Origin of the sequence: Chryseobacterium arthrosphaerae (assembly GCF_001684965.1) — a bacterium.
GTDB classification, from domain to species: domain Bacteria; phylum Bacteroidota; class Bacteroidia; order Flavobacteriales; family Weeksellaceae; genus Chryseobacterium; species Chryseobacterium arthrosphaerae.
This window is the reverse complement of sequence record NZ_MAYG01000012.1, coordinates 1-57,671: the sequence shown is the minus strand read 5'-3', so window position 1 is coordinate 57,671 and position 57,671 is coordinate 1. Positions and strand designations below refer to the sequence as shown.

51 protein-coding genes (1 of these 51 running past the window's edge) are annotated in these 57,671 nt (G+C 38.0%); 18 read left to right on the top strand and 33 right to left on the bottom strand.

Features of this window, described 5'->3' with window-relative positions; genetic code table 11:
- Positions 1-81, bottom strand: the beginning of a protein-coding gene (locus BBI00_RS15585) for a helix-turn-helix domain-containing protein (RefSeq protein ID WP_083988549.1). It extends 489 nt beyond the left edge of the window; 81 of the gene's 570 nt are visible here — the first part of the coding sequence; its start codon is at positions 79-81; its stop codon lies beyond the left edge, outside the window.
- A gap of 203 nt (positions 82-284) precedes the next feature.
- Between BBI00_RS15585 and BBI00_RS15580 the strand changes: the two genes are divergently transcribed.
- The 10 genes from BBI00_RS15580 (at position 285) to BBI00_RS15535 (ending at position 9,830) form a co-directional block, all read left to right on the top strand.
- Complete coding sequence (locus tag BBI00_RS15580; RefSeq protein WP_065399809.1) at positions 285-992, top strand: response regulator transcription factor; 708 nt, start codon at positions 285-287, stop codon at positions 990-992.
- Positions 993-995: 3 nt separating this feature from the next.
- The gene (locus BBI00_RS15575; RefSeq protein ID WP_065399808.1) at positions 996-2,399 is read left to right on the top strand and encodes a sensor histidine kinase; all 1,404 of its coding nucleotides are present in this window, start codon (positions 996-998) and stop codon (positions 2,397-2,399) included.
- 302 nt (positions 2,400-2,701) lie between these two features.
- Positions 2,702-3,196: a hypothetical protein gene (locus tag BBI00_RS15570; RefSeq protein WP_065399807.1), complete on the top strand. Its 495-nt coding sequence runs from the start codon at positions 2,702-2,704 to the stop codon at positions 3,194-3,196.
- A 34-nt stretch (positions 3,197-3,230) separates the two neighbouring features.
- On the top strand, positions 3,231-4,058 hold the full coding sequence (locus tag BBI00_RS15565) for a YoaK family protein (RefSeq protein WP_065399806.1): 828 nt from the start codon (positions 3,231-3,233) through the stop codon (positions 4,056-4,058).
- A gap of 358 nt (positions 4,059-4,416) precedes the next feature.
- Complete coding sequence (gene mutL, locus BBI00_RS15560) at positions 4,417-6,210, top strand: DNA mismatch repair endonuclease MutL (RefSeq protein ID WP_065399805.1); 1,794 nt, start codon at positions 4,417-4,419, stop codon at positions 6,208-6,210.
- A gap of 5 nt (positions 6,211-6,215) precedes the next feature.
- The gene (locus BBI00_RS15555; RefSeq protein WP_065399804.1) at positions 6,216-6,944 is read left to right on the top strand and encodes a rhomboid family intramembrane serine protease; all 729 of its coding nucleotides are present in this window, start codon (positions 6,216-6,218) and stop codon (positions 6,942-6,944) included.
- 9 nt (positions 6,945-6,953) lie between these two features.
- Positions 6,954-7,946, top strand: coding sequence for an endonuclease/exonuclease/phosphatase family protein (locus BBI00_RS15550; protein ID WP_065399803.1), 993 nt, complete (start codon positions 6,954-6,956; stop codon positions 7,944-7,946).
- A gap of 74 nt (positions 7,947-8,020) precedes the next feature.
- Positions 8,021-8,992, top strand: coding sequence for an endonuclease/exonuclease/phosphatase family protein (locus BBI00_RS15545; RefSeq protein WP_065399802.1), 972 nt, complete (start codon positions 8,021-8,023; stop codon positions 8,990-8,992).
- A gap of 4 nt (positions 8,993-8,996) precedes the next feature.
- Entirely contained in the window at positions 8,997-9,356 is a 360-nt protein-coding gene (locus BBI00_RS15540) for a hypothetical protein (RefSeq protein WP_065399801.1), read from the top strand.
- 30 nt (positions 9,357-9,386) lie between these two features.
- Positions 9,387-9,830 carry a hypothetical protein gene (locus BBI00_RS15535; RefSeq protein ID WP_065399800.1) on the top strand — a complete coding sequence of 148 codons (444 nt, stop codon included), beginning with the start codon at positions 9,387-9,389 and terminating at the stop codon, positions 9,828-9,830.
- Positions 9,831-9,882: 52 nt separating this feature from the next.
- On the opposite strand, the gene BBI00_RS15530 is transcribed toward BBI00_RS15535, so the two are convergent.
- The 18 genes from BBI00_RS15530 to mraZ form a co-directional block, all read right to left on the bottom strand.
- Positions 9,883-11,400, bottom strand: coding sequence for a GH3 auxin-responsive promoter family protein (locus BBI00_RS15530; protein WP_065399799.1), 1,518 nt, complete (start codon positions 11,398-11,400; stop codon positions 9,883-9,885).
- Between the two features lie 105 nt (positions 11,401-11,505).
- Positions 11,506-11,916: a BrxA/BrxB family bacilliredoxin gene (locus BBI00_RS15525; protein WP_047099553.1), complete on the bottom strand. Its 411-nt coding sequence runs from the start codon at positions 11,914-11,916 to the stop codon at positions 11,506-11,508.
- 418 nt (positions 11,917-12,334) lie between these two features.
- Positions 12,335-12,781: a GatB/YqeY domain-containing protein gene (locus BBI00_RS15520; RefSeq protein ID WP_065400392.1), complete on the bottom strand. Its 447-nt coding sequence runs from the start codon at positions 12,779-12,781 to the stop codon at positions 12,335-12,337.
- Between the two features lie 89 nt (positions 12,782-12,870).
- Positions 12,871-14,784, bottom strand: a complete 1,914-nt coding sequence (gene ftsZ, locus BBI00_RS15515) for a cell division protein FtsZ (RefSeq protein ID WP_065399798.1) — start codon at positions 14,782-14,784, stop codon at positions 12,871-12,873.
- Between the two features lie 82 nt (positions 14,785-14,866).
- Positions 14,867-16,249: a cell division protein FtsA gene (gene ftsA, locus BBI00_RS15510; RefSeq protein ID WP_065399797.1), complete on the bottom strand. Its 1,383-nt coding sequence runs from the start codon at positions 16,247-16,249 to the stop codon at positions 14,867-14,869.
- Between the two features lie 84 nt (positions 16,250-16,333).
- A complete protein-coding gene (locus BBI00_RS15505) occupies positions 16,334-17,311 on the bottom strand; it encodes a cell division protein FtsQ/DivIB (RefSeq protein WP_065399796.1) in 978 nt (325 codons plus the stop codon).
- 67 nt (positions 17,312-17,378) lie between these two features.
- Positions 17,379-17,756, bottom strand: coding sequence for a GxxExxY protein (locus BBI00_RS15500; RefSeq protein WP_065399795.1), 378 nt, complete (start codon positions 17,754-17,756; stop codon positions 17,379-17,381).
- A gap of 212 nt (positions 17,757-17,968) precedes the next feature.
- Positions 17,969-19,327: a UDP-N-acetylmuramate--L-alanine ligase gene (gene murC, locus BBI00_RS15495; protein ID WP_065399794.1), complete on the bottom strand. Its 1,359-nt coding sequence runs from the start codon at positions 19,325-19,327 to the stop codon at positions 17,969-17,971.
- The gene (murG, locus tag BBI00_RS15490; RefSeq protein ID WP_065399793.1) at positions 19,327-20,421 is read right to left on the bottom strand and encodes an undecaprenyldiphospho-muramoylpentapeptide beta-N-acetylglucosaminyltransferase; all 1,095 of its coding nucleotides are present in this window, start codon (positions 20,419-20,421) and stop codon (positions 19,327-19,329) included. Before murG ends, murC begins: the two co-directional genes overlap by 1 nt.
- 61 nt (positions 20,422-20,482) lie before the next feature.
- Positions 20,483-21,721 (bottom strand): FtsW/RodA/SpoVE family cell cycle protein, encoded by a 1,239-nt coding sequence (locus BBI00_RS15485; protein ID WP_065400391.1) that lies wholly within the window; start codon positions 21,719-21,721, stop codon positions 20,483-20,485.
- A 22-nt stretch (positions 21,722-21,743) separates the two neighbouring features.
- The gene (gene murD, locus BBI00_RS15480) at positions 21,744-23,081 is read right to left on the bottom strand and encodes a UDP-N-acetylmuramoyl-L-alanine--D-glutamate ligase (protein WP_065399792.1); all 1,338 of its coding nucleotides are present in this window, start codon (positions 23,079-23,081) and stop codon (positions 21,744-21,746) included.
- 81 nt (positions 23,082-23,162) lie between these two features.
- A complete protein-coding gene (mraY, locus tag BBI00_RS15475; protein WP_065399791.1) occupies positions 23,163-24,404 on the bottom strand; it encodes a phospho-N-acetylmuramoyl-pentapeptide-transferase in 1,242 nt (413 codons plus the stop codon).
- A 44-nt stretch (positions 24,405-24,448) separates the two neighbouring features.
- On the bottom strand, positions 24,449-24,826 hold the full coding sequence (locus tag BBI00_RS15470) for a four helix bundle protein (RefSeq protein WP_065399790.1): 378 nt from the start codon (positions 24,824-24,826) through the stop codon (positions 24,449-24,451).
- A gap of 40 nt (positions 24,827-24,866) precedes the next feature.
- Positions 24,867-26,327: a UDP-N-acetylmuramoyl-L-alanyl-D-glutamate--2,6-diaminopimelate ligase gene (locus tag BBI00_RS15465; protein WP_065399789.1), complete on the bottom strand. Its 1,461-nt coding sequence runs from the start codon at positions 26,325-26,327 to the stop codon at positions 24,867-24,869.
- A gap of 59 nt (positions 26,328-26,386) precedes the next feature.
- Complete coding sequence (locus tag BBI00_RS15460) at positions 26,387-28,378, bottom strand: penicillin-binding transpeptidase domain-containing protein (RefSeq protein WP_065399788.1); 1,992 nt, start codon at positions 28,376-28,378, stop codon at positions 26,387-26,389.
- Complete coding sequence (locus tag BBI00_RS15455; protein ID WP_002981890.1) at positions 28,362-28,727, bottom strand: FtsL-like putative cell division protein; 366 nt, start codon at positions 28,725-28,727, stop codon at positions 28,362-28,364. The genes BBI00_RS15460 and BBI00_RS15455 overlap by 17 nt, the downstream gene beginning before the upstream one ends.
- A gap of 98 nt (positions 28,728-28,825) precedes the next feature.
- Positions 28,826-29,719 carry a 16S rRNA (cytosine(1402)-N(4))-methyltransferase RsmH gene (rsmH, locus tag BBI00_RS15450; RefSeq protein WP_065399787.1) on the bottom strand — a complete coding sequence of 298 codons (894 nt, stop codon included), beginning with the start codon at positions 29,717-29,719 and terminating at the stop codon, positions 28,826-28,828.
- Between the two features lie 49 nt (positions 29,720-29,768).
- A complete protein-coding gene (gene mraZ, locus BBI00_RS15445) occupies positions 29,769-30,227 on the bottom strand; it encodes a division/cell wall cluster transcriptional repressor MraZ (protein ID WP_065399786.1) in 459 nt (152 codons plus the stop codon).
- A 272-nt stretch (positions 30,228-30,499) separates the two neighbouring features.
- On the opposite strand from mraZ, the gene BBI00_RS15440 reads away from it, so the two are divergent.
- The 3 genes from BBI00_RS15440 to BBI00_RS15430 all read left to right on the top strand — a co-directional run bounded on the left by BBI00_RS15440 (position 30,500) and on the right by BBI00_RS15430 (position 32,393).
- Positions 30,500-31,261 (top strand): alpha/beta fold hydrolase, encoded by a 762-nt coding sequence (locus BBI00_RS15440; RefSeq protein ID WP_065399785.1) that lies wholly within the window; start codon positions 30,500-30,502, stop codon positions 31,259-31,261.
- A 66-nt stretch (positions 31,262-31,327) separates the two neighbouring features.
- Positions 31,328-31,951: a ribosome biogenesis GTP-binding protein YihA/YsxC gene (gene yihA, locus BBI00_RS15435; protein WP_065399784.1), complete on the top strand. Its 624-nt coding sequence runs from the start codon at positions 31,328-31,330 to the stop codon at positions 31,949-31,951.
- Positions 31,944-32,393 carry a GNAT family N-acetyltransferase gene (locus tag BBI00_RS15430; RefSeq protein ID WP_065399783.1) on the top strand — a complete coding sequence of 150 codons (450 nt, stop codon included), beginning with the start codon at positions 31,944-31,946 and terminating at the stop codon, positions 32,391-32,393. The genes yihA and BBI00_RS15430 overlap by 8 nt, the downstream gene beginning before the upstream one ends.
- Before the next feature lie 645 nt (positions 32,394-33,038).
- On the opposite strand, the gene BBI00_RS23585 is transcribed toward BBI00_RS15430, so the two are convergent.
- The 4 genes from BBI00_RS23585 to BBI00_RS23110 all read right to left on the bottom strand — a co-directional run bounded on the left by BBI00_RS23585 (position 33,039) and on the right by BBI00_RS23110 (position 36,333).
- The gene (locus tag BBI00_RS23585; RefSeq protein WP_228394781.1) at positions 33,039-33,653 is read right to left on the bottom strand and encodes a TM2 domain-containing protein; all 615 of its coding nucleotides are present in this window, start codon (positions 33,651-33,653) and stop codon (positions 33,039-33,041) included.
- A 76-nt stretch (positions 33,654-33,729) separates the two neighbouring features.
- Entirely contained in the window at positions 33,730-34,395 is a 666-nt protein-coding gene (locus BBI00_RS15415; RefSeq protein WP_065399781.1) for a response regulator, read from the bottom strand.
- A gap of 11 nt (positions 34,396-34,406) precedes the next feature.
- Positions 34,407-36,056 carry a tetratricopeptide repeat-containing sensor histidine kinase gene (locus BBI00_RS15410; RefSeq protein WP_123902306.1) on the bottom strand — a complete coding sequence of 550 codons (1,650 nt, stop codon included), beginning with the start codon at positions 36,054-36,056 and terminating at the stop codon, positions 34,407-34,409.
- A gap of 94 nt (positions 36,057-36,150) precedes the next feature.
- Positions 36,151-36,333, bottom strand: a complete 183-nt coding sequence (locus BBI00_RS23110) for a hypothetical protein (protein ID WP_123902305.1) — start codon at positions 36,331-36,333, stop codon at positions 36,151-36,153.
- 380 nt (positions 36,334-36,713) lie between these two features.
- Between BBI00_RS23110 and BBI00_RS15405 the strand changes: the two genes are divergently transcribed.
- A complete protein-coding gene (locus BBI00_RS15405) occupies positions 36,714-37,568 on the top strand; it encodes a hypothetical protein (RefSeq protein WP_065399780.1) in 855 nt (284 codons plus the stop codon).
- A 67-nt stretch (positions 37,569-37,635) separates the two neighbouring features.
- On the opposite strand, the gene msrA is transcribed toward BBI00_RS15405, so the two are convergent.
- The 9 genes from msrA to BBI00_RS15360 form a co-directional block, all read right to left on the bottom strand.
- The gene (gene msrA, locus BBI00_RS15400; protein WP_123902304.1) at positions 37,636-38,187 is read right to left on the bottom strand and encodes a peptide-methionine (S)-S-oxide reductase MsrA; all 552 of its coding nucleotides are present in this window, start codon (positions 38,185-38,187) and stop codon (positions 37,636-37,638) included.
- A 257-nt stretch (positions 38,188-38,444) separates the two neighbouring features.
- On the bottom strand, positions 38,445-39,413 hold the full coding sequence (locus tag BBI00_RS15395) for an ROK family protein (protein ID WP_065399779.1): 969 nt from the start codon (positions 39,411-39,413) through the stop codon (positions 38,445-38,447).
- Positions 39,414-39,490: 77 nt separating this feature from the next.
- On the bottom strand, positions 39,491-40,702 hold the full coding sequence (locus BBI00_RS15390) for a PepSY-associated TM helix domain-containing protein (protein ID WP_065399778.1): 1,212 nt from the start codon (positions 40,700-40,702) through the stop codon (positions 39,491-39,493).
- Between the two features lie 51 nt (positions 40,703-40,753).
- Positions 40,754-42,865 (bottom strand): TonB-dependent receptor, encoded by a 2,112-nt coding sequence (locus tag BBI00_RS15385; RefSeq protein WP_065400387.1) that lies wholly within the window; start codon positions 42,863-42,865, stop codon positions 40,754-40,756.
- A complete protein-coding gene (locus BBI00_RS15380) occupies positions 42,865-44,067 on the bottom strand; it encodes a PepSY-associated TM helix domain-containing protein (RefSeq protein WP_065399777.1) in 1,203 nt (400 codons plus the stop codon). The genes BBI00_RS15385 and BBI00_RS15380 overlap by 1 nt, the downstream gene beginning before the upstream one ends.
- A gap of 39 nt (positions 44,068-44,106) precedes the next feature.
- Positions 44,107-46,263: a TonB-dependent siderophore receptor gene (locus BBI00_RS15375; RefSeq protein WP_065399776.1), complete on the bottom strand. Its 2,157-nt coding sequence runs from the start codon at positions 46,261-46,263 to the stop codon at positions 44,107-44,109.
- Between the two features lie 151 nt (positions 46,264-46,414).
- Positions 46,415-49,489, bottom strand: a complete 3,075-nt coding sequence (secA, locus tag BBI00_RS15370; protein WP_065399775.1) for a preprotein translocase subunit SecA — start codon at positions 49,487-49,489, stop codon at positions 46,415-46,417.
- A gap of 126 nt (positions 49,490-49,615) precedes the next feature.
- On the bottom strand, positions 49,616-49,837 hold the full coding sequence (locus tag BBI00_RS15365; protein ID WP_002662059.1) for a DUF2795 domain-containing protein: 222 nt from the start codon (positions 49,835-49,837) through the stop codon (positions 49,616-49,618).
- A gap of 136 nt (positions 49,838-49,973) precedes the next feature.
- A complete protein-coding gene (locus tag BBI00_RS15360) occupies positions 49,974-51,002 on the bottom strand; it encodes a GDP-mannose 4,6-dehydratase (RefSeq protein ID WP_065399774.1) in 1,029 nt (342 codons plus the stop codon).
- Between the two features lie 88 nt (positions 51,003-51,090).
- Between BBI00_RS15360 and BBI00_RS15355 the strand changes: the two genes are divergently transcribed.
- Positions 51,091-51,885 (top strand): DUF2797 domain-containing protein, encoded by a 795-nt coding sequence (locus BBI00_RS15355; RefSeq protein ID WP_065399773.1) that lies wholly within the window; start codon positions 51,091-51,093, stop codon positions 51,883-51,885.
- 107 nt (positions 51,886-51,992) lie between these two features.
- Positions 51,993-54,641 carry an AsmA family protein gene (locus BBI00_RS15350; protein ID WP_065399772.1) on the top strand — a complete coding sequence of 883 codons (2,649 nt, stop codon included), beginning with the start codon at positions 51,993-51,995 and terminating at the stop codon, positions 54,639-54,641.
- 118 nt (positions 54,642-54,759) lie between these two features.
- Here the strand turns inward: BBI00_RS15350 and BBI00_RS15345 are convergent, their stop codons facing one another.
- Positions 54,760-55,110: a hypothetical protein gene (locus BBI00_RS15345; RefSeq protein WP_065399771.1), complete on the bottom strand. Its 351-nt coding sequence runs from the start codon at positions 55,108-55,110 to the stop codon at positions 54,760-54,762.
- A 174-nt stretch (positions 55,111-55,284) separates the two neighbouring features.
- Here BBI00_RS15345 and BBI00_RS15340 point away from each other — a divergent pair, with 174 nt between their 5' ends.
- Positions 55,285-55,479, top strand: a complete 195-nt coding sequence (locus BBI00_RS15340) for a hypothetical protein (RefSeq protein WP_065399770.1) — start codon at positions 55,285-55,287, stop codon at positions 55,477-55,479.
- A gap of 121 nt (positions 55,480-55,600) precedes the next feature.
- Positions 55,601-56,647 (top strand): PA0069 family radical SAM protein, encoded by a 1,047-nt coding sequence (locus tag BBI00_RS15335; RefSeq protein WP_065399769.1) that lies wholly within the window; start codon positions 55,601-55,603, stop codon positions 56,645-56,647.
- The last annotated feature ends 1,024 nt before the right edge of the window (positions 56,648-57,671 follow it).

The following is a 57,671-nucleotide window of genomic DNA, read 5'->3' as shown; positions in this document are numbered from 1 at the left end:
AGCCAGTTCATTAATGGTTAAATTGTTCTTTTTTCTAATATCCTTTAATCTCTTGCCGATACCTATTAAAAAGTCATTCATAATGCTGTGTAATTTAACCTGAATTATTTTTCTTCATTATATTGAGAAACAAAGGTAATATTATTCTGTAGAGATTGTATATAAGGAAGGAATCAATTCATTGAAAATTATTGTAGCAGATACAAAGGAAGGATCCTGTTCCTGAGTGCTTCCGGCTTTTCATAAAAAATTTCCCTATTTTTGTAAAACTCCTTATTTCATTTATGAAAAAAATTATTCTTATCGAAGACGAGACCAGCGTAGTTTCTTTTATTAAAAAAGGACTTCAGGAAAACGGGTATGAAATTTCTGTGGCTTTTGACGGCCGTACAGGAGTGCAGCTTGTGCAGGCCAATGACTTCGATCTGGTAATTCTGGACATTATGCTACCGGAAATGAACGGGTTGGATGTATGTAAAGAAATAAGAAAAACGAATCAGAGTGTTCCGATTTTATTCCTTACAGCGTTGGGAACTTCTGAAAATATTGTGCTTGGCCTGGAAAGTGGAGGAGATGATTACCTGGTGAAACCCTTTAAATTTATTGAATTGGTAGCCCGTGTAAAATCCCTGCTGAGAAGAAGCCATAACAACGGACCACAGGAAGTCGCAGAACCTGAACCGGATCAGGAACATGTGTTTCAGTTTTCGGATCTTACAGTGAATGACTATACTAAAAAGGTGACCCGTGCCGGAGAAGATATTTCCCTTACTTCCACAGAGTATAAATTACTGTTGTATTTCCTTAATAATCCTGAAAAAGTGATCTCCAGGGCTGAAATTCTGGACGCTGTATGGGGCGTCAACTACGAGCTTGGAACCAATGTGGTAGATGTATACGTGAATTATTTAAGGAAAAAGCTGGATAACCAGGAAGATAATAAGTTGATTCATACGGTAATAGGAATGGGATATGTATTGAAAAAAACGTAATGAATGTTTAATAAAGTAGTTACAAATCAGACCAAAACGATGGTACTTTTAATGTTGGTTTTTACGGCTATCATTCTGTTGTTCAGTGGTTTGGTGTATTTTTCAATTGTCAATTTTTCCCATCAGAGATTTTATGAATTGCTGAAAATACGTACAGCAACTATTATTCAGATCGAAAAAAGCAAAGACCACCTCGACCTTCCGGAGAAATACATCCTTAACAGCCTGACAGATGAAGAGCTTCCGATGGAGAAAGATTATGTTTTTGCAGTTCCCTCGGATTCCAATTTCAAAAAAATATCCCAGGAAGTTCATATTCCGGACTATTTCTTCAAAGATATCATCAAAACAGGGGAATCCAATTACAATGACAAAGAGTTCTATTATATAGGACAGAGTTTTAAATATGATGATAAGGATTATATTGCGATTGCTTCTGCCAAAAACCATTATGTGATCTACTATCTTGGGTTTTTAAAGAGAACACTGCTTACCTGCATCGTACTTTCACTGTTCTTCAGTATGATCTTTTCTTTTTATCTGTCTAAAACATTATTCAGACCGATCTTAAAAATAACAGGAAAAGTAAAGGAGATCAGCTCGGAAAACCTTCATCTAAGACTGGAGCCCCAGCCGGATAATAAGGAGCTGAATGAGCTGGTTGATACCTTTAACGGGATGCTCAACCGTATTGAGACTTCTTTTGAAACCCAGAACCATCTGATCGGAAATGTTTCCCATGAATTAAGAACACCTTTGACCTCCATTATGGGGGAAGCTGATGTTGCGCTGTCTATCAGCAGAACTCCTGAAGAGTATAAAGAAACCCTGGAAATCATTCTGGACGAAGCGGAAAAGCTTGACAGGAAGATCAAAGCGCTACTGATGATTGCCCAAACCGGATTTGATGGAAAGATCCAGAAAATGGATAAGGTCAGAATCGATCAGCTGCTTTGGGACGTGATCGAAACGCTGAGAAGAATTGATTCCAGAAACAATATCTATCTGGATATCAGTATGCTTCCTGATAATCCGAAAAAACTGAAGGTTCAGGGAAATGAGCAGCTTCTGCATCTTGCGGTAGCCAATATCATCAGTAATGGATGCAAGTATTCTAATTTTCAGCAGGTTAAAGTCTCTCTGGGAGCAACGGATACTGATGTATATATTATTGTAAAAGACAATGGTATCGGAATTCCTGAAGAGGAAATGAATAAAATCTATGATCCTTTCTTCAGAGCGTCCAATACCAATAACTATGAAGGCTACGGAATTGGGCTTCCGCTGGCCCGGAACATTGTCAGAATGCATCACGGTGAGCTGATCGTAAGTTCACATGAGAACCAGGGAACAACCGTTCAGATGCGTTTCCCTAATTTTTACAGCACACAGAAAGACGTAGTGTAAATCCTGAATATAAAAAGTAAATAAAAGCTTTCCACGCCTGATGGTGCCGATGGGAAACATAGTGCTTTAAAAGTTTTTATCACATATAAAATGCAGGTCTTTTCATTTATATTGTTGATAATTATGTTTTTATGTGTATGTTTTTTCTGCTGTTTTTTTCCATATTAATACCTGTTAACAATTTTCTAATCTCATTTTAATCTCTTTAATGACATTTTAATTCCGTTCCAAAGATCCTCTAATCTGGTCGTTCTAGTTTTGTATCATCAAAAAAGATCAACACAATACAAAATAATAAGAACATGGCTAAAACAATTTTAATTGCAACAGATTACTCTCTTGAGTCATTAAACATATTGAAAAAAGTACTGAAAGAGAAGGATGCATCGGAAGATCAGAACCAATACAATATTCTTCTTACTTCAGGGTATGACTACGGAGACTCTATCAGAGATCTTTTATTTAATACCAAAACATCGGTTTTCAATAAAATCAGACCGGAAGAGTTTTGTGATGCTTACGGAATTATCAAAAATAAGTACCCTCACCTGGTTAATAAAATTGTCTGCGACATTTTTACAGGAAGCTTCCAGAGAACATTCAATCAGTATGTGAAAGCTGAAAACATTGAAGAAGCGTATTATTCTTCATCGGTCAAAAGCAAAGGGAAGGGAAAATTTGACCTTATTCCTTATATCAAAAAATGCAAAGATCTGCAGTCCCGTGAAATCGCAATTGAAGTAAGAGAAAAACTTCCGGAAAGAGGAAGATTGGCAGAGATCTTTGTAGAGGTCTAGAAAACACATCATGAACAATTTAAAAAAGTAAAAAATGTTAAGAAATTATAGTAACAGCAGGACACTGGGAGACAATATCAGATTGGGGACGCTGACTGCATTTACAGCAGGTACTATAAATATAGCATCCCTATTGATATTCCTCTCTTTCACATCAAACGTTACCGGGCACTATGCTATTTTAGCAGCAGAGATCAGTAAAGGAAACTGGACCCAGGTGGCGGTTGTAGGCGGATGGATCTTCCTGTTCTTCTTCGGAAGCTTTCTGTCCAACTTTATTGTGATCAATTTCAATAAGAAAAGTAAATATTTTGCCCATGCCATGCCGATTGTGCTGGAAATTATATGTCTCCTCTTTGTAGGGGTATACGGGCAGCTGTATTATCAGAAAACGCTGGAAGAAACAGAATATCTGGTGGCTCTGATGCTTTTTGCCACAGGTCTGCAAAACGGATTGACGGCGAGTATTTCCAACTTCTCTGTAAAAACAACCCACCTTACAGGAACTACCACCGACCTTGGAATTCTGGTGTCTATGTTTACCCAGAAAAAATACAGGAAAAACGGTGAACTGATCGGGAGAGCGAAATTATTAATGAGCATTATGCTGGCCTATGTTTTAGGAGCGGTATTCTCAGGAATGACCTATTATTATCTGGAATTCAGAGTGTTTTATGTGATCAGTCTGTGTCTTCTGATCGTGATCGGATATGATGCCTACAAGATTCACGTGCGCCACTTTAATACAAAATACAGATACAGCAGGATTTATAAGAAGCCTAACCTGTTTGCTTATCTGTATGATAAGATTCACGGGATTCCAAAAAGAGAAAAGAAAAGAAAGCTTGTCTTTGAAGACTGAAAATAGATATATCACTATTAATTTTTTTTGTATAAACTAGCTGTTACACCCCTTATTTTATAATAAAATTGGGGGTGTTTTTAATGGTTTTATGATCAATACAGATTTGTGTGCATAGTACTCAAGACAAATAGGTTTCTAAAGGAAGGAAGTCATCATTCTTCAACTTTGAACCTGATCCTTAAACCGTATTTTCTGAATTAAATAACGGACCTTGCTAAAGTCCTTCGTTACAAACAATAAAAAAACCGGTTGGGGATAAATAGGTAAAAATGTTGATAATTAAATATTAAATCACGGTTTTAGTATTTTAATTCCCGTTTTCATTGACTATTTTTGTAAGTTGATTTACGTTTTTATGTCAGATATTATTCAGCTTTTACCGGATCATGTAGCCAACCAAATTGCAGCGGGAGAGGTGGTGCAGAGGCCTGCATCCATCGTGAAGGAACTTTTGGAAAATGCTATAGATGCAGAGGCAACGAAAATTGAATTGATCATCAGGGATGCCGGAAAAAATCTAATCCAGGTCGTGGATGACGGAAAAGGAATGTCTGAAACAGATGCCCGGATGGCATTTGAAAGACATGCGACCTCCAAAATCAAAGGAACGGAAGATATCTTTAAGATTGCAACAAAAGGATTTCGTGGGGAGGCCTTAGCTTCTATTGCTGCTGTTTCCCAGGTTGAGCTGAGAACAAAACAGAATGACGCTTCCATTGGGACCAATATCTATATCGAAGGTGGAGTTTTCCAGTTCCAGGATCCGGTTCAGACAGCAGACGGATCCAACTTTTTAGTGAAAAACCTGTTCTATAACGTTCCGGCAAGAAGAAAATTTCTGAAAAACAATAATATCGAATTCAGACATGTCATTGATGAATTTCAGCGTGTTGCCCTCGCTCACGAGAATCTGGAGTTTTCGTTATTCCATGATGATGAAGCGGTTTTCAGGCTGAGAAAAGGAAGCCAGATGCAGCGTATTGTAGATGTTTTCGGAAGAAAATTGCAGCCGCTTCTGATTCCGATCAAAGAAGATATTATCTGGTGTAAGCTTCATGGGTTTGTTGCAAAGCCTGAGGGAGCTAAGAAATCCAGAGGAGAACAGTTTTTATTTGTCAACGGAAGGTATTTCAAGAGCCCCTACTTTAATAAAGCAGTACAGGAAGCTTTTGAAGGACTGCTTCAGCCGGGATATGTCCCTTCTTTCTTCCTTTTCCTGGAGCTTGATCCGGAGAAAATAGACGTAAATATCCATCCGCAGAAGACAGAGGTTAAGTTTGAGGACGAACACCTTATTTTTGCGTTACTGCGCTCAACGATCAAAAGATCTTTAGGAATTTATAACGTTTCTCCAAGCCTTGATTTCGACAGAGATCCTGAATTGGATGAAATGATGAACAAACCCATTCCAAGTAAAGGGAACGGCGGTGGAGGAAGCGGTGTTATCAAAATGCCTGAGATCATTGTAGATAAGGATTATAACCCGTTCCTTGAGGAAAAAAATGTAGTACATCCGGAAGAAATTCAGAACCTCACGGAAATGTACCATCAGAATATTACGGCAGAGCCTTCAAAGATCAATCTGTTTGAAGATGAAGATTTTGACGAAGATTTAATGAGGCTCCCGAACGGCTATTGGCTGTTCAACAAAGGAGATGTAACCCTGATGCTGGATTTGGGTAGAATGCACAGGTTATTGGTTTCTGAAAACAATAAATCAACAAGGAAATCAAATGCCAACAGCCACGCCCTCCTTTTCTCTCTGGAATATCATATGAATGAAATTGAAAAAAATAAATACAATTCGTTCAAAAAATATCTTCCGGAATTAGGGTTTGACATGAAAATTGCTCATGAAAGCGTATTGAGAATCGATTCCCTTCCTGAAGGACTGAAAGAAACCCAGGCCATGAAATTTCTGGAGAACCTCTTTGAGATCCTGGATTATAAAACAGAAGAAGAATTTTTACAGTATTACCACAATCAGTGGAATAAAATGCAGTCGAAATCAAGATTTGATTTTCTCTATAAAAAAGATGCGGAACAGGTCATCAAAGACTTTACAGCATTAGGTTTCCCAGAGTTTTTGCCGGATGGGAAAAGGTGCTTCTATGAAGTTCCGTTTAATGATTTTAAAAACAAATTTTAAAAATTATGTTTAACAATATACCGCCGATCACAAGAAATATTATTATAATAAATGTTATCGTATTCATTGTCACATCGTTAATGGGGAATCAGGCCATTGCTTATCTTGCCGGGTTTTATCCTTTTTCTCCTTATTTCCACTCGTGGCAGATTATTACTCATATGTTTATGCATGGCAGTATTGTGCATATACTGTTTAATATGATGACATTATTCAGTTTTGGTCCTATACTGGAGCAGACTCTTGGGGATAAAAAATATCTGATACTTTATTTTGCAAGTGGTTTAGGGGCCTTTTTCCTGTTTAATGCATGGAATTTTGTGGAGGTTCAGCAAATTTCCAATACATTACAAGAGCTTGGCTTCAATGTAAATGCCTATTTATCTGGTGCAGGAGTCCGTTTTTCTGGGAATACAGATTCAATTCTTAGACAACAAGAACTTGTAGAAAGTCTTAAAGGGATCATGCAGATTCCTATGGTAGGCGCTTCCGGAGCTATCTTCGGAGTTGTAGCGGCATTTGCGACATTATATCCCGATTCAAAAATTGGAATCATGTTTATTCCGGTTCCTATCAAAGTCAAATATCTGCTGCCTATTATTGTTGTAATTTCTGTATATCTTGGTGTTTCCGGGAATGGCGGAGGTATTGCTCACCTGGCACACGTAGGAGGAGCTTTGGTAGGCTGGCTGTTGGCACGGATTTGGAAAAAGCATCTCTACAGATTCAATTAAAATAATTTTGTGAAGATTTTCCGACTCATACTTCTGATTCTCCATATTGGAATTCTGTTTTTGTTGCTGGCGACTTTACTGAATGCCTATATTCCGCCTAAGGTTTTTCCGTGGTTTAATCTGCTGTCCCTGGGTTTCCCGATACTGATGATACTGTACATCCTACTGACGGTCTTTTGGGTATTCAGCTGGAAAAAAAGAACTTTTGTCTTTATGTTTGTGGGGCTGGCTTTTTTGAACCCTGTAAAAAGATGGATTAATTATGCTGCAGATAAAAAAGGAAATGCGGATATAAAAATAGTTTCTTTCAATACCAGATCCGGTGGAGGAAAAGTAGGAGGGGCCATTCCCTTTCTGAAATCACAGAATGCAGATGTTATGCTTCTTCAGGAAGATGGTGGAGATGCATATAAATTTGAAGGTTATGAAAAAGTGAATCCGGGAGTTGGTCTTACTATTTTATCTAAATATAAAATCATCAGCCATAAGATCATAGAAAGTCACGATGAAGATGTAAAAGTTCCGGGATTGCAGGCTGATATAGAAATTGAAGGTAAAATATACCGGTTCGTTAATATCCATCTTCAATCCTTTCATTTTGAAAAAGATATGGTAAAGCTTAACGGAAACGCTGATACCAATGAGCAAAAAGTAAAAGATATTGTGAAAACGCTCATTCCTACTTTTAAAAAACACCAGACTCAGGTTGCTTTGATCCGGGAAGTTATTGACAATTCTCCATATCCCGTTATCCTTGCCGGAGACTTCAACTCCGTTCCCAATTCCTATGAATATTATCACCTGTCTGATGGGCTTGAAGATGCTTTTATTGAGGCAGGAAAAGGAAGTGCAACGAGCTTTCACGATTATAAATTTCCCATCAGGATAGATTATGTTTTTTCCTCAAAATCACTAAGTGCGGTTTCCTACAAAGTTGACCGTTCTGTCAGTCTTTCAGATCATTATCCGGTCATTGTTAAATTTTCAACAGGAAATAAATAATCATAAAATTAGTTAAAATTTGGCTGCTTGGTAGGATTTTTGCTAAAAAATATCCGTACCAAGACCGTTTTTTCATGAAGTCGAACCAGATATTACTTTTTATACATATCGCTGTTGCCGTATTGCTGTTATGCACCCTGGGAAATGCATGGATTTCGCCTAATCTTTTAGGCAATCTTAATCTTCTTTCTCTTGGTTTTCCCTATCTGATGGGTACGTATATTCTTCTTACACTGGTCTGGGTTTTTAAGAAACAGAAAATAGCTGTAGCTTTTGCCTTAGGTGCTCTTATCTTCTACAATCCTATCAGACGCTGGGTCAATTATTCTCCCAAAATAGAGAATGCAAAGACGATACGTGATATCAAAGTGTTAACCTTTAATGTGAAATATGGCGATTACGGATGGGATAAGGTAAAAGACTATATCAAAGAACAGAATGCCGATATTATTCTGGTTCAGGAAAAAGATACCAACCGTGCTATCAAAAAGGATCTGGTAAAATATCCTTCCGTTATCCTCAAAACAAAACATAAAATTGTAAGACAGGCTGAATTGATTGATGAGAAATCCAGAGGAAATTCCTTCTTTGCAGATGTGGATATCAACGGTAAAGTCATCAGAATTGTGAATGTATATCTGGAACCTTTCCGTCTTCATAAATCAATGTTTACCAAGCTGGATGCTTTGGGAATGGGAAATATCTCTACGCTTCTTTCGCATATGGTGCCTACTTTTCAGGCACATGAAGAGCAGGTGAAAAAGATCCGCAAAATAGTGGATATGTCTCCCTATCCTGTGATCCTGGCCGGAGATTTTAATTCGGTGCCCAATTCCTATGAATATTACAACCTGGGAAAAGACCTGCAGGATGCCTTTCTGGTTGCAGGAAAGGGGAGTGCAAGCAGTTTCCATGATTATAAGGTACCTTTGAGAATTGATTATATTTTTACCTCAAAATCAATTATTCCTTTAAGCTATAAAGTGGATCATTCTGTGAAATTATCGGATCACTATCCCGTAATTGCAGAATTTCTGTTAAATTAGTTCCATGAAAAATTTACTGTCTGCGTTTTTTGTTTTTATGATCCTGTTTATTGCTTGTTCCAAGAAAGAGTCACCAGGCTTTGGAGCAGAGCAGGAGGTTAAAATGCATTATGATACAATGGCTGTTGATTCATTCTCAAACGGGGCTGTTTCAGTGGATATTGCCCGTAAGATAAGAATGTCTTCGCCAGAGTATCTGGACTCTGTAAAACAGGCTAAAAAGATTGAAGAGGAAGAAAAAAAGCTGAAGGCAGAGCTTGAAAAAGAAAATAAAGCGAAACTGGAGGAAGAAAAGAAAAAGACAGAGGCTGAAAAGAAACAAAAGGCAGCCGAAACACCGGTGGCTAAAGAACCCCAACCATAACAGATCAAAATATTCCTAAAAATATACAATATGAAAAAACAAATCTTAGCAGCTATTGCAATTTCTGTATTTGCAGTTGCCTGCACAAAATCAACGACAAAAACAGAGCAGGTAGAAAATCCTGACGGATCAACCACCACTACAACTACTACCGTGACAGAAACCTCTTCGGGTGTTGACACTTCCAAGATCAATAAAGCCAAAGAAGATATGAAAACAAAAGTAGATGAAGCAGGAAATAAGATCGATGATGCCGCTCAGAAAGCCAAAGATAAGATTGATGCTACAGCAGATAAAACCAAGCAGGATCTTAATAAAGCGGGCCAGGATATCAAAAACGAAGCCAATAAGGTAGGAAAAGATATCAAAACAGGGGCACAGGAAGCTGGAAAAGATGCTAAGGAAGCCGCAAGAAAAGGAGCTTCGAAAGTAGAGGAAGCCGCCAAAAAAGTAAAAGAGGATTTAAGCAAATAAAAAAGGAAACCGCAGTTTAAGCTGCGGTTTTTTATGTTTAAAATTCTTGTAATTACCTTCGGTTGAGTTCCAGCAAAGGATCAATATATTCCCTGTCATTGCTCAGTCTCGGAACTTTGTTCTGACCTCCCAGTTTACCTTTGGATTCCAGCCAGTTGTAGAATAAATTATCTTTAGCAATATGAACGATCGGTCTTCTGAGTGTCATATTGTTGTATCTTTTGGCTTCATAATCTGAATTTATTTTCTTTAAATGCTCATCGAAAGCATCGGTAAAACGATCCAGATCATCAGGATACTGACTGAATTCAAAAATCCATTCATGGGCACCACCTTCGTTTTCCTTCATAAAAACAGGAGCTCCTGTGAAATCTGTAATCTGGGCGCCTGTAACCTCACATGCTTTAGATAATGCAGATTCTACATTAGTAATCATCAGCTCTTCACCAAAAGCATTAATATAATGCTTGGTCCTGCCCGTTATTTTTATTCTGAACGGATTGGTTGAAGTAAATACGACTGTGTCGCCAATCAGATACCTCCATAGGCCTCCATTGGTGGTAATAACCATAGCATAGTTTTTTCCAACTTCCACATCCTCCAGGCTTACGACTTTCGGATTGGAAAAATGGAACTGGTCCATGGGAATAAATTCATAGAAAATTCCGTAATCCAGCATCAGAAGCATTTCATCGCTGTCGGATCTGTCCTGTATCCCAAAGAAGCCCTCAGAAGCATTGTAAATTTCGTAGTAATTGATGTTTTTTCCGATGATCTGCCTGTATTGTTCCCTGTAGGGCTTGAAGCTGATTCCGCCGTGAAAAAACACCTCAAGATTAGGCCATAGCTCAGAAACATTAGTTACGTTGGTTTCCTTCAGGACTCTTTGTAGAAGAACCATCATCCAGCTGGGAACGCCCAGGATACTTCCGACATCTTCATTTTTTACTTCAGAAGTAATAGCTCTCAGTTTGCTTTCCCATTCTCCCATCAAAGAAACTTTTTTGCTGGGAGTGGTAGTGATTTCTACCCAAAACGGAAGATTATCGATTAAAATAGCTGATAAATCGCCAAATTTTGTGTTAAAATCTGCATACAGTTCGGAGCTTCCTCCCAAACGTAAATTTTTATAATTGAAGAGCTGATTCTCAGGATGATTGTTGGCGTAAATAGACACCATATCTTTTCCGGCTTTCATATGGCAATATTCCAGGCTTTCTGTAGAAATAGGAATAAATTTGCTCTTGGCATTTGTTGTCCCGGAAGATTTTGCAAAATGCTTGATATAGCCCGGCCAGCTTACGTCTTTTTGCCCTTGTCTTGCCTTTTCGATATAAGGTTCAAAATCTTCATAGGTCACAATAGGGACTTTATTTTTAAAATCCTGATAGCTTGAAATAGAATTGAATCCGTAGAGTTTACCGTATTCGGTATCTTCCGCATGAAACAGCTGGGAAAACAATATACCTTTCTGCGTCTCAATGGGATGGTCCATGAAATTCTGGATCTGGTCTATCCTTTGACGGATGAACCAGTTGACTACTGTATTGAAAAGTGCCTTGGTTGCCATTCCAACAAATATAATGATATTTGAATTTTCTGAGAATTTTTTACGGTATTAAATAAAAAAACCGTTACAAAATATGTAACGGTCTGATATTTAAGATATTGTTTATTAGCAATACTCGTCATAAGCAGCCTGAAGGTTGGCAGCAATAGCTCCTGCAGGGTTTCCTTCAATGTGATGTCTTTCCAGCATGTGAACCAATTCACCATCTTTGAAAAGCGCTACACATGGAGAGCTTGGCGGGAAAGGAGCAAGGTGTTTTCTTGCTTCTACTACTGCTTCAGTATCAAATCCTGCAAAAACAGTAGTTAAATGATCAGGTTTTTTATCTCCTGTCAAAGAGTATACTACGCCAGGTCTTGCAGCTCCGGCAGCACATCCGCATACGGAATTGATCACCAATAATGTAGTACCGGACTGCTTTAAAGCCTCTTCTACCTGAGCAGGCGTTGTCAAATCCTGGAAACCTTTATCTGTAAGTTCTGCCTTCATTGGCATTACTAAATCTGTTGGATACATATATTTTGTTTTTTATCAGTACAAAGTTAAGCATTTCTTTACGTTTGATCAATATATAATAACTATCAATGGATTAGGCATATAAAATTAACCCAATGTTAATACCGCAATAATATTCATAAAAATGTGAATTAAAATTAGGTATAATGAAATATTATTATTAAATTTGAAATGATTCTGAAAAACAGACGACCATGAAAAAAACATTTAAGGCTTTCCCTCAAGCAATCAACCTCTTAAGTACTGTCTGAAACAGGTAGTAGTTAATTTCTTTTTCAGTTTTTAATTAAAGCTGAATAACAAACTTTAATATCCAAAGAAAACGAAGCCCGGAACTGAAAAGTTCCGGGCTTCTAATCAAATCGATATGCAAAGGTTGTATATCCTTAGTTATGGAATGTGATACATACTGATCACATTATGAAAGCAGTTTCTTAGCCATCTCGGAAATACTTTTCCCGTCTGATTTTCCGGCTAATGTTTTTGAAGCAATTCCCATTACCTTTCCTAAATCTTTGACAGATTCGGCTCCGGCTTCTGAAATAATATTCTTCATTTCTGCTTCCAGCTCTTCTGCAGTAAGCTGTTTGGGTAAGAATTGTTCGATGACTTTCATCTGCGCATCTTCCACCTCAGCCAGGTCATTTCTTCCCTGTGCAGTAAACTGATCGTAAGAATCCTTACGCTGTTTTACCATTCTCTGAAGAATAGCAATTTCCTGTTCTGCTGTAACTTCTGCTCCTACAGCTTCAGTTTTCAGCAATAATATCTGTGATTTTACAGCACGAAGAGAGTCCAAAGCAACTTTGTCTTTTGCTCTCATCGCTGTTTTTATAGCTTCGTTAATTGTATTTTCTAAACTCATGGTTTGGGCTTTAGGCTTCAGGCAGTACGCAATAAGCATTTTAATCCGGCCGGAATAGCCAATAGCTTACTGCGTACAGCTTATAGCGTTTAATCTACGTCTTTATTTAAAAATCTGTTTTCTCTGATCTGCATAGAACCGTTGTTGTCAGACAGATACGTGTTGATATTCTGGTCTGAAGCATTGGTTCCGTCGATCGAAATATTTTTTCTTTTGAAAGCAGGAATAGATTCAAATTCACTGGTACTGTCAAAGCTCTGATAACGTGAGTTGAATTCTTTTAATTTATTTCTTCTTTCAATGACTCTGTCCTGATCAATCGTCTTGTTCACAAAAGTGAATTCCGATTCTTCAGTTTTTGGAGTCTCAATTTCTGTTTTAGTTTCAAAAGTTGATCTGATTTCGGCTTTAGGCTCTTCCTGCTTCTGGTAGAATGTTTCAATTTTCTGCGCAGGTTCTGCTACCGCGCTTGTAGGAGCATTAAATTCTGCCTTAGGCTGCCCGAAATCATTTTTAGGCTCATTTCTGGTCGGTTCATTTACGAAGAAGCTGAACTCAACAGGTTTCTCTTCTGAGAAAGAATTGTTGAATGTGTTCCCGGACTGAGGTTCATCTTTTTTATTTTCAAAGTCAAATGAGAAAGACTGGATCTCAAGATCGTTCGGATCATCATTTTCTTCGTCTACAGAGAATAAGCTGTAGGCATCCTGCTGATTTTCTTCCTCATTTCTCCAGTTTTGTTCTGGAGTATTGATGATATCACCTTCTTTATCAGAGAATTTTATTTCTGTTTTAATCTCTTCTTCCTCAATGATCATTTTTTTTTCAATAGAGGTAACCTTGAACTGTGGAGTATCATGGTCTTCATCATCTAATCTGAAATGACTGCTTCTTCCGGAATCGGATACTTCAGGAGCAGTTTCTCTTTCCTCTCTGGTTTTGAAAGGAGAAGACTTCGGAGTTTCAAAACTGTCATTAAGGTTAATTCTGATCTTTTCCGTAGGACCTGCAAATTTCTTATTCTCGTTGGAGAATCCTGTTGCGATAACAAGAACGCTTACCGCATCACCCAATTCTTCATCGGCACCTACCCCGAAGATGATATCAGCGGTATTTCCGGCTTCCTTCTGGATGTGGTCCATAATGATACCGATTTCATCCATAGTCACTTCTTCAGCCCCACTTCTGATCAGTAACAGAACGTTTTTGGCTCCTGTAATCTTATTATCGTTCAATAACGGAGAATCAAGGGCTTTTCTTACTGCTTCTTCAGCTTTGTTTTCACCTGAAGCAGTTCCTGTAGACATCAGAGCGGTACCGGAGTTCTGAAGTACGGATTTAGCATCTCTGAAGTCAATATTTACATCAAAGTAACCTGTAATAACCTCTGCCATACCTTTGGCCGCATTGGCTAATACTTCATCAGCTTTTGAGAATCCCTGTTTGAATCCAAGGTTTCCGAATTGCTGTCTTAATTTATCGTTGTTGATTACAATCAGGGAATCAACGTTGTTTTTCAATTTATCAAGACCGTTTTCCGCCTGCTCCAATCTTCTTTTACCTTCGAAGCTGAAAGGAACGGTTACGATACCTACAGTCAGAATACCCATGTCTTTTGCTACTTTTGCAATGACAGGGGCTGCTCCGGTACCGGTACCACCACCCATTCCGGCAGTGATGAACACCATTTTCGTGTTCTGGCCCATAGCTGCCTTGATATCTTCAATACTTTCAATGGCTGATTTTTCTCCTACTTCAGGATCAGCACCAGCTCCAAGACCTTCTGTAATAGAAGTTCCCAACTGTACTTTATTGGCTACCGGGTTATTATCTAAAGTCTGGGCATCTGTATTACAGATCACGAAATCTACCCCGTGAATTCCTTTCTCGTACATGTGCTTCAGAGCGTTGTTTCCACCGCCCCCTACACCGATTACTTTTATGATGGATGAATTTCCTTTTGGCAAATCAAATGAAAATCCTTGTGTACCTATATTTTCCATAACTATATTTTTAATAATTATAATTAATAATGATTAATGATAAGAAAAAATCGCCAATTGCTTATCATTCTTCATTTATAATTTACTCTACTTCTTCAAAGAATTTTTTTACTTTTTCCATAAGCGACTGTCCGAAAGTCAGTTTCGCTCTTCTGTTCTCCTGCTGTACGTTTTCTACAGGCTGTTCCTGAACCGGTGCTGCCTGCTGAACCGGCTGAACGGTTTCTGCCTGAGTAACAGCTGTTTCCTGCTTAGGCTGCTCAGTGACTGCTTCAATCGCTTCATCAGCATTCTGCTTTTTGTCCCTGATCTTTAAACTTTCCATCAGTAATCCGATAGATGTAGCAAATTCAGGGCCTTTCAGGTACTGATTTTTATCGTTGGCAATATATTCATTGGCAAAACCGATTCTGCTGTCAAAACCTGTTGTATAATTGGCCAGCTGGCGGAGATGTTTAAGGTTTGACCCCCCACCGGTAAGAACAATTCCTGCAATCAGTTTTTTCTTTTGTTCAAAGGCTCCGTAAGCTTTAAGCTCTGTATTGACCATTTCAAGAACTTCTTCTACTCTCGCATTGATGATCTGTGCTAAAGTTTTTAAAGAAATTTCTTTGTCCGGTCTGCCGTGAAGGCCCGGAATTGTTACAAAAGTACTGTCTTTTTCCAATTCAGGAACAGCCGAACCGAATTTTACTTTCAATTGTTCTGCATGTTTCTCAATAATGGAACATCCTTCTTTGATATCTTCTGTAATAATTCCGCCACCGTATGGAATAACACAGGTATGGCGAATGATATTGTCTTTAAAGATTGCAATATCTGTGGTACCCCCACCAATGTCAACAATAGCCACACCGGCTTCTTTTTCTTCTTTGGTAAGAACAGCTTCCGAAGACGCTAAAGGCTCCAGAGTAAGGGCTTCCATCTCTAATCCTGCTTCACGGACGCATCTTGCAATGTTTCTGATGCTTCCCATCTGCCCTACTACAACGTGGAAGTTGGCCTCCAAACGTTTTCCGTGCATCCCGACAGGTTCCTGAATTTCCCCTTCGGAATCCACTTTATATTCTTGAGGAAGTACGTGGATAATTTCTTCTCCAGGAAGCATTACCAGTTTTTTCACCTGATCTTTTAATGCTTCAATGTCGTCGTCTGTAATAAATTTATCCGGATGTTCACGCATAATATAATCGGAGTGCTGCAGAGAACGTATGTGTTTTCCTGCAATACCTACCGTAACTTTGCGGATAGGGACTCCGGCACTGGATTGTGCCTCGGATACTGCAGCCTTGATTGAATTAATGGTTTGCGAAATATTATTCACAATCCCTTTATGAACACCAAGACTTTTAGCTTTTCCTACACCGAGAACTTCTATTTTCCCGTGTGCATTCCTTCTTCCGACAATCGCGACTATCTTCGTTGTCCCGATGTCCAGACCTACTGAATACTCTTGATTTTCCATTTTTATATCGATTTGATTTTTTCTACTTTTTCCTTGATAGGTTTTGGGTCCTATTTTGTGTTAAATAGTCCTTTCGGACTGGGTTTATTCTATTTTCACCTTTGGTTTCGGCTTTGGCTTGGACTGTGCCGGCGCCGCTGTTTTTTTCTCTGTCTTTTTTGTTTCCTTTGTATGTGTTTTTGGTTTTGTGCTTTCTTTAGGTTTAGCCGGGGCCGAACTCACTTTTTTTACTTCTGCTGTCTTTGGCTTTACTTCCGATTTTTTAGCAATAGCTGCGGGAGTAGGGGCCTTTGCCAGTTCCAGCTTTCCGGCTTTCAGAAGACTGTCATTTTCTTTAAAGTAAGGGTTCAGGGTGGTGACAATCTGATTCTGGTATTTTACAGAAACCATGCTGTACTTCTGTGGGTCCTGGTACACCAGGTATTTTTCTACAAAAGTCTTGAATCCTTTTACTTTAAAATCAATATTATCTAAATCTCCGATTTCTACTCTGTAGTTTCCTTCACTTGTCAGAAGATTATAGCTGTCTTTATATTTCGAAATTCCGATAAAGTATTTCTTACTGAAATCATCTTTATCAATTTTTTCAACGAGCTCTGCCAGTTTCTCATATTCATCAGGCTGTACATTACCTGTTATCAGCATACAGGGATGAGAATAGGTTCTTGAAGTAGGGAATTCTATTCCTTTTTCATCCACATAAAAATCTTTTCCATCTTTATTGAGCCTGAAAACCGGAACTCTCTGCTTGATGTCCAGATTAAGTTTCCCGTTTAAATTCAGATACACGTTGGCACTATCAACTGCAGGAAGTGAATTGATCTTTTTTTCCAGTGCAGGGATATTAAGATCACCTACTTTTCCTGACGGGTTTTCTTTTTTTACGATTTCTCTGATGTCTTTCTCATCTACAAAATACACAGGAGTCTTTTCGCTCATTTTTACAGAAATCTTATTGTCTGTAATCTTCTGGCTGCTGAATCTCTTCAAGGAGAAACTCAGTAACAACCCCAGGATGATTACCGTAACAACAATTTTTAATATTCTGTACTTATTTTTCATATTTTTTCTTTAAACGCCAGGCGTAAAGTATTTCTATTTCTTTTTAGCAGAGATTTTTTTATTCTCTCTATAATTTATTTACAATCCGTTTTACACCATTTTTAAATAACACTGAATGAAAGTTTAAAATCATTCCTAATCTCAGATCTGTTATTCTCAAATAATTTAAAAGCTGAAAGAAATGATAATCATTAATTTCCGGAATTGCTTTTATTTCAATTATTACTTTGTTTTCAACTAATAAATCTACTCTGAACGCTTTAGGGATTTTTAGTTCATCATATTCAATATCAATATTTTTTTGACTTTCTATATATAATCCTCTTTTTTTCAATTCATAGACCAGGCATTCTTCATATACATTTTCATAAAGGCCTATTCCAAGCGTACGATGTATTTTCATTCCGGCATCGAAAACAATACCTGAAATTTCATTTTCTATCATACATTGTGTTTTTTTATTTTAACGCTATGATCGCAAAGGATCTTTATTTTTTCCCGTTCGCAAAGGCGTTTCACTCAGCAACGGTTGTACTTTTTATAATTTTATTATTAATATATCTATTATTCCATTTTACTTTCATTGTTAAGTGTAACGCCTCTGCGCCCGTAAAATATTTACTTTTTTAAATTTCTTTGCGAGCACTGCGTTTATACTCAAATCTTTTCTATCCAATCACAGATAGGGTCGTATAGCGTATCTATATTTCCTGCACCTACTGTAAGAAGGATGTCAAAATCTTTTTCTTTTATTTTTTCAAAAGCATCAGATAAAGCCGATACTTCTTTTTTATCTAATGTTACTTTTTCAAGCAGCCAGTTTGAGGTAATGCCTTCAAAATTTTCCTGAAGTTCTCTTGCAGGATATATATCCAGAAGGATCAGTTCGTCTGCTTTACTTAAACTTTCTGCGAAACCGTCAGCGAAATCTCTTGTTCTGCTGAACAGGTGAGGTTGGAAGGCTACCAGGAGTTTTTTATCAGGGTAAAATGTTCTGATTGAGCCCATTACAGCGTTGATCTCTGTAGGGTGGTGGGCATAGTCATCAATATAGATTTTCCCGTTTTGATAAATATGTTTGGTATATCTTCTTTTAATTCCTTTAAAATTGGCAATTGCCTTTTTCAGCGTATCAAAATCTGCGCCTAAATTATGCAGAATAGCCAATGCTACAGTAGCATTTTCCACATTATGGATTCCCGGAATTTCCCATACAAAATCTTTTATGGTTTCTGTAGGAGTATGGAAATCAAAATAAATCTTATCATGATCCATACGAAGGTTATCCGAATAGTAATCTGCCTGCTCATTTACAGCATAGGTCTGATGGTTTCTGCCGATCTCGATACCTTTTCTTACAAACAGCTGTCTGTCTTCAGGGACCAGAGCGGCAAATTGTCTGAAACCTTCTTCAATATGACTTTTATCTCCATAAATATCCAGATGATCAGCATCTGTGGAGGTAACTACTGCCCAATCCGGGGAAAGATTCAGGAAGCTTCTGTCATATTCATCTGCTTCTACAACGGAATAAGTAGAGCCATTGTACAGAAAGTTAGATTTGAAGTTCTCAGAAATACCGCCTAAAAAACATGAGAATGGCAGATCTGCTTCCTTGCATAAATGCGCCACAAGAGTAGACGTTGTTGTCTTTCCATGGGTTCCGGCAATGGCAATACAGTCTGTATTTTCCGTGATGAGCCCTAAAACCTTAGCTCTTTTTAAAACTTCAAAGCTGTTTTGGTTGAAGTAATCTAAAATTCCAAGTGTTTTGATTGCCGGAGTATAGATCACCAGTGTATTTTCTTTCTGAAGACCTGTTATCTTTTCATCAATGGTATCTTCGAAAACAATATCAATACCTTCATTCATCAGATTTTGAGTAAGCTTGGTGTTGGTTTTATCATAACCCAATACTTTTTTTCCGGATGCATTGAAATAGCGTGCCAGGGCACTCATTCCGATACCTCCGATTCCAACGAAGTAAAAGTTTTGATATGTTTCTAAATTCTTCATTATTTTATTACTTTAAAAATCTCATCTACAATCTCTTTTGCGGCATTTGGTTTGGCAAAATATTTAAGATTGTCAGACATTTCTTTTCTTACATTTTCATTTTCGCAGATTTCTGAAAGGGTATTCCAGAATTTGTCCTGCATTTCAGAATCTTTTACCATTCTGGCTGCATTTTTTTCAACCAGGTTCATGGCATTTTTGGTTTGGTGGTCTTCCGCTGCAAAAGGGAAGGGAACCAATAAAACCGGTTTTTGGGCCACTGCCAATTCTGAAATAGCAATAGCTCCGGCTCTTGAAACAATGATATCTGCTGCAGAATAGGCCAGCTCCATATCTTTGATGAATTCTTTAAGATGAATGGAGGCTGGAAGCTGAAGGTTGGAGGATAATTCATTATAATCCAACTTTCCGGTTTGCCAGATCAGCTGATAGCCTTTTCCTTTTAGTTTTTCAAGGTTTTCTTTCCAACCGTTATTTAAAGTTCGGGAACCTAAAGAACCTCCTACGGACAGTATCGTAAGCCTATCCTTGTCTAATCCCATTTTTTCCTTTGCCTGAGCGGTTTCCTGCATTCCTGAAATAATATTTTCACGAATCGGATTTCCCAGGAATTTTATTTTTTCAGCAGGAAAGCCTTCTACTTTCGGGTAGGCTGTAAAAACGGCTTTGGCCTTCTTGCTTAAGATTTTATTGGTTACTCCTGCATGGGCATTCTGTTCCTGAATGAAAATCGGAATCCCCAGCTTGCTTGCTTCATACAAAGCGGGTCCGCTGGCAAATCCCCCTGTTCCTACAGCAAAGTCCGGAGCGAAGTCTCTAATGATCTTCTTTGATCTGGATAAACTTTTCAGAATTTTGAAAGGTAATCCAAGGTTAGACAGCATATTTCCCCTGTCGATTCCTGCGATATCGATTCCTTCTATTTTGTAGCCTGCCTGCGGAACTTTTTCCATTTCCATTTTTCCGTTGGCTCCGATGAACAAAAATTCTGCATCAGGAAATCTTTTTCTGATTTCATCTGCGATGGCGATGGCAGGAAAGATGTGTCCTCCTGTTCCTCCGCCTGATAGTAATATTTTTAGTTTTTTGTTCATTTTTTAAATAATAGGACTTTGTCCGATTTGGGGTTAAATCGTCCCTTTGGGACTCTTTGGTTTATGCGATATCGTTTATTTCTGCTATACTTTGTTTTTTGCCCATTCCTTCTTCATCATAGATCTGAATTCTTGAGCTTATATTTAAAATAATTCCCAGCTGCAGGTAGGTGACCAGCATGGAGGTTCCCCCGTAGCTTATCAGAGGCAGCGGCTGCCCTGTTACCGGGATCAGATTGACTGCCACAGCGATGTTGACGGATAACTGTATAAAGATCATGACTCCGAGGCTGAGCACGAGCAATGATCCGAAGAACGCCGGCATTTTACTGGCGATCATGACAATCCGTATCATCATGATCAGGTATAAACTGATCAGGAATGCGGCTCCTATTACTCCATATTCCTCTACAATAACAGCGAAGATAAAGTCGGAGGCGGATTGTGGAAGCATTTGTTTCAATGCACTTTTTCCTGGTCCCATTCCGGTAATCCCACCGTGTACGATGGCTGCTTTTGCCTGCATTACCTGATAATTTTTGGCTTTTACGCTTTCGTCATCAACGTCTGCCGTTTTGGCTTTGCTGGAGGTAAAGGTTTCTATACGGCTCATCCATGTGTGGACACGGTTTCCGCCGATCATATTGGTATTCAGTGCAATCAGAAGGAAGAGGACAATGGCAACAAAAGAGGCGGAAATAAATCCTGCAATGTATTTCCAGTGAAGCTGACCGATAATGAGGACGATCACTGAAACCATAAGGATCATTAATGCCGTAGAACCGTTATCTTTTGCCACCAATACAAATACAAGAAGGATTGGCCCGAAAATATACATAATATTCTCTATAGGCAGTCTTTCTCGTGTGATCTTTTTGGTCAGGTATCTGCACAGGTAGATGATCAGCATCAGGAAGGCAAATGATGATGGCTGGAATGAAATGGGTGTTCCCGGGATTTTCAGCCATCGGGAAGCACTGGCCCCGTCAATGGTCTGACCGGTAAACATGGTAACTATCAACAGAACAATCATTAACCCGAGCAGTATACTGCTGAGTTTTCCGATGTATTCATATTTTATAGTTCCTACAAGTCTCATAATGGCTAATCCTAAGACTACAAAGAACATATGTTTGATAACGTGGCCTGTAGTGGTCCCGTTATTGACAATGTATTCGAGATTTGAACTTGCAGAGTAAACAGGGAAAATAGAGAAAATGGAGATCACAAGAATGACCATCCAAAGTACTTTATCGCCCTTTAGAAATTCAAATCTGCTTTCTGTGTTCTGTTCGTCCATATGTAATGCTATTGGCTTCCGGCTAATGGCCATTGGCTTTTAATACCTGTTCTTTAAACTGGCGTCCTCTGTCTTCATAGCTTTTGAATAAATCAAAGCTTGCGCAGCATGGTGAGAGAAGAACGGTGTCTCCTTTTTTGGCCAGTGATTTTGAAATTTTCACGGCTTCTTCCATGCTTGAAGTATCATAAATAAACTCTTTTTTGTCTTTAAAGAAATCTATGATCTTTTTGTTGTCAACCCCAAGGCATACAATTGCCTTTACTTTTCTTTTGACTAAATCTTCAATTTCGGTGTAGTCATTACCTTTATCCAGTCCTCCAACGATCCATACGGTTGGAGTTTTCATGCTCTCTAAAGCATAATAGGTGGCGTTCACGTTGGTCGCTTTACTGTCGTTGATGTATTTTACACTGTCAATTTCAGTTACAAATTCCAATCTGTGTTCTACGGCCTGGAAGGTCATTAATGAATGTCTGATACTTTCATTGTTGATCTTCAGTATTTTACCTGCTATGGAAGCGGCCAGGCTATTGGCTACATTATGGTTTCCGAGAAGGGATAATTCATCAACTTTCATTGAGAACTCATCTTTCACTTTCACCACAATTTTATCATCTTCCATGTAACCTCCCTCAGACAGTTTTTCTTTTGTAGAGAAAGGGATCATTTTCGCTTTTATCTCAAGTTTTTCGAGAAGGTTTTTGCTCATTTCATCATCTTTGTTATAGATGAAGAAATTGTCGTTTTCCTGATTTTCAGTGATTCTGAATTTTGCCAGCGCATATTCTTCATAGTTGTAATTGTACTGATCCAGGTGATCCTGAGACAGATTTAACAATAAAGAAATATACGGTCTGAAGTTCTGAATATCATCCAACTGGAAAGAGCTTACTTCCAGTACATAATATTCATGGTTTTCATCAGCAACCTGTCTGGCAAAACTATACCCGATATTTCCGCCCAAACCTACATTCAATCCGTCATTTTTAAGGATATAGTAGATCAGTGAGGTTGTTGTTGTTTTTCCGTTGCTTCCGGTAATGGCAATGATCTTGGCATCTGTAAATTCTGAGGCAAATTCAATTTCAGAGGAAAGTCTTATTCCTTTGTCATGAATTTTATGGATGATTTCTGCCTTTTTCGGAATTCCCGGGCTTTTTACGATCCAGTCTGCATTTAAAATTCTTTCTTCATCGTGGTTTCCCTCTTCAAATTCAATTTCATTATCGGTAAGAAACTGCTTATAGTTATCCTTAATGGCTCCTTTATCTGAAAGAAATACTTCCAGACCTTTCTTTTTAGCCAAATAAGCAGCACCGCATCCGCTTTCTCCACCTCCTAAAACAACTATTTTCATATTATTTTGATTTAATGATTAAAAGATTTAACGATTAAAAAATGTTCAATGTTTGAATCTTTTAATTTTTAAATTGATTTTTTATCTCATTTTTAATGTGATCAGACATACAATTGCCAGTATTACGCCGATGATGATCATCCTGTTCACGATTTTACTTTCGTGAAAGCCTTCTTTCTGATAATGGTGGTGTAACGGGGACATTTTAAAAAGTCTGTTGTTTTGGGCATATTCCAACCCGTATTTTCTTTTTCTGTATTTGAAAACAATCACCTGAAGCATTACAGAAAGGTTTTCAATCAGGAAGATTCCGCATAACACGGGAATCAGTAATTCTTTTCTTAAAATAATAGCTAAAACGGCAATTACCCCTCCCAGCATTAAGCTTCCGGTATCTCCCATGAAAACCTGTGCAGGATAGGTATTGTACCAGAAGAAGCCTATAACGGCACCTACCATGGCTACTGCAAATATGGTGGTTTCTCCCATATTCGGAAGGAACATGATATTGAGGTAATCTGCAAAGATGATGTTCCCGGAAAGGTAAGCGAAAAGGGCCAGCGTGAGCAGTATAATGGCACTGGTTCCTGCTGCGAGGCCATCAATCCCGTCGGTAATATTGGCTCCGTTCGAAACGGCTGTTACAATGAAAATTACAATAGGGATAAAGACAATCCATGCCCACTCATGGGCATCTTTATCGTTCATCCAGAATAAAATTCCGCTATAGTCGAATTCATTATTCTTTGCAAAAGGAACGGTGGAAACCGTAATTTTTTCTGTAGGCATGAAGTTCTGCTCCACATTGTTTCTGTTCACCACTTTGGCATCTGCATATTTTCTTTTTACTGTAATGTCCGGGTGGAAATACATTGTAACTCCTACAATTAACCCTAATCCTACCTGGCCTACGATTTTGAATTTCCCACTTAAGCCGTCTTTATTTTTTTTGATTTTCTTTAAATAATCATCAAGGAAACCAATAGCTCCCATCCAGAACATTGAAACCAGCAGCAGGACAATATATACATTGGTAATTCTTGTAAACAGCAATACCGGAATAATGGTTGCCAGAATGATGATGAGTCCTCCCATGGTAGGAGTTCCTTCTTTCTGTTTCTGCCCATCAAGTCCAAGGTCACGTACCAGTTCTCCCATTTGTTTTGTTCTCAGGTAGTTGATCACTCTTTTTCCGTAAACAAGAGCAATGATCAGTGAGAGCAATACTGCCATCCCGGCACGGAAGGAAATGTATTTCAACATTCCTAATCCCGGAACATGGATGCCATGGCTGGTCAGATATTCGTATAGATAGTATAGCATGTTTCTGTTTTTTTATTATTTAAAAATTTAATTTATTTAAAGATTTAAAGATTGGGCTTCTCAATATTTTCACTTAAATACTTAATAAAGTTTGATATGTTTGAAGAAAATTCTCTTGAAAGGGTAATGATTTCTTCAGCTTTATTTTCGTCACCTAATTTTAATCTTTTACTTACAATCAGCATACTTTTTACTTCTGCACAGCTGCCTTTTGCAATTTTTAAATATCTAATAAATTGTCTGTTATTATTATATTCTGAGCCTTCCGCAATATTGTTGCTAATTGAAAAACTCGCTCTTTTTATCTGGTTATTAAATTCAAATTCTTTTTTAAAACCTGGATTTTGAAGAAACTCATACACTTTTTGAATAAGATCTAAACTTTTGATATATACCGGGAAATCTTCAAAATTCTTCGTCATTATCAAATTTTTAAATTTTTAAATGAGTTTAATCTTTAATCTATTTGGACATTAATTTCCAAAGCTCATTAATCACTTCTTTGTCGTCAAAATGATGTTTTACACCATTGATCTCCTGATACGTTTCGTGGCCTTTTCCGGCAACTAAAACAATATCTTTGGGTTCTGCGAACCTGATGGCCATTTTGATGGCTTCTTTTCTATCCGGAATTGAAGTGTATTTGCTGAAGTTTTGTGGTTCAACTCCTGCTTCAATTTCTTTGATAATCTGTCCCGGGTCTTCTGTTCTCGGGTTATCTGATGTGATGATTGCCAATGTTGATTTTTTAGTGGCAATATTTCCCATTTCCGGTCTTTTGGAGTGGTCTCTGTCTCCTCCGCAACCGAAAACGGTGATCAGTCTCTCATTTTTTGTTCTGATATCGTTGATGCTGTCCAGGATGTTTTCTAAAGCATCCGGAGTGTGGGCGTAGTCTACGATAAAGAAAATTCCACCATCCGATTTGAATGTTTCAAATCTTCCGTTCACTCTTTTTAATTTGCTGACAGCCTGAAGAATTTCATCCTGTTCAAAACCGAGTTCAGCAGCAATTCCGAATACAAGCAATAGATTGTACACATTGAACTTTCCTGTCAGTGTCGTCCAGAATTCTTTTCCGTTGAAGTTCAGCAGCATACCGTTGAAATCCACTTCCAATAATTTTCCGTGGTAGTCTGCCATTGTTTTCAAAGCATAAGACTTCTTTTTTGCCTTAGTGTTCTGAAGCATGACATTGCCGTTCTTATCATCTACATTGGTGATGGCAATAGCGGTATCTTCAAGCTCATCGAAGAATCTTTTTTTCGTTTTCAGATATTCTTCGAAGGTTTTATGATAATCTAAATGATCATGGGTAAGGTTGGTAAAGCCTGCTACTTTGAAATGAAGGCCCTCAATTCTGTTTTGAGCGATTCCGTGAGAACTTACTTCCATGAAAGCAAATTCGCATCCTTTCTCCACTGCTTCCGCCAATATTTTGTTGATGGTAATTACATCCGGAGTGGTGTGGGTTGCCGGAATAATTTCTTCTCCAATTCTGATTTCAACGGTTGATAACAGAGCAGAATCATATCCTAAATTTCTGAAAACATCAAAAAGAAGAGTAGAAACAGAGGTTTTTCCGTTTGTTCCTGTAACTCCGATCAGTTTTAATTTTCTAGACGGATTTCCATAGAAGTTAGAAGCAAGATGCCCCAATGCTTTAGCGGAGTCTTTAACTTTGATATAAGTAACGTGTTCTGCCAGTGTTTCAGGGAATTCTTCACAAACAATTGTGGTTGCTCCTTTTTCAATGGAAGATGCAATGAACGAATGCCCGTCCACTACTGTACCTCTTATAGCGATGTAAAGAGAGTTTTCTGTAACTTTTCTGCTGTCGAATACCAGTTCGCTTACTTCACGGTTGTTGTCACCGTGGATTTCTACTACCGGAATTCTGTTTACTAATTCTGTTATAATCATTTTTATCAACAGGACTTTATCCTATCTTTTTTAAATCGTCCCTTCGGAACTGGTTTTTTCTAATTCTGCAGAGATAAATATATTCTCTGATTCTTGCTGATCGTAGTGCCTTCCAGCGGGAACTGTTCTTTGATTCTTCCCACTCCTTTATAATCGACACGGTACCCTAAGTTTTCCAATTGCGGGATCACGTTTTTACCGATTAATCCTACGACATTAGGCATCTGTTTATCATTTACCGCCACTTTGACGTTAGGCTCCACCATTTTACTAAGGTTTACCTTTTTGTCTACCAGCATTTCTTTTTCAATATTCTGAGGTGTTTTCAGGAATGTTTTTCCTGCGATTTCCTTAAATACAGGTGCTGAAACAGGTCCTCCATAAAACCCTATTGATGTATTGGGTTCACTTATCATTACATAACAGGTGTACTTCGGTGCATCTGCAGGATAGAATCCAGCGAATGAGGCTCTGTACTTCATAGGCCCGGGAAGCCAGTATTCAAATCTTGCGGTTCCTGTTTTGCCGGCCATTTTCAGGTTCGGGGTGAAGATGCTTCGTCCGGTTCCTTTTTCTACGGCTTTGGTCAGGGCGCTGGTCATCATTTTAATGGCTTTTTCTGACGCCATCTTATTCACGAGCACTTCAGGTTTTGACTGATACATTACCTTTCCGTCCTTCAGGATTTTGTCAATGAAAAGCGGTTTCAGCATTTTTCCACCATTGGCAACTCCATTGTAGAATGTGGTCAGCTGTAATAGGTTGATGTTTGAAGAGTATCCATAAGAGATGGAGGCTAATGTTGCGGCATTCCATCTTTTATTTTCCGGGGTTACGATTTTTGGTTTCGTAATTCCGGGAAGCTCGATATCCATTTTATCAAACAGTTTCCAGCGTTTCAGATGGTCAAGGAAGATCTGCGGCTTTTCAGCATAATACTTAGTAATAAGTTTAGCGGTTCCCACGTTACTGGATTTGGCTAAAACATCACTGATGTCATAAGTTCCGCCGCCGTGTCCGTCAGAGATTCTCTGTTTTGCGTAAGTCCAGACTCCGTTTCCTACATTTACGGTTGTATTCTCATCGATGAATCCGTCATCCATGGCTGCTAACAACGAAATGGTTTTAAACGTAGATCCCGGCTCGATATTATCTTTTAATGCATAGTTGTAAGAGTCTTCATAATCTCCTGATTCTGTTCTTCTTAAATTCACCAGTGCACGTACTTTTCCTGTTTCAACTTCCATGACGATTACGGTGCCATGTTTTGCTTCATAATGAGTAAGCTGCTTCTCCAGTGCGGAATGGGCAATATCCTGAATTCTAAGGTCTAAGGTTGTATAAACGTCTTCTCCATCTACAGGTTCCTGAACTTTCCAGAAGTCGATCGGTTTCCATTGGGAAGAGTTGATTCTCTGTTCCAGTCTTTTCCCGTCAGTTCCTGTCAGGTATTTTGAGAATGCTCCTTCAAGACCGGACTTAAGCTCTCCGTTGTCCATTCCGATGGTTCCGGCTCCGATTTCTGAAGTGGCCAGTTCTCTTTTATAGTTTCTGTCTACGATGAAACCTCCTTTATTTTTACCTCTTTTGAAGATCGGAAATTTTCTTATCCTGTCATATTGGTCAAAATCAAGTCCTTTTACCAGCGTGTAATACTGGTTTTTCTTTTTCTTCTGTTCGTCAAACTTCTGTCTGAATTCACTTCTTGGTTTCCCGAACATTTTGCTTAAAGAATCAGTAAGAGCTCCGATATTATTGGTGTACACCGTATCTTTCATTGTTTTGAAATCCAGATAGATGTCATAGCGCATTACGGTGGTGGCGAGAATGGAACCGTCAGAAGCAAACAGGTTCCCGCGGGCCGCTTTTAAAGTAGCCTCCCGGTAGTTTTTATTGATGTAATCGTCTTTGATCTCCTGAACGTTGGTATTCTGAAGGATAACAATCCTTGCCAAGAACATTACAAACACGCACAAAGCTACCACTGCAAAGAGGTAGCCCCATCGTAACGTTTTTTTACGTTTATTGTCGTATTCATTTTGCTTTTGCATCTGTACTGTCCAGTTTTATTAGCAATTTGTGAGGGTGGTTTTCCAGGGTCATCAATGAATCCCGGGCGACCTCTTTCCCCAGCTCTGATTCCATTTTTACTTTGATCAGCTTACTCTGGGCGTAAGCATTTCTCGATTTGTATTCTTCTGTTTCTTCCTTTAAGGCGTTAACAATTTTAATTTTTTTATTGACGAGATGGTTGGTATAAATCATGGCCATCATCAGGACAAACAACAGGAGGAAATACTTGTAATGTATTTTGATCTCATCACGATTCAGAAAGTTTCCTTTTATAATGTCTATAAAAGTGAGTCTTTTCTGGGGGCGATTTGTTGTTCTCTTTGCCAATTTATTATGTCAGTTTGCTTCGCAGTGAACTTACTTTGTGTCAATGATCAATTGTGTGCTGTGAAATAATTCACTTTTGATGATTGATACATTCACTTTTAAACTTTTATTCCTGTTCTCATTTTAGCACTTCTTGCTCTTGAGTTTTCTTCGATTTCCTTATCATCAGGAATGATCGCTTTACTCTTTACCAGTTCGAATGCTTTTTTATAATTTCCGTAGATATCTCTTTCCGGTTCTCCTTCGAACATTCCGTTTTTCAGGAATCTTTTTACAAGACGGTCTTCTAAAGAATGGTAAGAAATCACTACCAGTCTTCCTTCCGGTTTTAAAACATTATAAGCCTGAACCAGCATTTCTTTTAATACCTCCAGTTCCTGGTTGACTTCAATTCTCACGGCCTGGAAGAGCTGGGCATAGAATTTATTCACTTTGTGAGGCGGAATATAGCTGAAAAGCTTTTTCAGATCCTCAGTGGTCTCTATGCTTTTTGTTTTCCTGTGGTGAACAATCTCTCTGGCCAGTTTTCTTGCTTCCCTTAATTCTCCGTAGTGGTAAAAGATGTCTGCAAGTTCTTCCTCTCCATATTCATTGATCACTCTTTTTGCATCCAGATTCTGCATCACATTCATTCTCATGTCCAGAGGAGCATTGCTTCTGGTAGAGAATCCTCTGTCTGCCTCGTCAAACTGATGGGACGAAACGCCCAGGTCAGCCAAAACACCGTCAATCTGATTGATTCCGTACATCAGCAGTGAGTTTTCCAGAAATCTGAAATTCTGATTCACCAATGTAAATCTGGGATCATCAATTGTATTTTTAAGTGCATCCAGATCCTGGTCAAAGCTGAACAGTTTTCCTTTGTCTGAAAGTCTGCTCAGGATTTCTCTTGAGTGACCTCCGCCTCCAAAGGTGCAGTCCACATATATTCCGTCAGGATTCGTCACCAAATCATCAACACTCTGCTTCAACAAAACGGGGTTATGATACATGCTTAATTGTGTTTTTATTTAATATTTATATATTAACAACCGATCCAGTTTATTCTTCATCGAAAGAGCCCATTACATCTTCGGCCAGACTTGCAAAATCAGTTTCGTTGGTGGAAATAACCTTTTCATAGGCATCTTTATCCCAGATCTCGAAAAGTTCTCCTGCACTGGTGATCACAATGTCTTTCTGCAGGCTTGCGAAATTCGTCAGGTCTTTGGAGATCTGTAATCTTCCCGCATTATCCAACTCTACTGTTTTTACTCCTGCCGTAAACATTCGTATGAAATCAGCATTCTTTTTTATGAATCTGTTCAGTTTATTAATTTTGCCCATCAGTTTATCCCATGCATTCATAGGGTAGACTTCCAGACAAGGTTGGAACACAGATCTTTTGACTACAAACGCCTTATCGTCGAAGTTCTCCATCTGCTTGATCAGAGAGGAAGGAACTTTTAAGCGGCCTTTGTCGTCAATTTTACACTCATATGTTCCAATGAAATTTTTCATTTGGGACAAATTTATATAATAATTTCCAAAATTTCCCACTTTTTCCCACTTTTTGACTCAATGTTAATAAGTTTTATTAAAGATTGAGTTTCAGGAATGTAATTTGCTGATATGTAGACATTTGTTAAAACTGTTATTTAAGCCATAATAAAGCGGTTTTTAAAAAAAAAGTTAAAAAGGGGAATATTGTATTATTTTTATCTTAAATTAGGATAATCAAAATATTTTTGAGGTTTAATTTGTATTTTTGCAGGGCTTTATTAAGGCGATTTATGATATTTAGTACAAAAAAAGAAAAGAAATATTCCTATGTAGAGGCGGGGGAAGGACATCCATTAGTGCTGTTGCACGGGTTAATGGGTGGATTGAGCAATTTCGATAAAATGGTAGATTTTTTTTCGGATAAGGGGTTCAAAGTGTTTGTTCCTCAGCTGCCGATCTACGATCTGCCGGTACTCAATACGAATCTTACCACTCTCGCAAAATATATTATCAAGTTTATAGAAAGTCATATTTCAGGACCTGTCACTATCGTAGGAAACTCGATGGGCGGACATATAGGACTCATCCTGACCTTGGCCAGACCGGACCTGGTAAAAAATCTTGTTCTGACAGGGAGTTCCGGATTGTATGAGAGAACCTTCGGAGACAGTTTCCCAAGAAAGAACGACAGATCCTATATCAGAAAGAAAACGGAAGAGGTTTTTTATGACCCTAAAGTAGCTACTGAAGATCTTGTGGATGAAGTTTTTGCCGTGGTCAACGACAGAATGAAAGGAATAAAAACAGTAATGCTGGCAAGAAGTGCCATCAAACACAATATGCTGAACGATCTTCCCAAGATTGTAACACCTACCTGTCTGATCTGGGGAAAACAGGACAATGTAACTCCTCCGGAAGTAGCGGAAGATATGCATAAGTTTATCCCGAATTCAGATCTGTTCTGGATTGATCACTGTGGTCATGCTGCTATGATGGAAAAGCCGGACGAATTCAATGAAATTCTGTACAGCTGGCTAAAAGATAAAGTTTAAAAACATAATAAATAACCATTAAGAGCTTTTCTTAGTGGTTTATTTTTCTAAAATACATTCAAAAAAATGGTTATTAAGACAGCAGAGTTTGTAAAGAGCAGTGGAAAGTGGCAGGAGTGTCCTGACCCGAATATTCCTGAGTATGCTTTTATCGGAAGATCCAATGTAGGAAAGTCATCCCTGATCAATGCGATGATGAATCATAAAGATCTGGCCAAAACTTCACAGACCCCGGGAAAGACCCAGCTGATCAATCATTTTCTGGTGAATGAAAACTGGTATCTTACCGATTTGCCGGGTTATGGATATGCAAAGGTTTCCAAGGTTCAGCGAAAAGATTTTGAAAAGCTCATCACGAATTATATTCTGAACAGAAGGAATCTGGTGAATCTTTTTGTTTTGGTAGACATAAGACACAACCCACAGAAGATCGACCTGGAGTTTATCCAGTGGTGTGGGGAAAGCGGGATCCCGTTTTCAATTGTCTTTACAAAATCAGATAAGCTAAAACCGGGGGCTATCGTTAAAAATGTGGAAGATTATAAGGCTGAGCTTCATAAGACATGGGAAGATCTGCCGGAACTTTATATCACTTCAGCAGAAAAGAAAGAAGGTGGAGACAAGATCCTGGATTTTATACAAAAGACCAATGATTTCTTAACGAATAATAATATAAGCTTCGATGAGTAATATTGTCTGGAAAATCAAAACGTTTGACGAGTTTACCGTTCCTGAATTGTATGCTGTATTGAAGGCTCGTATAGATGTTTTCGTTATTGAGCAGAACTGTCCTTATCCGGATCTGGATAATTATGATCAGAAAGCAGTCCATATCTGGGCTGAAGAAGACGGGCAGGTTTTAGCCTACTGTCGTATTTTTGATAAAGGCATAAAATATGAGGAAACTTCTATCGGAAGGGTTCTTACCACAGAGCAGGCAAGAGGTAAAAGCTTAGGTAAATTACTGATTCAATATGCCGTGGAAACGATCGAAAACCGTTTTCATACTCCTGAAATCAGAATTTCTGCGCAGGATTATCTGTTGAGATTCTATGGAGGCTTCGGCTTTGAAGATACCGGAAAGAAATATCTGGAAGACGATATTCCGCATACGGAGATGATTAGAAAATAAAGAAAGGTATCCTGGATGGGATACCTTTTTTAATGAGATTATTATGGATTGACTAATGGGGGAGGTGTCTGCCCGGAGTTTCCTCCTACAGGTCCATCATTACGTATAATATTAATTGTTTCCTGTTCTTTTGAATCAGTAGTAATTGTACTTACGTTGTTGTTAGAAAATGTCAGAGTAAACAACATTAAAATAAATTGGATCATAGTATTAGTTTTAAATCTAGAGTTTCGAAAATACAAAAAAGCGAAGAAATTTTCTTCGCTTTTAATAATATAATATATATGAAGTGTTTTTTTAATTACAGCCTGAACAGTATGATCTGTCCACATATTGTTTACTACTTCCCGCATAGTAATAACACCCACCTCTGGATCCAACATATAATTGTTGGCCATTATAAGTACATCCTTTGCTTTGTGAATATGATCTTGAATTATAAGTCCTGCCTGACTTACTTTTCTTACTCGATTTGCTCTTACCTTTCTTAGGCTTTTTTGTGGATAATTCTTTTGTAGAAGAGTTGTTACTTGCAGTGGCAGAAAAGTTTGCTGGTAATAATAATCCCAGTCCCAGAAGACTTGTGAATAGTAGTTTTTTCATAATGATTGTTTTAGTTATATGGTATAATTCTCATGGTAATGATTAGTGATTATATTTTAAATCAAATTTATTTTGGGACATAAAAATGAATATGAAGAAATCTATAAGAGCGATAAATACAGGAATAAATGTCCAGCAAAATAAAAGATATATGCAACCCAAGACCGTTTGGCCCAAATAGAATCTGTGGATACCAAACCCTCCAAGTAAAAAAGCTAAGATACTTGCGGTATTTTTATCTTTTTTACTTTTTATTTGTATAGGTAAGTTTTTTGTTCCTTGTTCTCTTATTTTTAAAGAATTGATTTCATCAGAGGTCATCGCAGTTAATTGTGCGATATAATTTATAATGTTTACAATATGATTATTGGCATGAGTTACCTCATGAGATTCATTAAACGTTCCTAGTTTTCGTCTGATTTCAATGGTAATTTCAGTTTTATGATCTGTGACAGAATTTAAATTGATATCTATATAAACACCAAGACTTAAAAACTCGTAAGATTCATAGGTGTATTGATTAAAAATTTCATTACTTGAATTGAATTTATACTTTGAGCTCAGCACAGAAATATTTTTTACACTTTCTCGAACTTTATCAATAGGAAAGTCAACAGATAATATTTTCTTTGGATTAGGAATTGCAAATACAGCCATATGGTTATTTTTATTTACATTCCAAAAGTATCGCTCTTTAAAATCTAATCCTTACGGGAAACCATAAAACAATTCTCTAAATAATCCCCAAATCTTTGCAAAAGGCAATAAGCTGTTCATTACTGGTGATCTGAAGTTCTTCTTTCATACTGTTCAGCCTTTTTTCTACGCTGCTTAGACTATTGGGTTTTATATTGTTGTTTTGAAGATAGACCGGAATGTTTTTTTGAAGAACTCCTTGGGCAAGCAGAGAGATCAATGTAATGTCATAATCTGTGAATTCATAGCTGTTCAGTTGTTTTACCACCTGTTTCAGATCAAGAGACAGATAGTTTTTATTCTCGTAGACTGATGCTATTGCTTTTTTCAGTTCTTTGGAATCATGTCTTGCCTTACGTACGAAACCATTAATTTCATATTCTTTAAAAAGAGAATCTATCACTCCCGATCTGTGCTCAGAAGAAAATACAATGGTTTTAAGAGAAGGTTGTATTTCTTTGATGGCTTGAATCAGTTTCTTGCCGTCTTTAATCTCCTGCTCATGGTGATCTTCTTCAAAAGAAAGATCGGTAATCAAAAGATCATAATACTCTTTCTCCCGGATGGACTTCTGAATTTTGGCTAATGCATCATCACAGTAATAAACGTAGTCTGCATGAGGAATATTAAGATCTTCTAATGTTTTTTGTACAGAAATGCTACTGCTTTCGTGGTCTTCGGCTATTAAAATTTTTTTGAACATTTTTTTTCTTTTTAAGGTGCTGGAAATGAAATATAAATCTTCAGTCCCTTTTCGGTTTGGGTATCAAAAATAATCTGTCCGTGAATGATTTCAATACGGGAAACCGTATTTCTCAACCCATTATTGTAAGAAATTTCATCCTGAATACCAATTCCATTATCGGTATACTGAATATGTATCATATCATCCTTTCTTTCAAACTTAAAAGCTACAAGGCTGGCCTGGCTATGCTTTTTCATATTCACCAGCAGCTCACGGATTACCTGATAGATCTCGTTTTGGGTAGAGTCATTTACTCCGTACCAAATATTCTGATCATTTCCTGCAAGATAAGTTTTTACAATATTGTTATTAAAAGAAGCAACAAGACCGGATATTTTTTTATTAAATTCTGCAGTATCCTTAGCATCAGGTTTTTCATAAGAAATATCCCTGGATTTTTCGTAGACAAATTCCAGTTCGTCGAGTGCTTCTTCCTTATCAAAATGTTCCTGATTTTCAATTTTGGTCATCACCTGATAAATGCCGTTGGCTACTACGTCATGAACTTTTTTGGAGAGTTTGAGCTGGGTGTTTTTTACTTCGATTTCTTTTTCTTGTTGAAGCTTTTTTTGCCTTTTTCTGTATTCAATAGTAGTAATAATAATAAGTAAAATCAATATACCGAGGAGGAAATACTGTCTTTGAATCTGTGTTTTGTTTTTTGCATTTTGTGTCTTTGTTTCCTCAACGCCATAAACAATTGCAGCAAATTTATCGTTATCAATATTTCTTGCAGTTTGTACACTATCTCTCAATGAGATATATTGATTGAAATTTGTAAGATAATTTTTAGAATCAAGAGCAGTAATTTTTTGCAATGCCTCTATTTCATCATCAACACTTTTAACTTCTTTAGCAACATTGTACATTGTATGTGCATACAGTAAAGCTTTTTGGGTGTCTTTGTTCTTAAAGTAATTTGCGAGATGAGCATAACTAGCGTTTTGGCCCATTTTATCATCAATCTTTTGCTGTATTTTTAATGCTAATAATTGAACAGGTTCAGGATCATAACTGGAATCATTTAGCCATGTTACATTTGATAGATTGGATAAAAGTCTGGCATAAACTTTTTCATTAATTCTTTTTGCGATAGGAAGTATACTGTCATATGCTTTTATTGCTTGAGAATATTTCTTTTCTTCTTTATATATTGTTGCAAGATTCTTTATAATTGTTATTTGGGAAATTTCATCTTCTGAATATTTAAGTGCAGAATTATAATAATCTTTAGCTTCATGATATTTTTTTAAATTATTATTTATCATGCCTAAATTATTGAAATTATCAGAGATGTGATAATATTGAGCGGTATCTTCTTTATTAAATAACAGATTGGCTTTAAATGAAAAATCTTGACTTTTGAAATAATTGCCTTTTTCTGTTAAAATTTTAGCCATAGCTACAAGACACTTTGCTTGTCCAAAATTATCTTCATTTTTTTCAAATATGTCAAGTGCCTTACCATAGTATATGTATGCACTATCAGAGATATTTAAAAGATTAAAATCATAAGCTTTATCATATTCTTGATTTATTAATTTAGAATTTTGTTTTTTGTGAGTACAGGATAATAGTATTCCAAAAAGTGATAATAAAATGAGTATGGCAGATTTCACAAAGATGAGTTTTTATAAAATTATGAAAGAATTTTGTAATTCTGCCCTATACAGTTAATAAAAGAGCGAAACACTAGTTTCGCCCTTTTGATATTTATTTTTTAGGAGGGAGTGGTGTTGTTTCTCCTCCGGTATCTCCACCTGTTGAACCTCCCGGATCAGCAGGTCCGCTTTGTACCTGTACGATATCTGGTGTCTGGTTGTTATTACATGTTGTTACTGTATTGGTATTATTTGAAAACGCTAAACCTAGTAGCATTAGAATGAACTCTATCATTTCCGTAAAATTTAAAATTTGGGCATTTCTGTAGTTGCCAGTGAAACCGATCACAGGTAGAGCTACACGATTAAAAAATTTGAAGCGCTTCTAAATTTTTGGGAAGTGAACCATCAAAAACGGAGGAGAAACATCTGCTTCCCAACCCGGAGTTTTCCTCCGTTTTATCTGGTGATTTTTGAAATCAGTTTTGTAAATTTGTTTTTGTAATGTTTTGTTTGTCACTGATTTCTGAAGCAAAGATGCGACAAAACATGAGGCAGGTGTTAGACATGTTCTGGACATCTATGGACACGGAATGGACAGTGGAAGCTTTATGGGAATCCGTAATGTGGTATGATTGAAAAACATCTATTTTGTAAAGACTGAAAAAACTATATATGTCCAAAAAAAAACTACTAATTCATGAGGTATTTGAACGAGGCAAATTGGAGTCAGCAAAGACTGCGAAAAGTGCTATAGCTCTTTTTTTAAGCATTCATTTTGAAGAGACTTTTAAGTTCATTATCGCAGATAAAACTCTTGTGAGATATTATGATGCTTATATAGTAAATGATAAAGAAATTAACATTGACACGGCCGTATTAAATACATTGAGCCGTTATGTAGGTTACAAAGATTTTCTGGACTTTTCCAGAACATTTGTTAAGCAGGAAGAGGATACCAATAAAACAACCATTAAAATTACCGTTGATGAAGATGAAGAATCTTTGTCTGAAAAGTTTTCGAAATTAAACATCAATATTACCAATGAACAGCATTTTAAAATGCCTGACTTTATCAAGCAAAATGGTCTGGGTATTCTAGAAATAGCTTTTCTCGTATGTCTTGTTACAGGGAATGTACTTTTTTCCGGGAATAAGAAAATAAATAGCAATTATTCTTCTTCTTTGGGCTTTATGTCAACGATGACATCGATGGTGGAAAAAAAGTATATGTATTGGAATGGGGAAAGATATATTGGAACAGATAGTATTTTTATAAGTCCAGGAATTGACGTTGTTGCAATGAATTCTCATAAACTTAAACACTTCAGGAGGATTATGAGAAAGGATACTTTAACTGATGTGAATGCTCTTGGAAAGATCTGGTACTCAAAATATAATAATGGAGTTGAGTTCTTTACGGATGATGGAATTGATCCTGATAATGGTAAGGAGCTGAGAAAGGTAACCTCGCTTATTATTTATAAATATGCAGGTAAGCATAAAGATTCTATAGAAGTTGAGGAGTAGTTTACTTTGTTTCTTACAGCTAGATTAATGGCATAAAAAAAGCGAAGATCTCTCTCCGCTCATATTATTATGCATTCAGCATTCCAAGTTCTCCGAAATGCTTTTTAAATTTTTGGATTTTAGGTCCCACAACAGCGCTGCAATAAGGCTGGGTTGGGTTTTCGTTATAGTATCCCTGATGATATTGCTCTGCAGGCCAGAATTTGTCGAATTTCGTTAATTCTGTCACATAAGTTCCTGCCCATCTGCCTGATTCCTGGGAGGTTTTGATGGCTTCTTCAGCTTTGGCTTTTTCGGTATCGTCTTTATAGTAAATAACGGAGCGGTATTGGGTTCCGATATCATTGCCCTGTCTGTTCAGTTGCGTAGGATCGTGCAGGAAAAAAAATACATCCATCAGTTGTTCATAGGAAATAATGGCCGGATCATAAGTGATCTGTACTACTTCCGCATGTCCGGTTTCTCCTGTACATACTTCCTGATAGGTCGGATTATCTTTGTGTCCGCCTGAATAGCCTGAAATGGCAGATTTTACGCCCTTGAGCAAATTGAAACAGCTTTCCACACACCAGAAACATCCGCCTCCGAAGGTGATCTGTTCTAAATTATTGTTGTCCATTTTTGGGTAATTATATTGTTTACAGCATTTTTTTTGCTCCAAATGCTGATCAAAAATAAGAAAAACTTCATGGATTTTAATACGAAAGCAATGAATTGTTTTCATAGATAATACTAATGATGAGCGGGCGTACTGGACTCTTTTGCGGTATTAAAGACATGAATAAAAAGAACTGAGTGCATAGTGGCGACCATACTAGATTTATAAAATAAAAAGCTACCTCAACGAGATAGCTTTTGTTATAATCAGTGGTCCAGTTATTTTTCCCAGACCAAAGCACTCGCCCCAAGAATGGCAGCATCAGCTTCGTCCAGTTCACTGAATACCAGTTTTACTTTATTTCTGAAGATCGGAAGAAGGTTTCTTTCCATATGAAGTTTAGCAGGCTTTAAGATAAAATCTCCGGCCTTGATCACTCCGCCAAATAAAAGAATAGCTTCCGGTGAAGAGAACATCACAAAATTGGCCAATGCTTCGCCCAGCTTTTGTCCTGTATATCTGAAAACCTCTTTGGCAATAGGATCGTCCTGCATGGCACATTCATACACCGTTTTAGAGTTGATTGCATCTTCAGGGTATTGGTTCAGCATAGATTCCGGGAACTCTGCTCTCATTTTCTTGGCCGTGATCGTAATCCCTGTAGCAGATGCATAAGCTTCCAGGCTTCCTTCAGATCCTGTGCTCCAGTGTTTTCTTCCGCCTGGCTTTACAATTGTATGCCCCAGTTCTCCGGCAAAACCGTCATGTCCATAGATCAGGCTTCCGTTGGCAATGATTCCGCTGCCTACACCGGTTCCCAGAGTGATCATGATGAAATCTTTCATTCCTCTTGCCGCACCGAAAAGCATTTCTCCCAAAGCTGCCGCATTGGCATCATTAGTCACGGTACAAGGTAGGTTGAATTTGGCTGTCATCAGCTCTGCAAAAGGAATAACTCCTTTCCATGGCAGGTTAGGAGCCAGCTCTATGGTTCCTTTGTAATAGTTGGCATTGGGTGCGCCTACTCCGATTCCGTCAAAGTGCTTTTCTGTTCCGTGTTTTTCCATCAAAGGATATACATTTTCATACAAAGCATCGATGAAATCTTCTACTCTGTCATAGGCATCTGTTTTCAGATTTCCTTTATCCAGAACTTCTCCACGGTGGTTTACAATTCCGAATTTTGTATTGGTTCCGCCGATGTCAACTCCAAGGGCAACTTGTTTTGATAAATCTATTAATGACATTCTATTATTAAATTCTAAGGTCTAAAATTATAAAAAAGATTGTATTAATGGATTATTAACTGAGTTTTATTTAAGGTTTAAGCTGTTTTTAACGCTTTTTTCTTTCTTCTGCCCCACCAGATCATAAATCCGGTTACCGGAAGAGAAGCGCAGATAAGACTTACTATAAAAGCAATGATCTTGGTAGGAAGACCTAAAATAGCCCCTACGTGAATATCATAATTGGCATTAACCACTTTTTCTCCGAAATTTTTATCTTTCGGATCATGAGTATGAAGCAGGTCTCCCGAATTTTCATCAAAAATAAGGCTGCTGCTCTTGTGGTAAGAATAGGTGAGGTGTTTTACATAAACTTCAAAGTTGGGATGTTCATGATCATCCATATGTTCGTGTCCAAGGTCGATTGCAAAACCGTAAGAGTCCGGATACTTTTGTTTGACCGTATTGATGATTTTGTCAAGAGTCCTTTCTGTTCTCAATTCTACAGGAGCTTTTGTTTTGATGTGGGAGAAGTCAGGGTATTGGGTTTCTCCGCCCGAGAAGATCACATAGATCATTGCCTGCACCACAAAGAAAGCATAGAAAAGCCCTGTGACAGAAAAGATCAGAGCAAAGATGGAAGCATAAAAGCCTAATACATTGTGAAGGTCGTAGTTCTTTCTTTTCCAGCTTTTGATATTTTTCCATTTAAATGAAAAACGCTGTTTCCTTGCCGCTTTGTTTTTAGGCCACCATAAAACGATTCCTGTAATCAGCATGATCACAAAAATGATCACCGGTATTCCCACTACATAAGTTCCCCAGTCCTGCTTCAGAAGAAAGCTCCAGTGGATCATCTTTACAATATTGAAAAAGCCGTTCTTTTCATCATAAACCCTCAGGACTTTTCCGGTATAAGGATTCACATAGGCCTGTTTGTACACCGGGAATTCATCAAAGTAATTCCATGCTTTTGTATTATGCTCATACCAGAAGAACATATAAGACATTTTCTTGTCAATAGGAATATTGACCCAATGGACCGGGTATTTTTCCTGTACCTGATCTGCAACGGCCTTCTCCATTACTCTGATCGGAAGGATCTGCTTTTGCTCAATATTCTGCTCGTTATGGTAAATGACATCTTTCCGGGTGAAATTTTCTACTTCATCTTTAAAGACATACAATGCGCCGGTAATAGAAATAATGAAGATCAGAAATCCAATTCCCAGCCCAAACCAGAGGTGGAGCTTAGCAGACCACTTTTTAAAGAAACCCGGCTTTTTTTTATGATGATGCTTTTTCTTCATAGTACAATAGACAGTTGGGCAAAGATAGGTTATTATTCTTATTTAGTTTAATTAAAATTTATATTCAATCATGAATGTACCTCTCAAACCTGCGGAATTGATGAAATCACTGTCCCTTGCTGCCCACCATGCAATGGCAGGTTGATATTGTCTGTTCAGAAGATTCTCGATACCTAAGGAAATTTTCCAGTGACGGTTGACCTCATAGCCGGATTTAAAATTGAAAACAGTATAATCAGGTACAAAGCCTTCTCCATAAGCATATACACCTTTGGCATTCGGAGAAAAACGATCCTGTTGAAATGAGTGAAGCATATCAAACCCCACAGACAATGCGGGAATTGGTTTTCCCTGAACATAGGCCAGTACTTTAGGCGCTGAAATTCTGCTGTTGTTGATCCTGGAAGAGTAGTCGCCATCATCTTTCGGAGAGGTAATTCCTTCCATCCAGCTATAGCTTCCCCCGAACTGCAGCCATTTTGCAGGTGTGAAATGCAGGAATCCTTCTACGCCATACACAATTTCCGGAGATCTTTGGATCATTAATGCCCTGTCTGCACTTTGCACGAATGTTGCCCCAAGTTTGGATGTGCTTACATAAGAAGTCAGTTCATAATGAAGCCAGTTGGAAAGCTGTCCTGTAGCGCCCAATTCATAGTTGTTGACAATGATCGGTTTGGTTTCAAGGTTCTTGATGGTTTCAGAGGTTGAGGTTCTTAAGATCCTTCCGAGTTCGTTGATAGAGTAGGCCTGTGAGAAACTTGCAAAAAGATTGATGTATGGCTCGATATTATAACGGATCCCTATATTTCCCACTAAGGCATTATAACTCAGTTTTCCTCCTTCTACGGGAATACTTTTCGTAAATGTCCCGTCGTTTTTAATTACAGAAAGCGTATTGAAGTCATCCACCTTGACTTTGATATTTTCATAGCGAATTCCTCCTTTGATGGTCAGTTTTTTAAAAAGATCAATTTTGGCCAGTACAAATGGAGCGATGTTGGTCATACTCATATTGGGTGTCCAGAATCGGCCGTCTTCCAGTTTCTGTACGGTCTGGTCGTTCAGGATGTCTGCTCCGTAGATAATTTCCCCCTGCGAATTTTGAGAATTCCACAATTGGGTATCAAAATTGAAACGGGCTCCCACTTTTTTGGAAAGAACATTGGATTGCCCGCCGTTAAAGAATGTATCACTGTATCCGTAAACGGTTTTAAAATCCTGATAATAAAGATTGATGTTTAATGAAGTTCCTGCAAACAGGTTCTTATTGTCATAGCTTACCCTGATATTATGGTTCTTTGGGGTTCCCTGCGGAGTGGTTTCAAGGCTTTTTCCTTCTCCTTCTCCAATCGTAGGTTGAATGCCGTATTTCCCTGTGCTTAAACCAACATTAAGGTCTGACCTTGAAGAATAGCCGATATAAGAAGCTTCAATTCTCTGATTGTCATTGATGTCATACCCCAGTTTCAGCATTCCGTTGTAATTATCCATCTTGGCCGTACTGTAGGTAGGACTTAGCAATACACCGTCTGCATCTTTCATATAGCCGGTTCTTTCATACGCTAATGAAAGGGTATAATCGAATTTTTTGATTTTTCCTGATAAAAGCTGGCTTGCTCTTACGCCTAAAGTTCCGCCGTACAGCTGTCCGGTAAGGCCAACCTGTGAGATCCCGGAAATGGTTTTATCGCTTTTGTTTCTTTTGGTGATATAATTGATGATCCCTCCGTCTGCCCCGTTTCCGTAGATGGCAGAGGCCCCTTTGATTACCTCAATCCTTTCAATGGCTGAAGGATCAATCACCCTTAAATCTCTTGCCCCGTTTCGAAGCGGAGTAGATTGCGGAATACCATCAACCAGTACCAGTACCTGGCGCCCTCTCAAAGTCTGCCCAGTATTGGACGTCTGTCCTGAGTTGGTTCCTAAACTCGGAACGGTATACTGCAGGATACTGGTGATGTCAGAATTGACTGTCAGCTGAGACTGAATCTGCTTTTCTGCCACAATGGTAACAGAGCTTGGTACCTCTTTGATATTTTCCTTTTTCCTTGAGGCAGTCATCACGATTTCCTCAACATTTTTGGTTTGTAAACTATCTTTAACCTGTGCAAAAACGGTAGTGGTTCCCAGGCAGGCAGCTGATAAAAGCGCTTTTTTCATTATATTTTCTTTCCTTGTTTCTTTCTTTTCCCCCACCAGATCAAAAATCCGGTTACGGGGAGTGAGGTGCAGATGAGGCCGGCTGTAAACCAGATGATTTTTCCTAAAAGCCCAAAGTAGGAACCGGTATGGATATCATAATTGGCATTCGCATATTTTTCGGCGCTGTTCAGCTTTTGATGAGGTTTATGGGCGAGTAGCTTTCCTGAGTATTTATCAAAAGTTAACAGGTTTCTTTCGCTGAATCTTCCTTCCTGTCCGTAAATGGTTACGGGAAGACTTTTCAGGTCTTTTCCTTTTTTATTCTTTCCGTTTAAAGAAATTCTGAAACTTGATGAACCGGCATACAGCTTTCTGGTCTGAAGGGCTGCAATATCAAATACGTCATTATTCTTTGCCATCAGTGAATCCGGAGATTTGATCTCCTTTTCCTTGGGAAGATCCATCGATCCCGATAAAGCAAGATTGAATGTGTTTTTTACATAAGGATAGGCAAAATAAATCCCGGTAATGCTCATCAATAATGCAATGAACGAAACATAAAACCCAAGTACATTATGAAGGTCATAGTTTTTACGCTTCCAGGTTTTCACATTTTCCCAGTTGAAACGTAAGCGTCCTTTTCTTGCATTCTTATTTTTGGGCCACCACAAAATAATTCCTGTGATCAGCATGAAAATGAAAAGCACGGTCGGAATTCCCACCACATATTTTCCCCAGTCAGAATTCAGCAGGAGCCCCCAATGGATGTATTTTAAAATATTGAAGAAATCATATTTCTCATTATATACAGCCAGTATCTCTCCGGTATACTGATTGACGTAGACCTGCTTGTTGATCAGCACCTCCTGAAAATAATTCCAGCCGTTTTTATTTTTTTCATAATACAGAAAGCGGTAGGATTTACTTTTATCTAAAGGAATTTCTACGGAAGTCAGCGGGTATTTTTCATTAAGTTCCAAGGTTACCTTTTCCCGGAGAAGCCCAATGGATAACGGGTTTTTGCCGGAATCTTCATTTTTCACATAAATAGCTTCTTTACGCAGAATATTCTGTACTTCATCTTTAAAAACATATAAAGTCCCCGTAAGAGAGACTATGAAAACAATAATACCAACAGACAGGCCCAACCACAAATGCAGTTTGGCAGACCATTTCTTTGTTGGAGAGATTTTCTTTTTATGATGATGCTTTTTTCTCATAGCAAAAAAGTTAACCCCACGAGGGGCTAACCTTTATTTTTAAAATTTATATCCGATTGATACTCTCCAGTTACGTGGTGCATTGTAGATCCATGCATATTCTCCTCCGTCTCCCCTGTATCCGCTGTAAAGTTTTCTGTTAAGAACATTATTCAACATAAAGTTAACATCGAATTTTTTAGCAACATAGGAAATCCCGAAGTTGGTATCAAAATAATCCGGTAAACTCTGATCTTTTGTGGCACTTACCCCATACCAGGACTGTCTTCCTCCCTGATACTGATAACCGGCTGAAATTCCAAAACCATGTAAAACACCATTCTGGAACCTATAGCTGATCCAGGTATTCTGAACATTTTTTGCATTTCCCGGAGACTGAACCCCAATTCTTGCAGGATCTGTGTCTTTAACCGTTTTTGCATCAGTATATGCATAGTTGATAATAAGGTTCAACCCTCTGACGATCTCTCCTTTGATATCGGTTTCAAAACCTCTTGCCCTTTGCTCTCCGGTAGGAATCTGAAAAGCAACTCCACCGTTTTCGTTGGCATTTCCCGCTACAAGAATATTCTGTCTTCTGATTTCATAAACTGAAAAAGTAGAATTCCATTTTCCGCCGAACCAGTCTTTCTTCAGTCCAAATTCAATATTCTGACCTCTGAAGGGTTCTGTAATCAGTGTCTGATGAATTCCTGTCCCGGATTGTGGTACAAAAGTCTTGTCATAGATTCCGTAAGCCGAGAAGTTCTCATTAATGGAATAACTTACCCCTACTCTTGGTGTAAATTCTCCGGCTGTATCAGGTACAATAGGAGTTCCCGGGCTCAGGTTAGGATAGGCTGAATAGGTTTTACCGCTTGTATATCTTCCTGCTAGGGTTAATCTTAGTTTATTATCAAACATTTCAATCTGATCCTGAGCATAATAAGAAGTATATTTTACTCCCTGATCATTATAAAATGGAGCAGAAGTATTTAAAGTGTAGAAATCAGAAGAAGGAAGTTTTGAAGGATCCACACCATAATTCACATTATAAATGTCGATTGGAAAAGGCCCCCCTGCAAAAGATGAAAAGTCTGCTTTGTATTTTCTGTCTCCGTAATCAAATCCTGCAATAATCTTATGAACAATGTTTCCCGTCGTAAGATTTCCTCTTACATAGGTCTGGAAAATATGATTCTTTCCTTTTGCCTGCCAGTTGCTTAACGTCCTGTTTAAAACATTCTTATTGTTCGCATCAAAAGTTCCCCACCATGAGCCACCGTCATAATTTAAATCCATATAGGCATACTGTGTGCTCCATACCCAGTCTTTGAAAAGCTTCTGGTCTAAGCTTAAAAATAAACTCTGATCTTTGACTTCAGTTTTCTTGAAATTCGGATCATTAAAGTTGGTATGTACATTCAGTGAAGCATATCCGTCATTTGACATCAGGTAAGCTCCCGGCTGATTGAATTTTAAATACTGATAATTATATTGTGCTGTAAATGTAGTGGTCTTTGTAGGTCTGAAAGTAATTGACGGAGCAACAATAATTTTGCTTGTTTTATCATTTTCCACCCACGATTTATTGGAGCTTCCCATTAAATTGATACGGTAATCTAAAACCCCGTCCTTCACAAGGATTCCGTCAAGATCTGCCTCACCTCTGAAAAGGTTGTAGCTTCCCGTTGTGAAACGCACACTATTGGCGAATTTTCCTGTTGGTTTTTTAGTGACCACATTATAAAACCCGGCAGGATCTCCCATAGAACCCATAAATCCGGCAGGACCTTTTACAAACTCTATTCTGTCTATAATAGAAGCATCAGGATTGATGGGTCCCCACGTGGAGGAAACATTCATTCCGTTCATAAAGGTTGCAATACTGGCTCCTCTCATGAAAACATTGGAATACACATTATCCCAGTGTTCCACTTTTCTTGCTCCGCTTACGTTGCGGACAATTCCTTCAGACATATTCAGGGTAAGCTGGTCCGCAAGAACCTGTGAACTTACAGACTGTACATTCTGAGGAAGCTCAAGAATAGGTGTCTGAATTCTTAAAGAACCCGAAACCTCATTCAGCTTGTACTTCTGATAATATCTTCCGTTAACAACTACTTCTTCAATATCATTGGATTTGATGGTATCTTTTTTTTGCGCAGAAACCAGCATTGTTCCCAGTGCGGAAGCACAGATCAGTACATTTTTCATGAAACTCAAATTTTCTGCAAATATATTATTTTTAACTGTTCTAAATAAATAATGAAATTGATATTTATCATAAAATTATTATACAACATATAATAAAAAACCGCTCCGGCTAATGCCAGAGCGGTTTTTATGCAATATTATTAAATTTTTCTTATGCCGGAATTTCTCCTTTGTATAAGAAAGAAATAATCTCTTTGTTAAGTTTATCGATCATTTCACTGAATAGGTGGAAAGATTCCTGTTTATAAATTACCAATGGATCTTTCTGCTCGTAAACAGCTCCCTGAGAAGATCTTCTCAGGTCATCCATTTCACGAAGGTGAAGTTTCCAGTTTTCATCGATAATCGATAGGGTAATGTTCTTTTCAAAGTCATTCACTAAACTCTCACAGTGAGTTTCATAAGCTTCTTTAAGATCAGCTACAATCGTCATTGTTTTGTGACCGTCTGTGAAAGGAACCTGGATCATTTTGAACATGGAACCCTGGTTCTGATATACATTCTCAATGATTGGGAATGATTTTTCTTTCAACAGGTTCAGCTTCATCTGATAATCCTCCTGAGCTGCCTTGAATAAGATATTCGTCAGATCCTGAACATTTTTATTATTAAAATCATTCTGAGAAACCGGAGACTCCATAGTGAAGGTCTTAATGATTTCGTATTCAAAATCTTTATAATTTCCTGTAGCTTTTCCTTTCGCAACGATAGAATTGGCAACATCGAAGATCATATTGGTAATATCATACTTCAGGTGATCTCCGAACAAAGCGTTCTTTCTTCTCTTATAGATAACGTCACGCTGCTTGTTCATAACATCATCATACTCAAGAAGTCTCTTTCTTGTTCCGAAGTTGTTTTCCTCCACTTTTTTCTGTGCTCTTTCGATAGACTTGCTGATCATAGAGTGCTGAATAACTTCGCCTTCCTTATGACCCATTCTGTCCATCATCTTCGCAATTCTTTCAGAACCGAATAAACGCATCAGGTTATCTTCAAGAGATACATAGAACTGAGAACTTCCCGGATCTCCCTGACGTCCCGCTCTACCTCTCAACTGTCTGTCAACACGTCTTGAATCGTGTCTTTCAGTACCGATGATCGCTAGTCCTCCGGCATCTTTTACCTCTTTTGAAAGCTTAATGTCGGTACCACGACCTGCCATGTTGGTTGCAATGGTTACCACTCCCGGCTGTCCTGCTCCGGCAACAATTTCCGCTTCTTTTTTGTGAAGCTTCGCATTCAGTACCTGGTGTGGAATTTTTCTCAATTGAAGTGCTTTGGAAAGCAACTGAGAAATTTCAACCGAAGTTGTACCTACAAGTACAGGTCTTCCGGCTGCTGTTAATTTTTCAACCTCTTCAATTACGGCGTTATATTTTTCACGGTTAGTTTTGTAAACTAAATCCTGTCTGTCATGTCTTAAGATCGGACGGTTGGTAGGAATTACCACAACATCCAGTTTGTAGATCTCCCAAAGCTCTCCTGCTTCTGTTTCAGCAGTACCGGTCATCCCCGCAAGCTTGTTGTACATACGGAAATAGTTCTGAAGTGTAATGGTTGCAAAAGTTTGAGTAGCAGCCTCAATTTTCACATTTTCTTTAGCTTCAATCGCCTGGTGTAGACCGTCTGAATAACGGCGTCCCTCCATGATACGGCCTGTCTGCTCGTCTACGATTTTTACTTCCCCGTCAATAACTACATATTCATCATCTTTTTCAAATAATGTGTAGGCCTTCAATAGCTGGCTCATGGTGTGTACACGCTCGGATTTCTCAGCAAAATCTGCGAAAAGTCTTTCTTTAGCTTCGAACTCATCTTCTTTAGATAAATTCTTTGCTTCCACTTCAGCAATTTCAGTTCCGATATCCGGGAGTACGAAGAAGTTCGGGTCAGAATTCCCCTGAGACATGTATTCAACCCCTTTGTCTGTAAGATCAACCTGGTTGTTTTTCTCTTCGATTACGAAGTACAGATCTTTATCTACAATCGGCATGTCACGGTTGTTGTCCTGCATGTACTGTGCTTCCACTTTCTGAAGCAATGCTCTGTTTCCGCTTTCCGATAAGAATTTAATTAATTGTCTGTTTTTTGGCAAACCTCTGTACGCCTGAAGCAACTTAAATCCTCCTTCCTTAGTGTTTCCTGCTGCGATTAATTTTTTGGCTTCATTGAAAATGGCAGAAACCGTTTTCTTCTGTACTTCAACAATTCTGTCGATAGAAGGTTTCAGAACATCGAACTCCTGTCTGTCTCCCTGAGGAACCGGACCGGAAATGATCAATGGTGTTCTGGCATCATCTACCAATACAGAATCCACCTCATCCACGATGGCAAAGTTCAATTCTCTTTGTACCAGTTCTGAAGGTGAAGTCACCATGTTATCTCTCAGATAGTCGAAACCGAATTCGTTGTTGGTTCCGTACGTAATATCTGAGTTGTATGCTTTTCTTCTTCCGTCTGAGTTGGGCTGGTGGTTATCGATACAGTCGATAGACATTCCGTGGAACTGATAAAGAGGACCCATCCATGCGGAGTCTCTTTTTGCAAGATAGTCGTTCACGGTTACAACGTGTACCCCTCTTTCAGGAAGTGAATTTAAATAAATAGGTAATGTTCCTACCAGGGTTTTCCCTTCACCGGTTGCCATCTCGGCAATTTTACCGCTGTGAAGAATAATTCCTCCGATAAACTGAACATCATAGTGGACCATATCCCAAACTACTGGAGTTCCGGCAGCGTCCCATGAGTTTTTCCAAACAGCCTGGTCTCCCTGAATGCTTACAAAATCTTTTCCTGCAGCAGCTAACTCCCTGTCCCAGTCAGTAGCGGTTACACGAATTTCTCCGTTCTGTGCCCATCTTCTTGCCGTTTCTTTGATCAATGCAAAGGCTTCAGGAAGAATTTGTACCAGAACTTTCTCTTCGATTTCGTAGGATTCTTTCTTCAGAGACTCAATTTTTGAGAAAAGAGCTTCTTTCTCGTCAACGTTGGTTGAATTTTTTATCTGCTCTTTAATCTGTTCTATTTGAGCTGTGATCTTGCTAGTTGCAGATTTTATATTCTCTTTAAACTCAGCCGTCTTTTGTCTCAAACCATCATCCGACAATTGTTGGATGTTGGGTTCTACAGCTTTGATTTTTGTTACAACTTTTTTTACTTCTTTTAGGTCCTGCGCTTTTTTGTCTCCCAAAAACCCTTTAAGAACTTTGTTTAAAAAACTCATAAATTTTTTGCTTTATGCTTAATGCAAAATGCTTTAAGCGTTTTAAATAACACGCTTATCGTGTAAATTAATATATAAAAAAGGGCAAAAAAGCTCTAAGCACGCAGCCTAAAGCTTATCGCTTTATTAATATTCGTCCTCGTTCCAAAGGAAGTCCTCATCGGTAGGGTAGTCACTCCACACTTCCTCAATAGATTCATAAATTTCTCCTTCATCTTCGATTGCCTGAAGGTTTTCCACTACTTCCATAGGTGCACCAGTTCTGATTGCGTAGTCAATAAGCTCTGCTTTTGTCATTGGCCAAGGTGCGTCACTTAGATATGAAGCTAATTCTAATGTCCAGTACATAATTTTCTAATTTTTTGCAAAAGTATAAAAATAGGTTGTATAATAAACTTTTTTATACTTGATTTTCAATTCTTTTTATAATTTTTTCTTGTAAATGTCTGTCACCAACTGCATGGCAGCCATGTCAGCAATTTACTTAATGTCGTTTTCTCAAAAACCATTCCACAAATTTTTTTATGCCATTTTGGAAGTCTGTCGCGGGTTGATACCCTATTAAAGTCTTTGCTTTTGTGATATCTGCATTGGTTTTTGTGACATCTCCCGGCTGCATTGGCAGAATTTTTTTCGTGGCAGATTTTCCAAGGGCATTTTCTATGGTAGTGACCATCTCAGATAAAGGCACAACTTGGTTTTCACCAAGATTGAGAATTTCATAAACCCCGGAATGGTTCTCCAGATAAAGGATTGATTTCAGGATCCCGTCAATAATATCATCTATATAGGTATAATCCCTGGCTGTGTTTCCGTCGCCGTAGAAAGGGATTTCCGTTCCTTCTGAAATAAGGCGGGTGAATTTGTGTATGGCAAGATCCGGTCTTTGTCTCGGACCATAGACTGTAAAGAACCTGAGCTGTATCATATCTATATGGTATAGGTTATGATAAACATGCCCGAGTATTTCTCCGCTTTTCTTGGTAGCGGCATAAGGAGAGATGGGATTGTCTACATTGTCCGTTTCGGCAAAGGGGATTTTTTCATTGTTCCCGTAAACACTTGAAGAGGAAGCACAAATGAATTTTCTGATATTGAATTCTTTGCATAGTTCCCAGAGATTCATGGTGCCTCTCACATTCACTTCTTCATATTCTAAAGGCCTTTCAATAGAAGGGCGTACTCCTGCAAGGGCAGCCAGGTGAATGACCATGTCAATGGAATGGTTTTTAAAGATCGTTTCAAGTCCTTTTAGGTCCCGGATATCCTGATAATAAAGAGAATATTGATCAGACTTAGTGAGGGAAATTAAGTGCTGAATATCTGTCTCTTTGTCAGAGAATTCAAAATTCGGAATTTCACCGATTGACTCTAAAGTATTTTTAATTTTTACCTGATAGCTGTAGAAACTATCAAAATTGTCAATGTTTATGACAGAATGTCCATTTCTTAATAATTGCTCAATTAAATGTGAACCAATGAACCCGCTGCCTCCTGTTACAAGGTAAGTCATCTGTGATTTTTTATGAGTGCAAATATAAATTTTACTTTTTGAAAATATAATCATTAAATTTACTTAAAAAAAGTAATATAAATACAATATGCAGTTTCAAGGGCAAATTTTAAAAATGACGAGCTACGATGACAAGCCAATCCAATACTACCTTAATCTTTCAGGAGACCTTATTCATATGAATGAGTTGTTTGGAAAGGAGCTAAGCATAAAGCATGTTGGATTTCAATGTGTAAACTGTGGTGAAAATAAACCAATCTACAGAATGGGATTCTGCAAGAACTGTTTTTTTGAAAGCCCGTATGCCAGTGATACCATTATCCGCCCTGAGCTTTCTACAGCGCATCTGGGAGTTGCCGAGCGGGATCTGGAAGTAGAAAAAGAAATACAGCTTCAGCCGCACACCGTATATCTTTCCTATACCGGAGATGTGAAAGTAGGGGTTACCAGAAATACACAGATTCCTACCAGATGGATTGATCAGGGAGCTACTTTTGCCTTACCTATTGCAAGAACGGAAAACCGATATGAAGCAGGGATGATAGAAGTGGCGTTGAAAGAACATCTTCCGGATAAGACCAACTGGAGGAAAATGTTGCAGGATGATTTCGAGGGAGAGGTGGACCTTGCAGATTTCAGACAGAAGATCAAAGAATATTTCCCGGAAGACTTTCAAAAGTTTTACAGTGAAGGAGAAGAGCTTTGGATGTTTGATTATCCTTTTGAGAAACCGGAAAAAGTAGCCTCATTTACATTAGATAAAAAACCTGAATTTACAGGAAGACTTACCGGGATCAAAGGACAATACCTTGGTTTTGAAGGGGGGAATTTCATAAATGTAAGAGGGCATGAAGGATATGTGATCGAATTAGAAATAAAATAAATAGAAAAGAATCAGAATGTATTGCTCTGATTCTTTTTTTATTCTTAATCAGTATAGCAGCTTTCTTATAAATTCTTATATTTAAAGTATATTAAAAAAATCACAATATGAAAAAATGGGTAAAAAGACTATTAATAAGTTTCGGAATCCTGGCAGGAATTATTCTTGCAGCAAATTTCGGACTGAACTATTGGCTTAAAACCCAGCTTCCCGGATACATTAAAAAGAATACAGACTATAAAGTTTCCTACAAGACACTGGATGTAGACCTGGGAACAGGAAATATTCTGTCAACAGGTATTTCCGTAAACAGCAAAAATCCGCAGAATACTAATGTTATTGGGCTTCAGGGAACAATTGATACCTTAAAAATCAGCCGTTTTGGAATTTATGATGCGATTTTTAATAAAAGAATAAGCTCTTCCGATCTGCTGTTGGCAAAGCCCAATCTGAATGTCATTCTGGCAAAACCTGTTGACCGTAAAACCGGTAAAAAAAGGAATCCGTTCCTGTTTGAGAATATTCGGATCAATGATGGTTCTATTGCTATTTTCAGAGATACGAAACAGAAGTTTTTATCTGTTCAGCAGCTCAATCTCTTTGTAGAAAATCTTCAGATGACGGAAGAATCTGTAGAAAATAAACTGCCTGTCGTTTTTGACCGCTACAGCATCAGGGGAAAAAGCTTTTTCTTCCGGCCGGATCAGGTATATGCGATCACGATCAGTTCTATTAATACAGAAAACGGACAGATGTCTGTTGAAAATTTTAAGCTGACTCCGCTCCTGTCTTTCAGTCAGTTTAAAAAATTCTATCCGAAAAAAACTCAGTTGTTTGAGTTTACCATTCCTGCAATGGAATTTAAAGATGTGGTTTTAAACAAAAATAAAGCCTCTCTTACGAATGCTGATTTTCAAAATCCTGTCCTTACCGTTTACAATACGGGAGTAAAAGCAAAAAAAACAGAGAAAAAATCGAACTTTGAAGTTAATTTAGAAAAAATAAAGCTTAACAATGCTGTTGTTCAGATCAATAAACCGGATGGCAACAGGCTTTTAACGGCCGGAAATCTTAACCTGAATATCAACAAGCTTCTGTTCAATAAAGAAACCTCAGAGCAGGTGGTTCCTGTAGGATATAAAGACTTCACCTTTTCCGGAAAAGATATTGTGTATTCGGACCATCAGAATATTACTATTGGAAGTATTGCTCTGAAGCCTTCCAATGGGGAAATCAGAGATGTCATATTGACATCGGGAGATCTCTCAGGGAAAAAGACTGTAATGGAATTAAAAACCAGTCATATTGCTTTTAATATCAATAAGCTGGATTTTGTGGATAAAAAGCTTGTGCTGGATTTCAAAGACGTTCTTATAGAAAATGCAAACGGAACCATCAAAGGCGGGGAAAATAAGCCTGTTAAAAAATCCGGCCCCGACATCATACAATCTGTTATAGTACGTAAAGTCTCTCTGAAAAATTCCAATATAATATATGATAAAGGAAAAGAACCGCTGGCCTTTCATGACCTGAATGCTACGGTCAACAATATTGAGCTCTCTCCCAAGCCTGATAACCAGGGACTTTCTTTTACCGTGAAAGACTACTTCCTGACGACCAGGAACCTTGCCTACAAAACGCAGTTTTATAATCTCAGTCTTGGCCTTCTGAAACTGAATAAAAATAAAATTCAGATCAATAACTTTGCGATGAAGCCTCTCGTTTCGAGAGCCCAGTTTATCAGAATGATACCCGTGGAAAGGGATCTGTACGATTTGAAGGCCGGACAAATAACAGCAGAAGGGAGCTGGGACCTGTTTTCTCAAAATAAATCGATCAATGCTTCCCATGTAGTCATACAGGCTGCAGATGCCAATATTTTCAGGAGTAAAATTCCGAAAGATGATCCCAAAATAAAGGCCCTTTATTCAAAAATGCTCCGTTCCATCAAAATCCCGATGACGGTTGACCATCTGGATCTGAAAAATTCCGTTCTGGTATACGAAGAAGATACCCCTGAAAGTATGGGGCCAGGAAAGCTGACGTTCGGGAACTTTAATATGAATGTAAGGAACCTGAATTCCGCCAAAATAAAAGGGAAGCCTACAAGAGTAGATATTAAGATCAACTGCTCATTTATGAATCAGTCACCGCTATCTGTCAGCTGGAACTTTGATGTAGCTGATCAGAACGATGCGTTTGCGATTTCAGGTAAAACAACCGGTCTTCCTGCCAGTGGAATCAATCCGTTTATCCGGCCTTATCTTCATGTGACAGCTACAGCGGGAACAATTCAGGAGATGCTTTTCAACTTTAAAGGAAATCCTGCAGGTCTGCATGGAACATTCAATCTGAAGCATAAAGATCTGAAAATTGCGGTTTTAGATAAGGATAATCATGAAAAAAAAGGTTTCCTGACCGCTGTTGCTAATGTTTTTATTAAATCAGACTCCGGAAGTTTCCCGGAATCGGTGACGGTAGAAAATGTAGAACGTGATCCTACGAAATCATTCTTCAACCTTTTCTGGAAAGGCATTGAACAGGGGTTGAAAAAGACCCTGATTGGTAAAAATGTAGAGAAAACCGAAGCAAAAGTGAAAAATGCGGTTTCTTCCGTAAAAGACATGAAGCAATCTGTGAAGGAAATAAAACAGGAAATTAAAAACAAAACCGCCCCTAAGCCGGAAGAAGAGAAAAAAGAAAAGAAAGGTTTTCTGAAAAAGATATTTAAAAAGAAAGATCATTCAGAAGAATAATTTTTTTAAACCATTGAAAATATTCAGAGGAATTAAAGACGGTTTATTGAGGCTGTCTTTAATATTTTACATGAAATCATCTCAATGGTTTAAAAAATAATGTAGAGCTTTGTCCATCTTAGAAATTGAATTCATCACTTTCCAGAATGGTGATTTTTCTGAGGAATTCATCAAATTCCTGTCCTGGATAATTGCTGTCGGCACCGTAAGAATCTATAATCATCCCTTTATTTCCTGTGTCATCTTTTACCACATAGAGTACCGCATTGTCATCCGGGTTACTGTCTCCTTCAAAACGGTATGTTTTTAATATTGTCAGTTCGGAAGGCTGATATACTTTATCAGAATTTTCAAGCTTCATCTCACAGCTTTCATTCATTCTGAATTCCCGGTGTATTCCTCTTTCAGAAAGCGTTTTCATCACTTGGCTTAAAGTCGTCATTCTGTCGATGTTTTCTGGATTTTCCATAATGCTATTTTTCCTGTTTAGTACAATAATTAAACCATTGCATTTCTAAAGATAAGAAAAATAGTGGATTATAATTTTCCTAAAAATAAAGTTTAATGTTAACAAAATTTATAATTCGAAAAAATTAAATAGGTATACTTTTTGCAATGGTAATAACAATAAATCAAAGAAAATATGAAAAAAGAAGTTGGAGTTTTACTGGCAGGGGGAGTTGGTCTTTTGGCAGTATTAAGTTTAATCAGCATCAAAAAAATATTGACTAAAAAAGATAAAAAATATAGTGATACCTATTCGGATTATCACAGACACTTTGATGAAAAGAATCTCGACGACGAAAATCACGGAGTTGAGTTTTATGCGCTGAAGTAGTAAAAAAATATATTAATTATGTTTAATCCAACACTTTTGAAGGTGTTGGATTTTTTTGTGGAAAACTTTTAATGTTAAAACTCATGATTATATAAAAATTCCATTCTAATTTTACAACGGAATGCAAAACGAAAATTTCATAAAAGGTCAGGGAGCGCAGCGAAATGTTATCAACCGTTTCGACAGGTATACCTATGAGCCTGAAGATGAAGATTTCGAAACCGTGAAAACCTCTTTTACCGAAGTATTTCCTAAAACTATTGTCAATCAGGTAAAAAGCGAAGATCTTCCGATGGAATATTCAATGAATCCCTACCAGGGATGTGAGCATGGATGTTCCTATTGTTTTGCAAGACCTACTCATGAATATTGGGGCTATAGCGCCGGAATTGATTTCGAAAGAAAGATCATGGTAAAGAAAAATGCGCCAGAACTTCTGGAGAAATTTTTTCAGAAAAGAGGGTATAAAGCAGCTCCTATCTTATTATCCGGAAATACAGACTGCTATCAGCCCGCTGAAAGGCAATTTGAAATTACCAGAAAACTCCTGCAGGTTTGTCTTGATTACCGGCACCCTGTCAATATTCTGACAAAAAATGCATTGGTATTGAGAGACCTTGATATCTTAAAGCCAATGGCAGAGCAGAATCTTGTCTCTGTTTCCCTTAGTATCCCAACCATCAATGAAGAATTGAGACGCAAAATGGAGCCGAGAACGAGTTCAGCTCCAAATAAATTAAAAGCCATTGAAATGCTCTCTGAAAATAAAATTCCAGTTCATGTTATGGTGGCCCCTATTATTCCGGGATTGAACAGTGATGAACCTTTAAATATCCTGAAATCTATATCAGATGCAGGTGCTTTAGGATTTGGATATACACTTGTGCGGTTAAATGACACTGTTGAGCCGGTTTTTGTTAATTGGATCGAAGCGCATTTCCCGGACCGGGCACAAAAAGTACTGAACCTGATCCGCTCGATGCGTGGAGGAAAACTTGGTGACAAAAGATATTTCGAAAGACAGAGAGGGGAGGGTAATATTGCAGACATGATTCACACCACCTTTAAAATAGGAAGAAAGAAGTTTTTTGACGGCAAAGAATTCCCTAAACTTTCCACTGTAAACTTCACCGGAACCAAAGATCAGCAATTAAGATTATTTGATTGATGGTTTCAAAGAATTTTCTCCATACTATACGGTAAGGTAGATTAGTCTTTTCCGATCAATTTTTCACTTCATATATATTATTATATAGTATCGCATTTTTCAGGAGCTTCATCCTGCTATCCACTCATACTCCTCACGCCTTTCGCTTCCAGGCATCAATCCGGCAGCTTTCCAGCCTATGCTGTGGGGTAACCGTTTCTATCAGGGCTAGGGGAGGAGGCGTTGTCATAAGTAATAAGTAATAAGTAATAAGTAATAAGTAATAAGTAATAAGGTGTACAATATTCAATAGGAACGGGCTTTAGCCCGTTCTCATCAAAAAGAATAAATTCCATTGGCTTTAGCCCAAACTTAGAAACACAAATCACCACACGCAAAGTATATCCACTCCCTTTGTCATACCGCAGGCACCCTAACCCATTTTTCACATAACCAAAAACTAGTATAATATAAAAAGAACTTCCGCAGTTATCTCTCATTACCCATTACCCATTACTAATTACTCATCTTATATACCACTTCAGTCCCTTATTCCCCTCCAACTCTCTCCCTCTCTCACCCTCCCACCCCTTCCTCAAACATTTGTTTAAAATTTTTCTACCTCCCTGTCAGCCGTTTAGCGAAAAAACTTACCGGAATATGAAATTTATGTTAAATAAACTTGTTTTGCTTTATTATAAGTTGCTATCTTTGCCCCACTGAAAAACGAAAGACATTCAGTAAGCGCAGAAGAGCTTTTAGATAAGCAAAAACGATATACTTTTCAAGAGAGTCAGACGAAAAAAAAACTTTTAATTTTTATCAGATAAAAGTTGCGGGTTAAAATAAAGTTTGTATCTTTGCAGTCCCAATTAAGGGAGCGCAGAAGGGGTAGAAAGATTGAGGTTTAGGAAGGAATTAAGGTTACTTAAAAAACTTTAAAATTTTCTTCAGAAACATTTGGTCAAATCAAAATAAAGTTTTACTTTTGCACTCGCAAATACGGAGCGACACTGACAGAAAAGATTGCTACGTTAAAAAGCGG

Excerpts from the sequence above, each read along its gene's own strand:
- BBI00_RS15340 (WP_065399770.1), top strand. The coding sequence starts at position 55,285 with ATGAAAAAAGAAGTTGGAGTTTTACTGGCAGGGGGAGTTGGTCTTTTG.
- BBI00_RS15535 (WP_065399800.1), top strand. The coding sequence starts at position 9,387 with ATGAAAAAACAAATCTTAGCAGCTATTGCAATTTCTGTATTTGCAGTT.
- msrA (WP_123902304.1), bottom strand. The coding sequence starts at position 38,187 with ATGGACAACAATAATTTAGAACAGATCACCTTCGGAGGCGGATGTTTC.
- murG (WP_065399793.1), bottom strand. The coding sequence starts at position 20,421 with ATGAACAAAAAACTAAAAATATTACTATCAGGCGGAGGAACAGGAGGA.
- BBI00_RS15520 (WP_065400392.1), bottom strand. The coding sequence starts at position 12,781 with ATGAGTTTAGAAAATACAATTAACGAAGCTATAAAAACAGCGATGAGA.
- BBI00_RS15335 (WP_065399769.1), top strand. The coding sequence starts at position 55,601 with ATGCAAAACGAAAATTTCATAAAAGGTCAGGGAGCGCAGCGAAATGTT.
- ftsZ (WP_065399798.1), bottom strand. The coding sequence starts at position 14,784 with ATGGAAAATATAGGTACACAAGGATTTTCATTTGATTTGCCAAAAGGA.
- BBI00_RS15570 (WP_065399807.1), top strand. The coding sequence starts at position 2,702 with ATGGCTAAAACAATTTTAATTGCAACAGATTACTCTCTTGAGTCATTA.
- BBI00_RS15530 (WP_065399799.1), bottom strand. The coding sequence starts at position 11,400 with ATGGCAACCAAGGCACTTTTCAATACAGTAGTCAACTGGTTCATCCGT.
- BBI00_RS15385 (WP_065400387.1), bottom strand. The coding sequence starts at position 42,865 with ATGAAAAAAGCGCTTTTATCAGCTGCCTGCCTGGGAACCACTACCGTT.
- BBI00_RS15470 (WP_065399790.1), bottom strand. The coding sequence starts at position 24,826 with ATGACGAAGAATTTTGAAGATTTCCCGGTATATATCAAAAGTTTAGAT.
- mraY (WP_065399791.1), bottom strand. The coding sequence starts at position 24,404 with ATGCTATACTATCTATACGAATATCTGACCAGCCATGGCATCCATGTT.
- BBI00_RS15505 (WP_065399796.1), bottom strand. The coding sequence starts at position 17,311 with ATGAAAAATAAGTACAGAATATTAAAAATTGTTGTTACGGTAATCATC.
- BBI00_RS15350 (WP_065399772.1), top strand. The coding sequence starts at position 51,993 with ATGAAAAAATGGGTAAAAAGACTATTAATAAGTTTCGGAATCCTGGCA.
- BBI00_RS15430 (WP_065399783.1), top strand. The coding sequence starts at position 31,944 with ATGAGTAATATTGTCTGGAAAATCAAAACGTTTGACGAGTTTACCGTT.
- BBI00_RS15525 (WP_047099553.1), bottom strand. The coding sequence starts at position 11,916 with ATGTATCCAACAGATTTAGTAATGCCAATGAAGGCAGAACTTACAGAT.
- BBI00_RS15465 (WP_065399789.1), bottom strand. The coding sequence starts at position 26,327 with ATGATTATAACAGAATTAGTAAACAGAATTCCGGTAGTAGAAATCCAC.
- BBI00_RS15565 (WP_065399806.1), top strand. The coding sequence starts at position 3,231 with ATGTTAAGAAATTATAGTAACAGCAGGACACTGGGAGACAATATCAGA.
- BBI00_RS23585 (WP_228394781.1), bottom strand. The coding sequence starts at position 33,653 with ATGGCTGTATTTGCAATTCCTAATCCAAAGAAAATATTATCTGTTGAC.
- BBI00_RS15555 (WP_065399804.1), top strand. The coding sequence starts at position 6,216 with ATGTTTAACAATATACCGCCGATCACAAGAAATATTATTATAATAAAT.
- BBI00_RS15390 (WP_065399778.1), bottom strand. The coding sequence starts at position 40,702 with ATGAAGAAAAAGCATCATCATAAAAAAAAGCCGGGTTTCTTTAAAAAG.
- BBI00_RS15405 (WP_065399780.1), top strand. The coding sequence starts at position 36,714 with ATGTCCAAAAAAAAACTACTAATTCATGAGGTATTTGAACGAGGCAAA.
- BBI00_RS15460 (WP_065399788.1), bottom strand. The coding sequence starts at position 28,378 with ATGCAAAAGCAAAATGAATACGACAATAAACGTAAAAAAACGTTACGA.
- BBI00_RS15365 (WP_002662059.1), bottom strand. The coding sequence starts at position 49,837 with ATGTACTGGACATTAGAATTAGCTTCATATCTAAGTGACGCACCTTGG.
- BBI00_RS15355 (WP_065399773.1), top strand. The coding sequence starts at position 51,091 with ATGCAGTTTCAAGGGCAAATTTTAAAAATGACGAGCTACGATGACAAG.
- rsmH (WP_065399787.1), bottom strand. The coding sequence starts at position 29,719 with ATGTATCATAACCCCGTTTTGTTGAAGCAGAGTGTTGATGATTTGGTG.
- BBI00_RS15540 (WP_065399801.1), top strand. The coding sequence starts at position 8,997 with ATGAAAAATTTACTGTCTGCGTTTTTTGTTTTTATGATCCTGTTTATT.
- secA (WP_065399775.1), bottom strand. The coding sequence starts at position 49,489 with ATGAGTTTTTTAAACAAAGTTCTTAAAGGGTTTTTGGGAGACAAAAAA.
- BBI00_RS15575 (WP_065399808.1), top strand. The coding sequence starts at position 996 with ATGTTTAATAAAGTAGTTACAAATCAGACCAAAACGATGGTACTTTTA.
- BBI00_RS15380 (WP_065399777.1), bottom strand. The coding sequence starts at position 44,067 with ATGAGAAAAAAGCATCATCATAAAAAGAAAATCTCTCCAACAAAGAAA.
- BBI00_RS15415 (WP_065399781.1), bottom strand. The coding sequence starts at position 34,395 with ATGTTCAAAAAAATTTTAATAGCCGAAGACCACGAAAGCAGTAGCATT.
- BBI00_RS15375 (WP_065399776.1), bottom strand. The coding sequence starts at position 46,263 with ATGAAAAATGTACTGATCTGTGCTTCCGCACTGGGAACAATGCTGGTT.
- BBI00_RS15485 (WP_065400391.1), bottom strand. The coding sequence starts at position 21,721 with ATGGACGAACAGAACACAGAAAGCAGATTTGAATTTCTAAAGGGCGAT.
- ftsA (WP_065399797.1), bottom strand. The coding sequence starts at position 16,249 with ATGGAAAATCAAGAGTATTCAGTAGGTCTGGACATCGGGACAACGAAG.
- mutL (WP_065399805.1), top strand. The coding sequence starts at position 4,417 with ATGTCAGATATTATTCAGCTTTTACCGGATCATGTAGCCAACCAAATT.
- BBI00_RS15345 (WP_065399771.1), bottom strand. The coding sequence starts at position 55,110 with ATGGAAAATCCAGAAAACATCGACAGAATGACGACTTTAAGCCAAGTG.
- yihA (WP_065399784.1), top strand. The coding sequence starts at position 31,328 with ATGGTTATTAAGACAGCAGAGTTTGTAAAGAGCAGTGGAAAGTGGCAG.
- murD (WP_065399792.1), bottom strand. The coding sequence starts at position 23,081 with ATGAAAATAGTTGTTTTAGGAGGTGGAGAAAGCGGATGCGGTGCTGCT.
- BBI00_RS15500 (WP_065399795.1), bottom strand. The coding sequence starts at position 17,756 with ATGATAGAAAATGAAATTTCAGGTATTGTTTTCGATGCCGGAATGAAA.
- BBI00_RS15440 (WP_065399785.1), top strand. The coding sequence starts at position 30,500 with ATGATATTTAGTACAAAAAAAGAAAAGAAATATTCCTATGTAGAGGCG.
- BBI00_RS15545 (WP_065399802.1), top strand. The coding sequence starts at position 8,021 with ATGAAGTCGAACCAGATATTACTTTTTATACATATCGCTGTTGCCGTA.
- BBI00_RS15360 (WP_065399774.1), bottom strand. The coding sequence starts at position 51,002 with ATGACTTACCTTGTAACAGGAGGCAGCGGGTTCATTGGTTCACATTTA.
- murC (WP_065399794.1), bottom strand. The coding sequence starts at position 19,327 with ATGAAGAATTTAGAAACATATCAAAACTTTTACTTCGTTGGAATCGGA.
- BBI00_RS15395 (WP_065399779.1), bottom strand. The coding sequence starts at position 39,413 with ATGTCATTAATAGATTTATCAAAACAAGTTGCCCTTGGAGTTGACATC.
- BBI00_RS23110 (WP_123902305.1), bottom strand. The coding sequence starts at position 36,333 with ATGATAGAGTTCATTCTAATGCTACTAGGTTTAGCGTTTTCAAATAAT.
- BBI00_RS15580 (WP_065399809.1), top strand. The coding sequence starts at position 285 with ATGAAAAAAATTATTCTTATCGAAGACGAGACCAGCGTAGTTTCTTTT.
- mraZ (WP_065399786.1), bottom strand. The coding sequence starts at position 30,227 with ATGAAAAATTTCATTGGAACATATGAGTGTAAAATTGACGACAAAGGC.